Below are 43,181 nucleotides of genomic sequence, written 5' to 3'. Positions count from 1 at the left end.
GTTGTATCGGACGGGGGATTTGGTGCGGTGGTGTGCGTCGGGGGAGTTGGAGTATCTGGGGCGTGTTGATGATCAGGTGAAGGTGCGGGGGGTGCGGGTCGAGCCGGATGAGGTCGCGGCGGTGCTGGGGGAGTGTCCGGGGGTGGGCCGCGCGGTGGTGGTGGTGCGTGATGACGCTCCGGGTGGTCGTGGTCTGGTGGCGTATGTCCAGCCTGGTGCGGGTTCGGGGGTTGATGCCGGTTCGTTGAGGGGGTTTCTGCGGGCGCGGTTGCCGGAGGCGATGATCCCGGCGGCGTTCGTGACGGTGGACGGCTTCCCGGTGCTGCCCAGCGGCAAGCTCGACCGCAAGGCCCTCCCGCCGCCCCCGCCGGAAGAGGCCCGAGAGCAGCGGCCGCCGCGCACGCCGGAGGAGCACACCTTGCACGCCATCTGGACCGGCCTGCTCGGCAGGGACCGGATCGGCGTGGACGACGACTTCTTCACCCTCGGCGGCCACTCCCTGCTGGCGATGCGGCTCGTGGTCAGGATGCGGGAGGAGTTCGGCGCGCGGGTGACGCTGCGCCGCTGCTTCGAGACGCCGACCATCGCCGGGCTGGCCCCCCTGCTGACCTCGGCGCACGCCGCCTCCATACCCGCCGCCGAAGGGCCGGTGGAGCCGTCGCACGCCCAGGCCCGCCTGTGGTTCCTGGACCAGCTCGATCCCGGCAACCCCGCCTACAACGTGGCCTGGGCCGAACGCCTGACCGGGCCGCTCGACGTCGAGGCGCTGGCCGCCGCCTTCGACGACCTGGTGGACCGGCACGACGCCCTCCGCCTCGTCATCACCGGCGCCGACGGCGAACCGCACCTCCAGGAGGGCACCCGCAGACCCCGCCTGGCCGTCCGCCCCCTCCCCGCTCCCGGCGGGACGGACGAGGACGAGATCGGGCGCCGGGAGGCCCGCCACCGGTTCGACCTCGCCACCGGCCCCCTCGCCAGAGCCGTCCTCGTCAGGCGGGGCCGGGAGGAGCACGACCTGTTCCTGACCCTGCACCACGTGAGCGCCGACCGGTGGAGCCTGTCGATCCTGCTGCGCGACCTCATGGAGCTCTACCGGGCCCGCGTCACCGGCACCCCGCCGGACCTGCCCGCCCTGCCCACCGGCTATCGCGACTTCGCCGCCTGGCACCGCCGCCGGGCCGGCGAACGTACGGACGATCTCGCGTACTGGAAGGACACCCTCGCCGGCCTGCCCGCCACCCTGGACCTGCCCGCGGACCGGCACCGGCACGGGCCGGCGGGCATGGCGGGCCGCAGGCTGACGTTCGGCATCGACGCGGACACCGTCGCCGCGGTGCGGGAGTTCGCGGCGGAGCGGCAGGCGACGCCGTTCATGGTGCTGCTGGCGGCGCTGCAGGCGGTGCTGGCCCGCTACACCGGACGCGACGACATCCCGATCGGCACGCCGGTGTCCGGCCGGGCGCACCCGGACGTCGAGGAACTGGCCGGACTGTTCCTCAACACGCTGGTGCTGCGCGGCGACCTGTCCGGCGACCCCGGCTTCGGCGAGCTGGTCCGGCGCACCAGGGAACGGGTGCTCGACGCGCACGACCACGCCGAGCTGCCGTTCGAGGTGCTGGTGCGGGAGCTGGCCGAGGAGCGCGACCTGGCCCGCAACCCGCTGTTCCAGGTGATGCTCGCCTACCAGAACGTGCCGCCAGCCCCGCCGGAGGCGGCCGGGGTGTCGCTGCGCACCCTGGACATCGACCCCGGCGTCACCCAGGCGGACCTGCACCTGGTGATCGAGGAGGCCGGTGACGGGCTGACGGGGGTGCTGCACTACGCCACCGACGTGTTCGACCACGACCGGATGGAGCGGTTCGCGGACCACTTCCGCGCCTTCCTCACCCGGGCGGTGGCCGCGCCCGGGCGTCCCGTGAGCGAGGTGCCGCTGCTCACGCCCGGAGAGCTGGAGACGGTCCTGCGGGCCAACGACACCGCCACCCCGTACGAGAGCGCGACGCTCGCCGGCCTGCTGGCGGACCAGGCGGCGCGCACCCCGCACGCCCCCGCCGTGCGCCACGGGGAGGAGTGGCTCACCTACGAGCAGTTCACCGCCCGGGTCGACCGGCTGGCCCGCACGTTGCGCGCGCTCGGCGCCGGACCCGACCGGGTCGTCGGCGTGTGCCTGGAACGCGGGCCGGACCTGGTGGTCGCCGTGCACGCGGTGATCGCCGCCGGCGCCGCCTACCTGCCGCTGGAGCCGGACCACCCGCCGGCCCGGCTCGCCGCCATGCTGTCCGACTCCGGCGCCCGCCTCGCGATCACGAGCACCACCCACCACGCCCTCCTGCCCTCCGGCATCACCCCCGTCCTCCTCGACGCGATCCCCCTCACGGAGCCGGCCCCCGACACGACTCCTGAGGTCCATCCGGACGCGCTCGCGTACGTGATCTTCACGTCGGGATCGACGGGACGTCCGAAGGGCGTGGGGGTGTCGCACCGGGCGATCGTCAACCGGCTGCGGTGGATGCAGGACGCCTTCCCGCTCACCGGCGAGGACCGGGTGGCGTTCAAGACGCCGTTCTCGTTCGACGTGTCGGTGTGGGAGCTGTTCTGGCCGCTCATCACCGGCGCCGGAATGGTGGTCGCCGACCCCGGCGGGCACGCCAACCCCGGCTACCTGACCCGCCTGTTCGGCGCCGGGGACGTCAGCACCGTCCACTTCGTGCCGTCCATGCTCGACGCCTACCTCGACGAGCCTGACCTGCCGCCGCTGCGGCGCGTCATCTGCTCGGGCGAGGCGCTTCCCCCGGAGCTGGCCGCGCGTTTCCACGAGCGGATGCCCGGCACGGAGCTGCACAACCTGTACGGCCCCACGGAGGCGGCCGTGGACGTCACCCGGCACGCCTGCGAGCCGGGTGAGACCGTGATCCCCATCGGCGGGCCGGTCGCCAACACCCGCCTGGAGATCCTCGACGAGCGCATGAACCGGGTGCCCGTCGGCGTCCCCGGCACGCTGTGGATCGGCGGCGTCCAGCTCGCCCGCGGCTACGTCGACCGTCCCGCCCTGACCGCCGAACGGTTCGCGCCCGACCCGCACGGCCCGCCCGGCGGCAGGCTGTACGACACCGGCGACCTGGCCAGATGGCGGCCCGACGGCGAGATCGAGTACCTGGGCCGCGCCGACCACCAGGTCAAGATCCGCGGCATGCGGGTCGAACTGGGCGAGATCGACGCCGCGCTGTCGGCGCTGCCCGGCGTGCGCGCCGCCGCCGCGCGGGCCGTCGCCGACGGGGCCGGCCTGCGACTGGCCGGATACGTGGTGCCGGACCCCGGCGAGCACGACCCGGCGCGGTGGCACGCCCTGCTGCGCGAGCGGCTGCCCGGCCACCTGGTCCCCGCCACCCTGACGATCCTGGACGCGCTGCCGCTCAACCGCAGCGGCAAGCTCGACCGCGACGCGCTGCCCGACCCGTCCGCCCCCGACCCGTCCGCCCACGCCGACCCGGAGGGCGAGGCCGAACGCGCCGTCGCCGCCGCCTGGCAGGGCGTGCTCGGCCTCGCGCGGGTGTCGGCGCACGACAACTTCTTCGCCGTCGGCGGCGACTCCATCCGCAGCCTCAAGGTGGTCTCCCGGCTGCGCGAGGCGGGCTACGCCGTACGGCTGGAACAACTGTTCCTGCACCAGACGGTCAGAGAGCTGGCCGCCCGGCTGGAACCGGCCACGCCGGCCGCCGAACCGCGGGCCGCGGCGCCGTTCGGCCTGCTCGACCCCGAGGACCTGGCACGGATGCTGGAAGGCGAGGCGCGATGACTGTCACGACCGGGGCCCGGGGCCTGGAGGACGCCTACCCCCTGGCCGCTCTCCAGGCGGGCATGCTCTACCACAGCGCCTACGAGCCGGACGCGGCCACCTACCACGACCTGACCACGATCACGCTGCGCGGCCGGTTCGACCGGGAGGCGTTCGAGGCCGCCCTGGCCGAGGTGACCGCCCGGCACCCGGTGCTGCGCACCTCGATCGACATGACAGGCTTCAGCGAGCCGCTGCAGTTCGTGCACCGCTCGGCCACACTGCCGTTCGCCGTGACCGACCTGTCGGGCGTCCCGGACGCGGACGAACGGGTGGCGCGCTGGGCGGAGGAGGAGAAACGGCGCCCGTTCGACTGGTCGCGGCCGCCGCTGGCCCGCGCGCACGCGCACCTGCTGCCCGGCGAGCTGTTCGCGTTCAGCCTGAGCTTCCACCACGCCATCCTCGACGGGTGGAGCGTGGCCACACTCGTCACCGAGCTGTTCCGCCGCTACCACGCCCGCCTGGCCGGGGAGCCGCTGCCGGTGACCCCGCCCGCCGCGGCCTTCCGCGACCTGGTGGCCCGCGAGCGCGCCGTCGTCGCCTGCGCCCAGACCCGTGACTTCTGGCAGGCCCGGGTGGACGACGCGCCGGACACGCGGCTGCCGCGGCTGCCCGAGCACCGGGACGGCGACGGCGTCGAGGTGCTGCGGCTGCCGCTGGAGCCCGCCCTGCTCGCCCGCGTGACCGAGGTGGCCCGCGAGCTCGCCGTCCCGGTGCGCACCGTCATGCTGGCCGCCCACCTGCGGGTGCTGGCTCTGGTCACCGGCGAGGACGAGGTGATGACCGGCCTGGTCACGCACAGCCGGCCGGAGAGCGAGGCGGGAGAGGAGGTGCTCGGCCTGTTCCTCAACACGGTGCCGCTGCGCCTCGACACGGCCGCGCCCACCTGGGGTGAGCTGGTGCGCCGGGTGTTCGACGCCGAGGTGGCGCTGCTGCCGCACCGGCAGTTCCCGCTCTTCGAGATCCAGCGGCTGTCCGGGCGCTCGCCGATGCTGGACGCGCTCTTCGACTACCGCGACTTCCACGTCTACCGCGGCATGCCCGGCGCCGAGATCGTCGGCCAGGAGTTCTTCGAGCAGACGGACCTGCCGTTCACCGCCGCGTTCACCCGCTCGCGCGAGCACGGCGGGTTCGACCTGGTCATCACCTACGACCGGGCCCAGTTCGGCGCCGCGCAGATCGCCCGCGTCGGCGGCCATTACCTGACGGCCCTGCGCCTGGCCACCACGAGCGCCGCCGATCCGCGCCGGGCGGACCCGTTCCTGACGGCGGACGCCGGGGAGATCGGCCGGTGGAACGCCACCGCGCGGCCGTACCCGGAGGCGACCCTCCCGGAGCTGTTCGCCGCGCAGGCCGCCCGCACCCCCACCGCGCCGGCCGTCTGCTACGACGGCACCTGGATCACCTACCGCGAGCTGGCCGCCCGCGCCCGCGCCGTCACCGCCCGGCTGGCCGCCGCCGGCGCCCGTCCCGGCGCCGTGGTCGGCCTCCACCTGGACCGCGGCCCCGGCCTCCTGCCCGCGCTGCTCGGCGTCCTCGGCGCCGGCGCCGCCTACCTCCCGCTGGAGCCCGGCCTGCCACCGGAAAGGCTGGCCCACATGATCGAGGACGCCTGCGCCCGCATCGTCCTCACCGACGGCGACCCGCCGTCGTCCGACGCCGGTCTGCCCGCCGGGGTTGTGGTGCTGCCTCTCGACGGTCCCGCCCCCGACACGACGCCTGAGGCCGCCGTCCATCCGGACGCGCTCGCGTACGTGATCTTCACGTCGGGGTCGACGGGACGTCCGAAGGGGGTGGGGGTGTCGCACCGGGCGATCGTCAACCGGCTGCGGTGGATGCAGGAGACCTTCCCGCTGACCGGCGAGGACCGGGTCCTGCACAAGACGCCGCTGTCGTTCGACGTGTCGGTGTGGGAGCTGTTCTGGCCGCTCATCACCGGCGCCGGGATGGTCGTCGCCGAGCCCGGCGCCCACCGCGACAGCGCCCGCCTGGCCGCCCTCGCCGCCGGGCACCGCGCCAGTGTGGCGCACTTCGTGCCGTCGATGCTGGAGGTGTTCCTGGACGAGCCCGAGCTGCCGCCGCTGCGGCGGGTCATCTGCTCGGGCGAGGCGCTCTCCCCGGAGCTGGCCGCGCGTTTCCACGAGCGGATGCCCGGCACGGAGCTGCACAACCTGTACGGCCCCACGGAGGCGGCCGTGGACGTGACCTGGCACGCCTGCCAGCCGGGCGAGACCGTGATCCCCATCGGCGGGCCGGTCGCCAACACCCGCCTGGAGGTGCTCGACGCCGAGGGCCGCCGGGTGCCGGTCGGCACACCGGGCGAACTGTGCCTGGGCGGCGTCCAGCTCGCCCGCGGCTACGTCAACCGGCCCGCCCTGACCGCCGAACGCTTCGTACCCGACCCGTACGGCCCGCCCGGCACGCGCCTGTACCGCACCGGGGACGTGGCCCGCTGGCTGCCCACCGGCGAGATCCAGTACCTGGGCCGCACCGACTTCCAGGTGAAGATCCGCGGCCAGCGGGTCGAACTGGGCGAGATCGAGTCCCTGCTGACCGCCCACCCGTCCGTACGCGCCGCCGCCGTCGTCCTGCGCGGCGAACGCCTCGTCGGCTACGTCGTCCCCTACACCCCCGCCGACCCCGCGCAGCCCGAGGACCCCGGTGCCGAGCTGGCTGCCGCGTTACGGCGGCACCTGCCCGATCACATGATCCCGTCGGCGTGGGTGCGGCTGGCCGAGCTGCCCGTCACCACCAGCGGCAAGCTCGACCGGGCCGCGCTGCCCGAGCCCGGCGAGGCAGGGCGGCCCCCGTACCTGCCGCCGCGCGACCCGTTCGAGGCCAGGCTGGCCACCGCCTGGGAGGAGACGCTCGGCGTGGACTCCGTCGGCGTGCACGACGACTTCTTCGCCCTCGGCGGACACTCGCTCCTGGCGCTGCGGCTGACCATGCGGCTGCGCAAGGAGCTGGGCCGCGAGGTGCCGCTGCAGGCCGTGCTCACCGCCCCCACCGTGGCCCTGCTGGCCGCCGAGCTGCGCCGCCCGCACGACAACGACGGCGTCCCCGAGCGGATCGTGCCGCTGCGCCCCACCGGCGACCGGATCCCGATCTTCCTGTTCCACGCGCTGGGCGGCCAGGTGTTCCGCTACCTGCCGCTCGCCCGCCACCTCGGCGCCGACCAGCCCGTGCTCGCCGTCCAGGCCGCCGGGCTCGCCCCCGGCGAGGAGCCGCACAAGACGCTGGAGGAGATGGTCGACGACTACACCGAGCACCTGCTGCGGGTCCGCCCTCAGGGCCCCTACGTGCTCGGCGGCTACTGCATCGGCGGCAACATCGCGCTGGAGACCGCCCGCCGGCTGCGCGAGCGCGGCGAGCGGGTGCCGCTGGTGGTGCTGTTCTACTCCGACGCCGCCGAGCCGGTGCTGCGCGCCTCGCTGGAGGACGACGCCGTGCTGCTCACCCACGCCCTGGCGGGCGGCAGGGTCCAGGTCGACCTGGACGAGCTGCACCGGCTGGACCCCGACGAGCGGCTGCTGGCCGTCATCGACGCCGCCGCCCGCGCCGACACCCTCCAGCCCGACGCGGCCGACCTGCGCCAGGCGCGCCGTTTCGTCTCCGTCTTCCGCGCCAACGCGCACGCCGTCGGCTACTACCGGCACGCCCCCTACGACGGTGACGTGCTGCTGTTCTCGCCCGCCGCCGAGGGCGTGCCGCCCGACGACATGGGCTGGCGCGACGTCGTGACCGGGCGGCTGCGCATCTCGCCCATCCACGGCGAGCGCTTCACCGTCATGTACGAGCCGCGGGTCGCGCGGGCGGCCGCCGAGGTAAGGAGCAGCATCGACAATGGCCTCACCGACGACTGACCGCGCCGGCACCCTGTGGCGCAATCCGGACTTCCTGAAGTTATGGGCGGGTGAGAGCCTGTCCCTGGTCGGCTCTCAGGTGACGGTGCTGGCCATGCCCGTCGTCGCCTACCTCCTGCTGAACGCCTCCGTCGCCGAGATGGGCGTGCTCGGCGCGCTGGCCCGCCTGCCGATGGTGCTGTTCTTCGTCGTCGGCGTCTGGGTGGACCGGATGCGGCGCCGGCCCGTGCTGATCTGGAGCGACGTGATCCGCGCCGCCATGCTCTGCACCGTGCCGCTGCTGTTCGTGATGGACATGCTCACGCTCTGGTGGCTGTACGTCGTCGTCCTGGTGATGGGCGTGTTCGGCGTGCTGTTCGAGATCGCCTACCGGTCGTACCTGCCGCTGCTGGTGGCGCCCGAGCATCTCGGCGACGGCAACAGCAAGCTGCAGCTGAGCGACTCGGTGTCCAAGGCGGTCGGGCCCAGCCTGGCCGGGGTGCTGCTGGCGGCCCGCTCCGCGCCGCTGATCATCCTGGTCGACGTCATCAGCTACGTCGCCTCGGCGCTGTGCCTGATCTTCATCCGCAAGAAGGAGGACCCGCCCCCGCCGGACAGCGGCGGCAGCATGATCTCGGCGATCCGGGCCGGGTTCGGTTTCGTGATGAGCCAGCCGATCATCCGGCCGCTGGCGATCGCCAGTGCCGTCTACTCCTTCTTCGACATCGGCATCCTGCAGACCCTCTACATCCCGTACGTGCTCGGTGTCGTGGACCTGCCGGCCGCGGTGGTCGGCGGGGTGCTCGCGGTCGGCGGGATCGGCGCGGTGGCGGGGGCGTGGCTGTCGGTGCGGCTGATGAAGGGGTTCGGGCCGGGGCCGACCATGTTCTGGTCCACGGTGATCGGCAACAGCGCGCTCATCCTGGTGCCGCTGGCCGGCGGGCCGCTGTGGCTGGCGCTCGGCACGCTGGGCCTGTCGCAGCTGCTGGTGGGGCTCTGCACGCAGATCTTCGTGGTCAACAACATCACGGTGCTGCAGTCGGCCGCGCCGCGCGAGCTGGTCGGCCGGGTGATCGCCACCATCTGGGCGATGGGGCTGGTGCCGGCGCCGGTGGGCGCGCTGGTGGCCGGGCTGCTCGGGGAGGCGTTCGGGATGCGGCCGGTGGTGCTGGTGGCGGCGGTGATCGGGGCGCTGGTGCCGATGGTGGTGCTGTGGCGGTCGCCGATCCCGAAGATGCGCGAGTTGCCCTCGGCTCCCGTCGGGAGCTGAGGGTCACGCGGCGAGTTCCGCCAGCCAGGCGAGCTGCTCGGCGCGGTCCTCCAGGGTGGGCGCGTTCAGGCCGACGATCAGCCTGGTCGCGCCCGCCTTGCGGTAGGCGGTCAGCCGCTCGCGCACCCGCTCAGGGGTGCCGCACAGGGTGAGGGCGTCGACCAGGTCGTCCGGCAGCTCCTCCACGGCCGCGCCCAGGTCGCCGTCGAAGTAGGCGTCCTGGACCCGCCCGGCGGCCGGCCCGAAGCCGAGCCGGTGCGCCAGCCGGTTGTAGAAGTTCACCCCGCGCGTGCCCATCCCGCCCAGGTACAGCGCCAGCATGGGCCGCACCATGTCGCGGGCGTAGTCGGCGTCGTCGTCGACCATGGCCATCACCATGGGCGAGACCTCGACGCGGGAGGCGTCGCGCCCGGCGCGGGCCGCCCCGGCACGGACGTGCTCCAGGGTCTCGGCCACGTGCTCCGGCGGGAAGTGGATGGGCAGCCAGCCGTCGGCGATCTCGCCCGCCAGCCCGGCCGCCTTGGGGCCCATGGCGGCCAGGTGGATCGGCAGCGGCCGCTGCACCGGCGCCGCCTGCATGGTCAGCTCCTTGCCGCGGCTGCCGGGCAGCGGCAGCGTGATCTCCGGCCCGTCGTGCCGTACGGGGCGGCCGTCGAGCGCGGCGCGGACCACGGCGACGTAGTCGCGCAGGTGGGCCAGCGGCCGCCGGTAGGGGTGGCCGTGCCAGCCCTCGGCCACCTGCGGTCCCGAGGCGCCGAGCCCGAGCAGGAACCGGCCGTCCGACAGGCGGTCCACGGTGGCCGCGGCCATGGCGGCGGCGATGGCGGTGCGGCCGGTCGCCTGGAGCACCCCGGTGCCCAGGCGGATCCGCTCGGTCCCGGCCGCGAGCCAGGCCAGCGTGGTGGCCGGGTCCACCCCGTACCCCTCCGACGCCCACACCGAGTCGTAGCCGAGCCGCTCGGCCTCCCGGACGAGCGAGAGCTGGGCCTCGTGGGTGGCCGCGACGGGCCCGAGGGTGCCGATGCTGAATCCGAGTCGCACAGTCGCCTCCTCCAAGAATGCCGATCTTGCCCCACTTTCTCCCATCCACGCGGGTGACGCCAGCGGTGCGCCCTTGCGACCGCCGCGCCCCGTCGCCTCGTGACAGGTGGTCAGCAGCAGAATCGCAGGTAGTCCCGCAGGTCGCCGAGGATGCGGGCGACGCCGTCGCGGTCGCCCCGGTACAGCACTTCCTTGCCGGCGCGGCGGGAGGTGACGACGCCGCCGCGGCGGAGCAGGGCGAGTTGCTGGGAGGCCGCGGACTGGCTGATGCCGGCGCGTTCGGCGACCTGGTTGACCGACAGTTCGGCCCCTTGGGCGAACAGCAGCATGATCTGCTGGCGTCCGGGGTTGCCCAGGGCCTTGAGGAAGTCCTGGGCGGCCTGCGGCAGCTGCGGGACGCACGTGGCGCCCGCCGTCGTGGCTGGTGATGTGGTCTCGGCCATGGCTCCTCCCTACCGTCCCCGCACTCTACCCTTATACCGACTTATTGACATATTAGAAAATGACGGTACGTTCTGGCGGCATGCCGATCGACAACGACCGCCTTCTGATCATCGGAGCCGGGCAGTCCGGCCTGGCCGCCGCGCATGCCGCACTGGAGCTGGGGCTGCGGCCCGTGCTGCTGGAGGCCTCAGGCCGGGCGGCCGGGTCCTGGCCGCGCTACTACGACAGCCTCGCCCTGTTCTCGCCCGCCCGCTACAGCAGCCTGCCCGGCTTGCCCTTCGACGGCGATCCCGAGCGCTACCCGCGCCGCGACGAGGTGGTCGTCTACCTGGAGCGCTATGCCGCCGCCCTGGTCGAGTGCGGTGCCGAGCTGCGCACCGGCGCCCGTGTCGATGCCGTGCGTCCCACCGGTGAGCCCGACGGGACCGGCTTCCTCGTACGCCTGACCGGCGGGGAGGAGCTGGCCGCCCCGGCCCTCGTCGCGGCCAGCGGCTCCTTCGGCCGCCCGCACCGGCCCGCCCTCCCGGGTCTGGGCGCCTTCACCGGCCCGGTGCTGCACGCCGCCGACTATCGCTCGCCGGCCTCGCTTCCCGGCGAGCACGTCATCGTGGTCGGAGCGGGCAACTCGGCGGTCCAGATCGCGCACGAGCTGGCCGCCGAGCGCCGGGTGACGCTGGCCGGCCGCGCGCCGATCCGCTTCGTCGAGCAGCGCCCGCTCGGCCGTGACCTGCATTTCTGGTTTCGCGTGACCGGGTTCGACCGGCTGCCGCTGGCCCGTGCGGAGGCTCCGCCCGCCTCGCCGGTGCTCGACGACGGCCGCTACCGCCGGGCGCTGCGCGAGGGCCGCTACGCGCGGCGGACGATGTTCGCCCGGCTCGACGGCGATCGCGCGGTCTGGCCCGATGGCCGGAGCGAGCGCGTCGACGCGGTGCTGCTGGCCACCGGCTACCGGCCGAACCTGCCCTACCTCGCCGGCCTGGGTGCGCTGTCCGCCGGCGGGCGCCCGCGCCAGCGCCGCGGCCTGTCGCTGACCCACCCCGGCCTCGGCTACCTGGGCCTGGAGTGGCAGCGTACTCCCTCCTCCAACACCCTTCGCGGGGTCGGCGCCGACGCCCGTCGCGTCGTCGCCGCGCTGGCCCGCCATCTCCGCGGAACCCGCCGGCGCGTGAGCGGACCGCTTCCGGGGTACTGATTAGATACAGCTCTAATTTGACATTGCTCTAAGTTGTCCGCCAAGCTACTTAGACAATCGTCAAAACAGCGCGGACCGTCGCGGCCCGCGGAACCATGAGGAGAAGCACCATGAGCGGATGCTGCGGTCCCACCGCCGTCGAACTCAAGCCGAGTGCGCAGGCCGTGCGATCCGACGACCTGCCCGTCGCGGTCGTCGGCGCGGGCCCGGTCGGGCTGGCCGCGGCGGCCCACCTGGCCGAACGGGGCCTCGATTTCGTGGTGCTGGAGGCCGGTGAGCAGGCGGGCGCCTCGGTGGCCCAGTGGGGACACGTGCGGGTGTTCAGCCCGTGGAAGTACAACATCGACCCAGCCGCCCGCCGCCTGCTGGAGGCCGATGGCTGGAGCGCCCCCGACCCCGAGTGGCTGCCCACCGGGACCGAGCTGATCGACGACTATCTCGCGCCGCTGGCCAAGCTCTTCGGCGACCGGATCCGTACGGGCGCGAAGGTGAGCGCGATCAGCAGACTCGGCTACGACCGGGTCCGCGCGGCGGGCCGCGAGCGGGCGCCGTTCCTGATCCGGCTGGCCGGCGGCGGCGAGCTGCACGCCCGCGCGGTCGTCGACGCCTCCGGCACCTACGCCACCCCGAACGTGCTCGGCGCGTCCGGCCTGCCCGCCCACGGCGAGGCCGACGCGGCGGACCTGGTCGACCACGCGCTGCCTGACGTGCTCGGCGCCGATCGCGACCGGTACGCCGGCAAGCATGTCCTGGTGGTCGGCGCCGGGCACTCGGCCGCCACCACGCTGCTCGCGCTCGCCCAGCTCGACGACACCCCGATCACCTGGGCCATCCGCGCAGGCGACGCCGGCCGTACCTACGGCGGCGGCGAGGCGGACGCGCTGCCCGCCCGCGGCGCGCTCGGCACCCGCCTGCACGCCCACGTCACCTCCGGCCGCATCCGCCTGCTGACCGGCTTCTTCACGCACGCCGTCGAACGCGACGGCGCGCGGGCGCGGGTGATCAGCCGCGATCCGTCCGGCGCCGAGCAGGCCGTCACCGCCGACCGGATCGTGGCCGCCACCGGCTACCGCCCCGACCACGCCATCGCGAGCGAGCTGCGCCTGGACCTGGACGCGGTCCTCGGCTCCACCCGGGCGCTGGCGCCGCTGATCGACCCGAACGCGCACTCCTGCGGCACCGTGCCGCCGCACGGCGCCGACGAGCTCGCGCACCCGGAGGACGGCTACTACGCGGTGGGGGTCAAGAGTTACGGCCGCGCCCCCACCTTCCTGCTGGCCACCGGTTACGAGCAGGCCCGCTCGGTCGTCGCCGCGCTGGCCGGCGACTGGGAGGCCGCCCGGGACGTGCGGCTCGACCTGCCCGAGACCGGCGTGTGCTCCTCCAGCCTGGCCGAGGCCCAGGAGCAGCGCCTCGGCCTGGCCACCGGGATCAGCGGCGGCCTGCTGGGCAGTCCGCTGCCGCTGGCGACCGCCGGAGCCTCGCAGGGCGGCGGCTGCTGCGGCTGATCCCCGACGACCGCCTCTTTCCAAGGAGCGCTTATGCCGGCCGTCGATCCTCTCTCCGCCGCCTCGGCCGGCGGAGAGAGCGGTGCCCGCCCCGCGCCCGGCCGCGGCCTGGGCAGGGGGTGGCCCCTGGTGGCGGCGCTGGCCCTCACCCAGACCCTCGGGTTCGGCGTGCTGTACTACAGCTTCTCGGTGCTGCTCACGCCGATGAGCCGCGACCTGGCCGCCGACCCGTCGCGGGTCTCGCTCGCGCTGACGGTCTCGGTGCTCATCGCGGCGCTGGGCGCGCCGGTGGCGGGCCGCTGGCTGGACGCGCGCGGCGGCCGCGCCCTGATGACGGCGGGCTCGGTGCTGGGCGCGGTCTCGCTGCTGGCCTGGTCACAGGTGCGGACCGTGGCCCAGTTGTACGCGGTGTTCGTCCTCATCGGCGTCGCCGCGGCCATGGTGCTGTACGAGGCGGCCTTCGCCGTGATCGTCGCCCGCTTCGCCGCCCCGGCCCGCGCCACGGCGCTGCTCGCGGTCACCGTGGTGGCGGGGTTCGCCTCCTCCATCTTCATGCCGGTGACCGGCGCGCTGGTCCAGGCGTACGGCTGGCGCCAGGCCCTGATCATCCTCGGCGTCGTCTACGGCGCGGCGGCCATTCCGCTGCATCTCCTGGCCGTGGGCCGTCCCCGGACGGGGAAGCCTTCGGCGTCGGACACGAGTGACTCGGCCCAGGCCGGGGCCGGCGAGCGGGCGGCGCTGGTGCGCGCCGCCACCCGCCAGGCGGCCTTCTCGTTGCTGGCCGCCGCTTTCACCCTGCACAGCGCCGGCACGGCCACCATCTCGGTCCTGCTCATCACCTACCTGATCCACCTCGGCCACCCGCCGCTGCTGGCCGCCGGTGTGGCCGGGCTGCTCGGCGTGCTGTCGGTCACCGGACGGCTGATCACCACCGGGCTGCAGCGCCGCCTGCCCGCCGCGCTGATCGCCGCCGCCATCTTCGCCCTGCAAGCCGTGGGCGCCGCCGCGCTGCCGCTGATCGGCGCCACCACCGCGGGCGCCGTCGCCGCGGTGCTGATGTTCGGGCTCGGCTTCGGCGTCGCCACCATCACCAAACCGCACCTGCTGACCGAACGCTACGGCACCACCGCCTACGCCAGCCTGTCCGGCCGCCTGGCCCTGCCCGCCACCCTGGCCAAGGCCGTGAGCCCGGCCGCAGCCCTGGCCCTGGCCCAGGCCGCCGGCTACGGATGGGTCATGACCGGCGTCGCCCTCACCTGCCTGACCGCCGCCGCGGCGCTGACCCTCTACCACCGCCTATCATTTAGACGAACATCGAAACACCAGTCAGGCCCGGAGGCTCCCGCATGACCGCCACCACCCTGCCCCTCGCCCGCGGCAGCCAGGACGCTCAGGCCGGGACGTGCTGCGCGCCGATCGCCCGCCGGCCGCTCAGCGAAGGCGACGCCGCCGAGCTGGCCGTCCTGCTCAAGGCGGTGGCCGATCCGGTCCGGCTGCGCCTGCTGTCCATGATCGGCTCCCACGCCGGCGGCGAAGCCTGCGTGTGCGACCTGACCGACGCCTTCGACCTGACCGCGCCCACCATCAGCCACCACCTGAAGGTGCTGCGCACCGCCGGCCTGATCGGCAGCGAGCGGCGCGGCACCTGGGTCTACTACTGGATCATCCCCGAGACGGTGAACAAACTGGGCGCCCTGTTCGCCCCGCTGACCGAGCCCGGCTCCCGCTCCGATCGTCCGGCGGACCTCACGGTCACCCCGACCTGAGCCCCCGAGCACCGGCCCTCGCTCGTTGATCAGTTCCACCCGAGTGGGACAGTGAGTCCTTCCTCGGCCGCCAACACCTCACCGCCGAACTCCTCGCGGGCGGCGGCCACGGAGGCGGCCCGGTCGTTGCCCGGCCAGAAGTGGGTGAGCATCAACCGGCGTGCGCGTGCGCGTCGGGCCCAGTGACCGGCCTCTGTGGAGGCGAGCAGATTGCGGGTGGGGCGGTCGGCCTCGCCGTCGCGGTCGGTGGCCTCGACGATGAACAGGTCGGCGTCGCGCCCGAGCTCGGCGAGCGCGAGAGTCGGACCGGTGTCACCGGTGTAGGCCAGGACGACCCCGTCGGCCTCCAGGCGGATGCCGGCGTTGGGCACATAGTGCGGCAGCGACAATCCCGTGAGGGCGAACGGCCCCACCCGGTGACCGCCCGGCAGCGGACGCACGTCGAAGACCGCGTGGAGGTCGGCGTCGGGCTCCAGCCCGCCGATCCGGTCGAGCACGCCCGGCGGGCAGTACAACGGCAGCCGTGGGCCACCGGGGTCGCCGTAGAAACGCATCCGGAACAACCCGTGCAGGTCGACGCAGTGGTCGGGGTGCTCGTGGGTGACGACGACCGCGTCCACCGCGCCGTCCGGCCAGTGCGCGAGCAGGCGCGGCAGCGTGGCGTAGCCGAGGTCGAGCAGCAGCCGGTAACCGTCCCAGTCCACCGCGAACCCGCTGCAGGCACGGCCCGGCTCGGGGAACGCACCACAACTGCCGAGGACGGTCACCTGTCGCATCCGTACAGGATGCCAGTCCCCTGTGACGGTCGTGGAACGGCGAAGGCCCCCGCCGGGTCGGCGGGGGCCTTCAGCCATACGTGTGCGTACCGGTGTGCGTGTCGCCTCTCGGCGAAAGGCTCAACGCGGCTCCAGCCGTACGGTAGTCCGCGAAGGCGATAGGTGAGGCCCGGGGACACTGGGCACACCGGCCACGAGTCATGTAACCACGGGGAGGCCGTGGATGTTCCCCGCGCGGCCGGCCGGTGAAGGGTCACCGGTCGACGGCGTAGGTCGACTGGACGACGCCCGCGCCGAGCACCCGCGTGGACCGGTGGGTCAGCGCGACGTCCTCCTCCAGCGGGCCGGACAGCGGCACGCCCGTGCCGATCAGCACCGGCACGGTGGTGATGGTGAGGTTGTCGATCATCCGGCCCGCATGAACGTCCTGATGACCTGGCCGCCGTCGGCGTAGACGCTCTTCGTGCCGTGGGCGGCCAGGCCGCGCACGAGGGAGCCGAGGTCGCGGTAGACGGTGACGCGCGGGTCGGCGTCCTGCTCCAGGGTGGTGCTGAGGACGGCGACGCGCATGCCCTCGTACGGCCAGGGGTCGAAGCCCAGCCTGGTCTCGTACGTGCCGCGGCCCATGACGACGGTGTCGACGCCGTCGGTGAACTCCTGGTAGCCGAGGTCGCCGCCGGCGGCCTCGTCCCTGCTGACGAGCCAGTCGAGGTCGCCGTCGAGCCGGGCGATGAACCCGTCGAGGCTGAGTCAAGTGATCTACTTTGTAAAGGCGCCGGGTCAGTGCACCGAGAAGCCGCCGTCGACGTACAGCAGGTGGCCGGTGACGAACGCGGCGGCGTCGCTCGCCAGGAACACCGCGGCGCCCGCGAAGTCCTGGGGGACGCCGTTGCGGCCGGCCATGTGACGGGCGGCCATCTGCTCGACGCGGCCGGGGATGGCCTGGGCGGGCTCGGTCAGCGGGGTGAGGACGAATCCGGGGATGATCGTGTTGACCGACACTCCCTGGGCGGACCATGCCTCGGCCTGGGAGCGGGTGAGGCCGGCGAGCGCGGCCTTGGCGGCGCCGTAGACGCCGCTGTCGCCGAAGGCGCGGACGCTCTGCTGGGAGCCGATGTTGATGACGCGGCCCCAGCCGCGTGCGGCCATGAGCGGCCCGTAGTGCTGCCCGAGCAGGTAGGGGGCGGTCAGGTTGACCGCGATGGTCTGCGCGTAGTCGTCCTCGGTCAGCTCGGCCATGGGCTTGCGGATGTTGTTGGCCGCGTCGTTGACCAGCACGTCGATGTGGCCGGCCTGCTCGCACACGCGGCGCACGGCCTCGCGGTCGCCGAGGTCGGCCACGATCGTGGAGGCGGTGACGCCGTGTCCGCGCAGCCGTTCGGCGGCCCGGTCGAGCCCGGCCTTGCCGCGGGCGACGATCACCACTTCGGCGCCGGCGCGGCCGAGCGCCTCGGCGATGGCGTAGCCGATGCCGGAGCTGCCGCCGGTGACCAGCGCGCGCCGCCCGGCGAGGGAGAACAGGCTCTGCAGGTAGTCAGGCATGATCGGCAAGCTAGCACGCGGCCCGGCGGAGGCGGTCGGCAGGGAGGCGTTGCCGCGCACGCCGACGGGAGGTAAGCTCGACTGCTTGACATCTAAGACAGTCTTCACACGTCTCCCGTAAGGATTATACCACTTGATGGATAATCGTCAAGATGCTCTCGCCGTGGCCCTTGACACCGAACAGCGGGTCGTGTCGGGCCTCTACGGCAGGCTCGACTCCGCCAGGGAGCGGGCGGAGTCGGCGCTGCGCGCCGTGCACGCCCGGGGCGGCGGCACCCGCCAGGCCATGGTCGAGCGCGAGGCGCTGGCCACGTCGCAGGCCCGCCGCCTGGCGCAGCTGAACGGGGTGGAGCGCGGGCTGTGCTTCGGCCGGGTCGACGACCGCGACGGCCGGAGCGTCTACGTCGGCAGGATCGGCCTGCGCGACGAGGAGGGCTCGGCGGTGCTGATCGACTGGCGGGCTCCTGCCGCGCGCGCGTTCTACCTGGCCACCGCCACCGACCCCGGCTCGCTGGTGCGCCGCCGCCACCTGCACCTGCGGGGCCGCACGGTCACGGGGCTGGACGACGAGGTGTTCGACCTGGAGGGGATGAGCGACGGCGAGCGCCGCACGCTGGTGGGGGAGGCGGCGCTGCTGGCGGCGCTGCGCCGGGGCCGCACCGGCCGCATGGGCGACGTGGTGGCCACCATCCAGACCGAGCAGGACCGGGTGATCCGCGCCTCGCTGCAGGGCGCGCTGGTGGTGCAGGGCGGGCCGGGCACCGGCAAGACGGTGGCGGCGCTGCACCGCGCCGCCTACCTGCTCTACACCCACCGCGACACGCTGGAGCGGCGCGGCGTGCTGGTGGTCGGCCCGAACGCGATGTTCCTGCGCTACATCGGCCAGGTGCTGCCGTCGCTGGGGGAGACGCAGGTGGTGATGGCGACGCTCGGCGAGCTGTTCCCGGGGGTGCGCGCGACGGCCGCCGACCCGCCGGCGGCCGCGGTCGTCAAGGGCGACATCCGGATGGCCGGGGTGGTGGCCGCGGCGGTGCGCGATCGCCAGCGGGTGCCGGACGGCGAGCTGGTGGTGGAGCTCGACGGGTTGCGGCTGCGGGTCCCGCACGAGACCTGCGCCCGGCACCGGGCGCGGGCGCGCGCGGTGCGGCTGACGCACAACATGGCACGCAAGCTGTACGTGACGGAGATGCTCAAGGAGCTGGCCAGGGCCGAGGCGCGGGCGCTGGAGGAGGGGCTGCGCCTGGCGGAGATGGAGCTGGAGGACCCGGAGCTGGCCGGGCCGCTGGACCTGGAGTCCGACCTGGACGAGATCGACCTGGCAGTGGCGTCGGAGCGGCTGTGGGCGCAGCCGGAGGTGCGGGAGGCGCTCGACGCGCTGTGGCCGGAGCTGACGCCGTCGCGGCTGATCAGTGAGCTGCTGTCCTCGCCGGAGAAGCTGGAGGCGCTGTGCCCGCCGGACCTGGACTGGCGGGCGCTGGTGCGGCCCGCCGGCGCCGCCTGGACGGCCGGTGACGTGCCGCTGCTCGACGAGGCGGCCGAGCTGCTGGGCCAGGACGACTCGGCGGCGCGGGCGGCGGGCCGCCGCGCTGAGGAGGACCTGCGCGAGCGTCACCTGTTCGCCCGGGAGGTGCTGCAGACCACCGGCGTGCTGGAGGAGGGCATCTTCGAACGGGCCGACGTGCTGGCCGAGCGGCACGCCGACGACGGGTCCGAGCTGACGACGGCCGACCGGGCGGCGCGGGACCGCACCTGGGCGTACGGGCACGTGATCGTGGACGAGGCGCAGGAGCTGTCGGCGATGGCCTGGCGGCTGGTGATGCGCCGGGTGGCGGCCAAGTCGCTCACGGTGGTCGGCGACCTCGCGCAGACGGGTTCGGCGGCGGGGGCCCGCTCGTGGGGCGAGGTGCTGGATCCGTACCTGGAGGGCCGCTGGCGGGAGGAGCGGCTGGAGGTGAACTACCGCACCCCGGCCGAGATCATGGAGGTGGCGGCGGACGTGCTGGCGGCGATCGACCCGTCGCTGACGCCGCCGCGCTCGGTGCGCGACGGCGGCGCGCCTCCCCGAGCGGTGCGGGCGGGGCTGGCGGACCTGCCGGAGCTGGCCCGCGAGGAGCTGGCGGCGATCGGCGAGGGCCGGGTGGGCGTGGTGGTCCCGGACGCGCTGTACGGGCGGGCGGCGGCGCTGTTCCCCGGGCAGGACCTGGACGCGCCGGTGACGGTGCTGACGGTGACGAGGGCCAAGGGGCTGGAGTTCGACGCGGTGATCGTGGCCGATCCCGCCGCGATCCTGGCCCAGTCGCCGAACGGGGCGCAGGACCTGTACGTGGCGATCACGCGGGCGACGCGCCGGCTGACGGTGGCCTGCGAGGGTGAGCTGCCGCCGTCGCTGTCCCGCCTGACCACTTGATCTACATTGTAAAGGCGCCGGGCGGGGGTCGTGATCTCCCGTACGGGGGGAACCCCCGCTACGACGCCCGATGCAGCTCGGCGGCGGCTTCGTGGAGGCGGACGGTCACGTGGTGCAGGCAGCGGAGCGTCTCGGTGTCGAGGTGGTTCATGATCCGGCGGTACTGCTTGAGGCCGGCGTCGTTGATCTCCTCGATGAGGGTGCGGCCGGCGGGGGTGAGCTCGACGCGGCGCACGCGCCGGTCGTGCGGGTCCTCGTGGCGGCTGACCAGGCCGTGGGCGACCAGGCGGTCGACGAGGCCGGTGACGGTGCCGAGGGTGACGCCGAGGTTGTGGGAGAGGTCCTGGCCGGTGGCCGAGCCGTTGGCGGCGACGAGCATGATGACCTTGAGCTGGCGCATCGTGAGGTTGGAGGAGAACAGCGGCGACTGGTGGCGGGCGAGGGCCCGGCCGAGGTCGCGCTGGATCTGCATGATCTGGTGGATCAGATCGTCGCGTTCGTCGTTCACGTACACCTCTCGATTTCCTGAGAAGGTTATCAGGAACGTCGTGCGACGTTAAATATTCGTCCAAGGCGAAGTGTTAGTCTGGGGCCGAAATCTTGAAGGGAACCGACTCCATGACCGCACTCGCCCGGTTGAGCCTTGCCAACCGCAGTCTAGTGATCTTGATCGCGGTCGTGCTCAGCGCCTTCGGCCTGTTCACGATCCCGCAGCTGAAGCAGCAGTTGCTGCCGTCGCTGAGCTTTCCCGGCGCCTTCGTGGTGGCGGCTTATCCGGGCGCGTCGCCGGACATCGTGGAAGAACAGGTCACCGAACCCCTGGAGGACTCCTTCCAGGGGCTCGACGGCATGGAGTCGATGACCTCGACGTCGAAGGAAGGGCTGGCGCAGATCCAGGTCGCCTTCGAGTACGGCACCGACGTCGACGCGGCGGTCAGCCGGATGCAGCAGGCGGTCAACCGGATCGGCGGCCAGCTCCCGGCGAACGTGGAGCCGCAGGTCGTGGCGGGCAGCACCGACGACATCCCGGTGCTGGTGCTGGCGGTGGGCGACGGCGGCGACCCGCGGGAGATGGCCGACAAGCTGCGCGGCATCGTGCTGCCGGAGCTGCGGGCCGTCGACGGCGTGCGCGAGGCGCAGGTGACCGGCACCCGCGACGAGGTCGTGACGATCACGCCGGATCTGGGGAAGATGGCGCTGGCCGGGGTGTCGGCGGCGCAGATCCCCGAGGTGCTGCGCGCCAACGGCACGCCGGTCCCGGCCGGTTCGCTGGTGGAGGACGGCACGTCGCTGACCGTCCAGGTCGGCACGCGCGTCGAGTCGGTCGAGGACATCCGCGACCTCTACCTCACGCCCGCGCAGCCGCAGGCCCAGGCCCAGCCGCAGCAGCAGCAGGCTCAGAACGCGCAGCAAGCGCAGCCGCAGGCGCCGCAGCAGGCCGTGCAGCAGCGCGCGCCGAAGCCGGTCAAGCTCGGTGACGTGGCGACCGTGGAGCGCGGCCTGTCCGACGCCACCACGATCACCCGCACCGACGGCCACACGAGCCTGGGCGTGTCGGTCACCATGGTGCCCGACGGCAACGCGGTGGCGATCTCCCACGAGGTGCGGGAGAAGCTGCCCGAGCTGACCCGCGCGCTCGGTGACGGCTCCGACACCGCGATCGAGGTGGTCTTCGACCAGGCCCCGTACGTGGAGGAGTCGATCGAGAACCTCACCACCGAGGGCATTCTCGGTCTGGTGTTCGCGGTGCTGGTCATCCTGGTGTTCCTGCTGTCGGTGCGCTCCACGCTGGTGACGGCGGTGTCGATCCCGCTGTCGGTGGTGATCGCGCTGCTGGTGCTGTGGCTGGGCGACTACTCGCTCAACATGCTGACGCTGGGCGCGCTGACGATCGCGATCGGCCGGGTGGTGGACGACTCGATCGTGGTGCTGGAGAACATCAAGCGGCATCTCAGCTACGGCGAGGCCAGGCGGTCGGCGATCCTGACGGGCGTGCGCGAGGTGGCGGGCGCGGTGACGGCGTCGACGCTGACCACGGTGGCGGTGTTCGCGCCGATCGCGATCGTCGGCGGCATGGTGGGCGAGCTGTTCGCGCCGTTCGCGATCACGGTGACGGTGGCGCTGCTGGCCTCGCTGGTGGTGTCGCTGACGGTGGTGCCGGTGCTGGCCTACTGGTTCCTCGGGACGCGCGGGCTGACGCCGGAGGAGGCCAGGGCGCAGCGGGAGAAGGCGGAGGCCAAGGAGCTGCGCTCGCCGCTGCAGCGCGCCTACCTGCCGGTGCTGCGTTTCGCCACCCGCTTCAAGGTCGTGACGCTGCTGATCGGCGTGGTGGTGTTCGCCGGCACGATGGGGCTGGCGGGCAGCCTGCAGACGAACTTCCTGGACTCCTCGGGCCAGGACACGATCTCGATGAGCCAGCGGATGCCGGTGGGCACCGACCTGAAGACCACCGACAAGGCGGCGGCCAAGGTCGAGGAGGTGCTGGAGCAGGTCGACTCGGTCGAGTCCTACCAGGTGAACGTCGGCGGCGGCAACGCCATGATGGGCGGGACCGGGGGCGGCGCCGACCGCGCCTCCTACTCGATCACGATCAAGGACGGCAGCGACACCCCGGCGGTGGAGCAGGAGCTGCGTGACCGGCTGGCCGAGGTGTCGGGCATCGGCGAGGTGACGGTGGGCGGCGCGTCGGCCGCGGGGTTCTCCTCCGACAGCGTCCAGGTGATCGTGCGCGCCCCCGACATCGGCGCGCTGCGCTCGGCCGCCGACGCGGTGACGGGCGCCATGGGCCAGGTGGAGGGGCTGCGGGACGTGTCCTCGAACCTGGAGACGAGCGCCCCGCGGATCGAGGTGCGGGTGGACCGGGAGAAGGCCGCCGCGCGCGGCCTGACCGAGGCGCAGATCGGGCAGACGGTGGCGCAGGCGTTCCGCGGCGCCCCGCTGGGCCAGCTCACGCTGGACGGCCGGGCGAGCGACCTGGTGCTGCGCGTCGGTGACGCGCCCGACGACGTCAAGGCGGTGCGCGACCTGCGGCTGCCGACGGCGTCCGGGCTGGTGAAGCTGTCGTCGGTGGCCGAGGTGGAGAAGGTGGACGGTCCCACCCAGATCACCCGGATCGACGGTGAGCGTTCGGCCACCGTCTCGGCCAAGGCCACGGCCGCCGACCTGGGCAGCGTCACCGCCGAGCTGACGCGCGAGCTGGACGGACTGGGCCTGTCGGCCGGTGCCGCGTACGAGATCGGCGGCGCTTCGGCGGACCAGGAGGAGGCGTTCGCGGACCTGGGGATGGCGATGCTGGCGGCGATCGCCATCGTCTTCATGATCATGGTGGCGACGTTCCGTAGCTTCGTGCAGCCGCTGATCCTGCTGGTGTCGATCCCGTTCGCGGCGACCGGCGCGGTGGGGCTGCTGGTGGCCACGGACACGGCGATGGGCGTGCCGGCGCTGATCGGCATGCTGATGCTCATCGGCATCGTGGTGACGAACGCGATCGTGCTGATCGACCTGATCAACCAGTACCGCGCCCAGGGCATGGGGATCGTGGAGGCGGTCGTGGAGGGTGGCCGGCGGCGGTTGCGGCCGATCCTCATGACGGCGGTGGCGACGATCTGCGCGCTGGTGCCGATGGCGCTCGGCGTGACGGGTCACGGCGGGTTCATCTCGCAGCCGCTGGCGATCGTGGTGATCGGCGGTCTGATCAGCTCGACGTTGCTGACGCTGGTGCTGGTGCCGACGCTGTACACGATGGTGGAGCGGGGCAAGGAGCGGATGCGGCGCACCCCGCCGGAGGCGAAGCCGGAGCCGAAGGTGCTGGAGACGGCGGCGCCCTGACGGGCGTGTCCGCCCGTGCGGCCCGGTGCCGTGCGGGCGGATGCCCCCGCTAGCCGCTCGTGGCGATGCGGTCGAGCCAGTCGGCCAGCAGGGCGCGTTCCGGCGCGTTGAGCGCGGTGGTGCGGGGCAGCACCGCGCGCAGCGCGACGGCGGCGGCGACCGGCCCGCCGTCCGGCGTCGCGCCGGGCGGCGGGCCGGTGGTGATGGTGGCGATGACCGAGTCGCGGGCGGTCGCCGACAGGGCCGGGTCGCGCTGCTCCTCGGGCATGGAGATAAGGGTGAGGGTGATCCCGCGGCCGGCGGCGTGCACGAGGAGGGCGGCGCGTTCCTCGGTCATGGCGAGCCGGCCGGCCTCGGCGATGCGGTGGATCATGCCGGAGAGGATCTCCGACGCCTGGCGGGCGGCGGGTGACTCGCCGGGGCGCGGGTCGCCGTAGATGAGGCTGTAGAGGGCGGGGTGCGCCAGGCCGAAGCCGACGTGCAGGTCCCAGCCGCGGCGCAGGTCGGCGACCGGGTCGTCGGTGACGGGGTTGTCCTTCTTGCTGCGCAGGTAGGTTTGGAAGCCGTGGCCGGCCACGGCGTCGAGCAGGCCCTGTTTGTCGCCGAAGACGCGGTAGATCGCCGGGGCCTGCACCCCGGCGGCGGCGCTCACGGCGCGGGTCGAGACCGCGTCGCGCCCGCCCTCGGTGAGCAGGGCCGAGGCGGCTTCGATGATGCGGTCCCGGTGCGTCTTCGCCATGTTTCCGATGGTAACAGAATGATGTTATCGATTTGGCCCGTGCCGGTCAGCGTTCGCTGTCCAGGTGGGCCATCGCCGGGGCGGCGTAGCGCGCGCCGGAGGCGGCGCCGGCGGGCACCGCGCGCTCGATGTCCGCCAGGTCCTGCTCGGTGAGGTGGACGCCGGTGGCGGCGAGGGATTCGGCCAGCCGGGCCCGGGTGCGGGCGCCGACGAGCGGCACGATGTCCTGGCCCTGCCGGCTCACCCAGGCGATCGCGGCCTGGGCGGTGGTCACGCCCTTGCGTTCGGCGACGCCGCGCAGGGCCTCCGCCAGTGCCAGGTTGCGCTCCAGGTTGTCGCCCTGGAAGCGCGGGCTGGCGGTGCGGAAGTCGCCGGAGGCGAGGTTTCTGTCCGGGGTCCAGTGGCCGCTCAGCAGGCCGCGCGACAGCACGCCGTAGGCCGTGACGCCGATGCCGAGCTCCCGCGCGGTGGGCAGGATCTCGGCCTCGATGCCGCGTGACAGCAGTGAGTACTCGATCTGCAGGTCGCTGATCGGGTGCACGGCGGCGGCCCTGCGCAGGGTGTCGGCGCCGACCTCGGACAGGCCGATGTGGCGGATGTATCCGGCCTGGACCAGCTCGGCGAGCGCGCCGACGGTCTCCTCGATGGGCACCTCGGGGTCGAGCCGGGCGGGCCGGTAGACGTCGATGTGGTCGGTGCCGAGCCGCCGCAGGCTGTAGGCGAGGAAGGTCTTGGTCGCGGCCGGGCTGGTGCCGTAGCCGAGCCAGCCGCCGTCGGGGCCGCGCAGCGCGCCGAACTTGACGCTGATCACGACGCGGTCGCGGTCGCCGCCGCGCAGGGCGTCGCGCAGCAGCAGCTCGTTGTGGCCCATGCCGTAGAAGTCGCCGGTGTCCAGCAGTGTGACGCCCGCTTCGAGGGCGGCGTGGATGGTGGCCAGCGACTCCTTCTCGTCGGCGGGGCCGTAGAGGTCGGACATGCCCATCAGGCCGAGCCCGAGCTCGGACACGACCGGCCCGGTGACGCCGAGGGTGCGCGTGTTCATGAGGTGTCTCCCTGAATGTTTTCACTGTTAACAGATATGACGGTATCACCGATAAGTTATCGTTGATACCGTAAGGGTGTGATCGCCGATACCGGCCTGTGCGGTACGGGCCGCGCACCTGCCCATACACTTGTCCAACGTGACTTCCAAGCCTCGCATCCCTGACGTCCTGGCAGCCCGTTACGCCTCGCCGGAGCTGGCCCGCCTGTGGTCTCCCGAGCACAAGGTGATCGCCGAGCGGCGGCTGTGGCTGGCGGTGCTGCGCGCGCAGGCCGAGCTCGGCGTGGCGGTGCCGGAGGGTGCGATCGCCGACTACGAGAAGGTCGTCGACAGGGTCGACCTGGAGTCGATCGCGGCGCGCGAGCGGGTGAGCCGCCACGACGTCAAGGCGCGCATCGAGGAGTTCAACGCGCTGGCCGGGCACGAGCAGGTCCACAAGGGCATGACCTCCCGCGACCTGACCGAGAACGTCGAGCAGCTGCAGGTCCGCGACAGTCTCCTGCTGGTGCGCGGCCGCGTGGTGGCGCTGCTGGCCCGCCTGGCCGAGCTCGCCGCCCGTCACGAGGCGACCGTGCTGGCCGGCCGCTCCCACAACGTCGCCGCCCAGGCCACCACCCTCGGCAAGCGTTTCGCGGGCGCCGCCGACGAGCTGATGGTGGCCTACCGGCGGCTGGAGGAGCTGATCGCCCGCTACCCGCTGCGCGGAATCAAGGGCCCGGTCGGCACCGCCCAGGACATGCTCGACCTGCTCGGCGGCGACCACGCCAAGCTGGCGGAGCTGGAGGAGCGCGTCTCGGCCCACCTGGGCTTCGAGCGCCGGCTGACCAGCGTCGGCCAGGTCTACCCGCGCTCGCTGGACTTCGAGGTCGTCACCGCGCTCGTCCAGCTGGCCGCCGCGCCGTCCTCGCTGGCCAGGACGATCCGGCTGATGGCCGGCCACGAGCTGGTCACCGAGGGCTTCAAGGAGGGCCAGGTCGGCTCGTCGGCGATGCCGCACAAGATGAACACCCGCTCGTGCGAGCGGGTCAACGGCCTGGCCGTGGTGCTGCGGGGTTACGCCTCCATGGTGGGGGAGCTGGCCGGCGACCAGTGGAACGAGGGCGACGTGTCCTGCTCGGTGGTGCGCCGGGTGGCGCTGCCGGACGCGTTCTTCGCCTTCGACGGCCTGGTGGAGACGATGCTGACGGTGCTGGAGGAGTTCGGCGCCTTCCCCGCCGTGATCTCCGCCGAGCTCGACCGCTACCTGCCGTTCCTGGCGACGACCAAGATGCTCATGGCGGCGGTCCGGGCCGGGATGGGGCGCGAGCGGGCGCACGAGCTGATCAAGGAGCACGCGGTGGCGTCCGCGCTGGCGATGCGCCGGAGCGGCGGCGCCAACGAGCTGCTCGACCGGCTGGCCGCGGACGAGCGGTTCCCGCTGGACCGGGCGGCGCTGGATGCGCTGCTGGCCGACCGGGTGTCGTTCACCGGCGCCGCCGCCGGCCAGGTGCGGGAGGTCGTCGAGCAGGTGGGCCGCGTGGTGGCCGAGCACCCGGAGGCGGCCGCGTACCGTCCGGGCGCCATCCTGTGATCCACGAGCTGGCCTCGCTCGCCGGGTTGCGGGCCGCGTGCGGTGACGACGACCTGGTGGTGTGGAACGCGCAGGACCTCGGCGGCGGCGGGCCGGCGCGGGCGTGGGCGTCGGGCGGCGCGGTGGTGTCCGCCGCGCCCGGGGTGTCGCGCCACGACCGGCTGGCGGTGTGGGGGGAGGCCGCCGACGCGGTGGAGCTGGTCCGGCACGCGCTGGCCGAGCTGGGGCCCTCCTACCGGCCGTGGGGTGAGCGGGAGCTGCTGGCGCAGGTCGTGGCGAAGCTGGACGGGCTGGAGGTGGGCGGCGCGTTCTCCTGGATGAGCCTGGCCGACCGGCCTGGGCCGGGTTTTCCGTCCGGTCCGGCCTTCGCGACGGAGGTGGGCTGGTTGCCGGCAGAGGCCGAGGGGGAGGTGGCCGCGCTGCTGGCGGTGGACGCGCCGGACTCCTACGCGGCTCCCGGGATGCCGGGGGTGCGCCGGTGGGCGGGGGTGCGGGTGGACGGGGTGCTGGCGTCGGTGGCGGCCGACGCCTGGCCGGCTCCGTCGGTGGGCGTGCTGGCGGGGGTGGCGACGGCGGCCGCGTTCCGGGGGCGAGGGCTGGCCGAGCGGGTGTGCGGGTGGGTGTCGGGGGAGCTGGTGGCGTCGTACGGGCGGGCGGCGCTGATGGTGGACGACGACAACGCCACGGCCATCGCCGTGTACGAGCGGCTCGGGTATCGGATCAGGCCGGTGCTGTCCTCGTACATGAAATCTACAATGTAAAGGGCGCGGGTGAGTGCGGAACCACACGCCACCAACCCTTCAACCCTGCGACGGTCAGAAGGGGTAGGTGCGGGGGTCGTCCCGTACGGTGACCCACTGGGTCTCGCAGAACTCCTCGGCGGCGAAGCCGAGGCCGAACCGTCCCCAGCCGCTGTCCTTGACGCCGCCGAAGGGCATCTGCGGTTCGTCGTTGACGGGCTGGTCGTTGACGTGGACGATGCCGGCTTCCAGGGTGGCGGCCAGGCGTAGTCCGCGCCGGCTGTCGCCGGTGATGATGGAGGCGGCGAGGCCGAGGTCGGTGTGGTTGGCGCGGGCGACGGCTTCTTCGGCGGAGTCGACGGTTTCCACGACGACGACGGCGCCGAAGGTCTCGCTCTGGGCGATCTCGGCTTCGTCGGGGACGTCGGTGAGGACGGTGGCGGGGTAGCAGGGGGGTGCGGGTTCGCCGCCTGCCAGGACGCGGGCGCCGAGTCCGACGGCTTCTTTGACGCGCCGGTCGAGCAGGGCGAGGGCCCATTCGTTGATGACGGGGCCGATGACGGTGGCGGGGTCGGCGGGGTCGCCGGTGGGGAGTCGGGCGGCGCGGGCGGCGAAGCGTTCGGTGAAGGCGTCGGCGAGGGGGCGTTCGACGTAGATGCGGCGGGCGCACATGCAGACCTGGCCCTGGTGGATGAAGGCGCCGTAGACGGCGGCGTCGACGGCGTGGGTGAGGTCGGCGTCGGCGGCGACGATGAGGGGGTTCTGGCCGCTGAGTTGCAGGACGACGCGTTTGAGGTGGCGGCCGGCTTTTTCGGCGAGGCGTCTGCCGGTGGGGGTGGAGCCGGTGAAGTTGAGGCGTTTGACGAGGGGGCTGGCGAGGAGGGTGTCGCCGACGGCGCCGGCTTCGCCGGGTGCGTGGGTGATGACGTTGAGTGCTCCGGCGGGGAGTCCGGCTTGGTGGAGGATTTCGGCCCAGAGGGTGCCGCCGGTGTAGGGGGCTTCTTCGGAGGGTTTGAGTACGACGGTGTTGCCGAGGGCGAGGGGGCCGGTGATGGCGCGGCCGGAGAGGGTGAGTGAGGCGTTCCAGGGGGCGATGGCGGCGACGACGCCGACGGGTTTGCGTACGGCCATGGCTTGGGTGCCGTCGGTGTCGGAGGGGAGGAGTTCGCCTGCGGGGCGGTAGGCGAGGTTGGCGGCTTGGCGGAGGAGTTTGACGGCGAAGTCGAGTTGTACGGTGCCGAAGTGGTGGCCGCAGCCGGTTTCTGCGGCGAGGGCGGCGAGGACGTGGGTGGCGCGTTGTTCGAGGAGGTCGGCGGCGTTGAGGAAGACGCGCTGGCGTTCGGCGGGGCGGGTGCGGCTCCAGGTGGGGAAGGCGTGGTGGGCGGCGGTGATGGCGCGTTCGGTGTCTTCGGCGTCTCCGGCTGCGGCGTGGCCGAGGATGTGGCCTGACCAGGGGGATCGGTTGGGGTAGGTGCGGCCGGTGGTGGCGGGTGTCCAGGTGCCGGCGATGAAGTGTGTGGTGTTTGCGGTCCAGGGTTGTGCCGCGGCCATCGAGTCCCCGATCTTCTTGCTCGTTGTTGCCGGCCGTTAGCTTTCCGGTGGTGGGGGCGGGCTGTCCACAACGGTTCGGATGGTTAGAACGTTGGGGTCGTATTCTGGCACGCGTGGCTGATGATGGTTCTTCTCGTGGTCGTGCGGCGGCTGGTTCTTCGGCGTTCTCGGTGTCTTTGGAGCGGGGGCTGAGTGTGCTGTCGGCGTTCGGTGGTGATCGTTCGGTGCTGGGGATCGCGGATCTGGCGCGGGCGGTGGGGTTGAACAAGAGCACGACGTATCGGTATGTGGCGACGCTGGTGAAGCTGGAGTATCTGCGGCAGGACCCGGAGACGAAGAAGTATTTCCTGGGGCCGCGGGTGGTGGATCTGGGTTTCGCGGCGATCGATTCGATGGAGTTGACGAAGGTGGCGGGGCCGGTGTTGCAGGCGCTGGCCGATGAGACGGGGTTCACGGCGAGTATGGGGCTGTGTGACGGGCCGGACGTGGTGTATGTGGATCGGCGGCGTAGTGCGCGGCGGAGTTCGCTGGCGATGGATCTGAATCTGCATGTGGGGTCGCGGTTGCCGGCGTACTGCACGTCGATGGGGAAGGTGTTGCTGGCTTTCCGGGATCCGGTGGCGTTGCGGCAGACGCTGGATCGGATCGACATGGCGCGGCGGGGTCCGAAGACGATCACGAACAGGGAGCAGTTGGTGGCTGCGCTGGCGAAGGTGCGGCAGAGCGGGTGGGCGGTGAACGACGAGGAGCTGGCGCCGGGGTTGCGGTCGTTCGCGGCGCCGGTGCGTGATCGTTCGGGTGAGGTGGTGGCGGCGGTGAACGTGGCGGTGCATCTGACGATGGCGCCGGCGGCGGTGGAGTCGCTGGCGGGGCGGTTGGAGGGGCCGTTGCGGCGTACGGCGGCGGAGATTTCGCGGCGGTTGGGTTACCGGCCGGAGTAGGGGCGTTCGGGGGAGGCAAATCGCGTTCGGCTGGTTCGAACGCTGTGTTGCTCTGGTGTGGGCGGGACCGTACGGTCGGCTCAACTTCCGCCACCGGAGGTCCGTGCCGTTCCCCGGCCAGCTGGTGGCCGGGTGAGACATCCCCCAGAGCAACTGCGGCGTGTCCAGGTTCAGTGCTGCCTGTGCGCCGTCGAAACGAGGAGTTTGGCGTGAGTGACACCCCCACACGCGGCCTGGATCGGCGTTCTTTCCTGAAGGCGGCGGCGGCTCTCGGCGGTACGTCCTTGGTGGGCGCCTGCGGAGGGCTGAAGGGCGCCGGTAGTTCGTCGTCGGATGTGCTGAAGATCGGTTATGTGAGTCCGCAGACGGGTCCGCTGGCGGGGTTCGCCGCCGCGGACAATTTCGTGGTGCAGCAGATTCAGGACGCGTTGCGTAACGGTTTCACCGCCGGTGGGCAGAAGCGCCGGATCGAGATCGTGGTCAAGGACACGCAGTCGAATCCGAACCGGGCGACCGAGGTCACGCGTCAGCTGATCAACAGTGACAAGGTGGATCTGATCGTCGGTTCCTCCACTCCGGACACCACGAATCCGGTCGCCGACCAGTGTGAGGCGAACGGGATCCCGAACGTGACCACGATCGCTCCGTGGGAGGCGTGGTTCAACGGCCGGGGCGGCAAGGATGGTGAGGGGTTCACGTACACGACGCTGTTCTTCTTCGGCATGCGGGAGTTCGCTGACTGTTTCATCCCGATGTGGGAGCGGGTGGATCCGTCGAACAAGAACGTGGCGGCGTTGTGGCCGAACGACACCGATGCGAACGCCTTCCGGCAGGGGCTGGGGGCGATGATGAAGGAGTCCGGTTACACGCCGGTCGACGGTGGCGCCTATCAGAACGGGGCGGCGGACTTCACGGCGCAGATCGCCACGTTCAAGGAGTCGCGGGCGGAGCTGTTCACCTGCACGCCGATCCCGCCGGACTTCCAGACGTTCTGGAAGCAGGCGCGGCAGCAGGGTTTCCGGCCGAAGCTGGCCACGGTGGCCAAGGTGATGTTGTTCCCGTCGGAGGCGGAGGCGCTGGGGCAGCTGGCGGCCAACATCGCCACGGACTTCTGGTGGAGTCCGGCGCATCCGTACACCTCGACGCTGGACGGCAGGAGCGCCAAGCAGCTGGCGGACGACTTCGCGGCGTCGACGGGCAAGCAGTGGACGCAGGCGCTGGGGTCGGTGTATTCGCTGTTCGAGATCGCGGTGCAGGCGTTCAAGGAGGCGAGCGATCCGAAGGATCGTGACGAGGTGGCGTCGAAGCTGCGCGGGATGAAGATCGAGTGCATGAGCGGGAAGCTCGACTTCACGGCGGGGCCGCAGCCGGGCATCGCGATCCAGCATCCGGTGGGCGGGCAGTGGCGCAAGGGTGAGAAGTTCCCGTGGGATGTGGTGATCGTCGACAACACGCCGAACAAGGATGTGCCGGTCGGCGGCGACCTGCTGCCCACGAACCAGGGCGACTGATGGCGGCGCCGCTGCTGCGTCTGGATGGCGTCGCCAAGAGTTTCGGTCAGGTGGTCGTCGCCCGTGACTTGAGTTTGTCGGTGGAGCCGGGTGAGGCGCTGGGGATCGTGGGCCCGAACGGGGCCGGCAAGTCGAGCCTGTTCGCCATGATCTCGGGGGATCTGCGCCCGGACGGCGGCACGGTGTGGCTGGACGGGCGGGATGTCACGGGTGCGGCGCCGCATGCGCGCACGCGTGCCGGGATCGGCCGTACGTTTCAGGTGCCGCGGCCGTTCGAGCATCTGACGGTGTTCGAGAACGTGCTGGTGTGCGCGCATCAGGGGGCGGGGCTGCGGGGCAGGCAGGCGCAGGCGCACGCGATGGGCGTGCTGGAGCGCGTCGGCCTGGCCGAGCTGGCGAACACTGCGGCGGGGCGGCTGGCGTTGTTGCAGCGTAAGCGGCTGGAGGTGGCGCGGGCGGTGGGCACCGGGCCGCGGCTGCTGCTGCTGGACGAGGTCGCGGGCGGGCTGACCGAGCCCGAGGTGGCCGAGCTGGTGGCGGTCGTCAGGGAGTTGCACGCCGGCGGGCTCGGCGTGGTGTGGATCGAGCATGTGGTGCACGCGCTGGTCAAGACGGTCGGGCGGATGATCTGCCTGGCCGGGGGTGACGTGGTGGCCGACGGTGAGCCGTTGCGGGTGCTGGCCGACCAGCGGGTGCGTGAGCTCTACCTGGGCGCCGGTCCCGAGGCCGGTGCGGAGGAGGGGTCGTGACGCTGTTGTCGGTCCGGGATCTGACCGTCCATCACGGGCAGTTGCGCGCCGTGGACGGTGTGAGTCTGTCGGTGGACGAGGGTGAGGTGCTGGCGATCATCGGTGCCAACGGCGCGGGCAAGTCGACGTTGCTGCGCGCGCTGGCCGGGCTGAACGCGCCGTCGTCGGGGACGGTGGAGCTGGCGGGGCGTGACATCACCCGGATGCCCGCGCACAGGCGGGTGGTGGCGGGCGTCGCGCTGGTGCCGGAGGGCAGGCGGCTGTTCCGCTCGTTGACGGTGGAGGAGAACCTGCTGGCGGGCGCGTACCGGGGGCGGCCGGGGCCGTGGACGATGGCGGCGGTTCTGGAGCTGTTCCCGTGGATGGCCGAGCGGCGGGGGCAGAACGCCGGGCAGTTGTCGGGCGGGGAGCAGCAGGCGGTGGCGATCGGCCGGGCGTTGCTGTCCAATCCTGACCTGCTGCTCATCGACGAGTTGTCGCTGGGGTTGGCGCCGGTGGTGGTGCGCCGCATCTACGAGGTGCTGCCGGGCATCGTCGGCGCGGGCACGACGGCGCTGATCGTCGAGCAGGACGTCTCGCAGGCGATGCGGGTCGCCGATCGGGTGCACTGTCTGCTCGAAGGCCGTTCGGTGCTGCAGGGCCGGCCGGCGGAGCTGACCGGGGAGCAGGTCGAGCACGCGTACTTCGGGATCGGGGCGGCGGAGCCCGCACAGGAGGGACGTCACTGATGGGCTGGGTCAACGCCGTCGTGCAGGGTTTGCTGCTCGGTGGCTTGTATGCGCTGTTCGCCACTGGGTTGTCGTTGATGTTCGGGGTGATGCGGATCGTCAATCTGGCGCACGGCGATCTGGCGGTCGTGGCGTCGTTCCTGGCGCTGGCTCTGGTCAGCGGGACGGGGCTGCCGTTGTGGGTGGTGATCGTGGTGACGGTGCCGTTGTTCGCCGCGCTCGGTTATCTGACGCAGCGGGTGCTGCTGCAGCGGAGCCTGTCGTCGGGGCCGCTGGCCACGCTGCTGGTCACGTTCGGGTTGTCGATCGTGCTGCAGAACGTGCTGCTGGAGGTGTTCTCGGCGGACACGCGCACGCTCGACGCCGGGGCGTTCGCGACCGGGTCGTTCGAGGTGAGCGGCGCGGTCTCGGTCGGTTATCTGTCGCTGACCACGTTCCTGCTGGCGTGCGCGGCGCTGGCAGGCATCCAGCTGTTCCTGTCGCGTACGGGGCTGGGCAGGATGCTGCGCGCCTCCTCGGACGATCCGGAGACGGCGAATCTGATGGGCGCCGACAGCCGGCACGTGTACGGGATCGCGACGGTGATCGCGTTCGCGACGGTGGCGCTGGCCGGGCTGATGTTCGCGATCCGTTCGTCGTTCGACCCGGCGATCGGCCCGTCGCGGCTGATCTTCGCGTTCGAGGCGGTCGTCATCGGCGGGCTGGGCTCGCTGTGGGGGACGCTGCTGGGCGGCATGGTGCTCGGGGTGACGCAGTCGGTGAGCGCGCAGGTCGATCCGGCGCTGACGCTGCTGGCCGGACATCTGATCTTCCTCGCCGTGCTGGCCTTCCGGCCGCAGGGCCTGCTCGCTGGACGGACGGCATGACGATCTCCCATCTTCTGAGCGCGCGGGCGGCGCGGAACGTGCACGTGGTGCGCGCCACCCGTTCGGCCAAGCTGTCGGCCGTGGTGCTGGCGGCCGCCGCGGCGGTGCTGGCGGCGCTGCCGTTCCTGGCGTTCAGCACGGTCACCGACACGCTGATCAACCTGTTCGTGCTGATCGCGCTGGCGAGCATGTGGAACCTGCTCGCGGGTTTCGGCGGCCTGGTGTCGGTGGGGCAGCAGGCCTACATCGGGATCGGCGCCTACAGTCTCGTGGCGCTGGCCGACCTCGGGGTGCAGCCCTATCTGGCGGTGCCGCTGGCGGCGCTGACCTGCGCGGTGTTCGCGCTGCCGACGTCGTGGCTGGCGTTCCGGCTGCGCGGCGACTACTTCGCGGTCGGCACCTGGGTGATCGCCGAGGTGTACCGGCTGCTGGTGGTGCGGGTGGACAGTCTGGGCGGCGCCAGCGGCAAGAGCCTTTCGGGGTTGTCGGGGATCGACGCGACGCTGCGCGGCGCGCTGACGTACTGGATCGCGCTGGCGCTGGCGCTGGCCACGATCGCGGGCTGTTATCTGCTGCTGCGCGGCCGGCTGGGGTTGTCGCTGATGGCGGTGCGCGACGAGGAGACGGCGGCCGCCTCGGCGGGGATCGACGTGCGGCGGGCCAAGCTGCTGGTCTACCTGGTCTCGGCGGCCGGGTGCGGCGCCGCGGGCGGGGTGATCACGCTGAGCTCGCTCAGCGTCAACCCGGACTCGATCTTCAGCGTGCAGTGGTCCGCGTACATGATCTTCATTGTGGTGATCGGCGGCATCGGCTTCATCGAGGGGCCGCTGATCGGCGCGCTGATCTTCTTCGCGCTGCAGCAGCTGCTCGCCGACTTCGGCTCGTGGTATCTGGTGCTGCTGGGCGTCGTCGGCATCGTGGCCGCGCTGCGGCTGCCGCGCGGGCTGTGCGGGCTGGTGCCCGGCCCGAGCCTGTTCCCGATCGGCTATCTCGTACGGAGGTCCGATGGCCCCGCGTGACCCGGTCGAGCTGACCGAACGGATGCTGGCCGCGATCGAGGCCACCGAGCCTCACCTGCACGCCTACGCCACGGTGACGGCCGGCCGGGCCCGGGAGCGGGCCGCGGCCCTGGCCAGGGAGCCGGCCCGCGGCCCGCTGCACGGCCTGCCGATCGGCGTCAAGGACCTGATCGACACCGCGGGCGTGGCCACCGGTTACGGGTCGCCGCGGTTCGCCGGGCACGTGCCGGCCCGGGACGCCGCCGCGGTCCGCGCCCTGCTGGACGCGGGCGCGGTGATCCTCGGCAAGCACACCACGCACGAGCTGGCCTGGGGCGGCCGCACCGACAGCCCGCTGCTCGGCCCCACCCGCAACCCCTACCGGCCGGGGCACATCCCGGGCGGCTCGTCCGGCGGGTCGGCGGCGTCCGTCGCGGCGGGCAGCTGCCTGGGCGCGGTCGGCTCCGACACCGCGGGCAGCGTGCGCATCCCGGCCGCGCTGAGCGGCTGCGTCGGTTTCAAGCCGACCCGCGGGCGGATCCCCCTGGACGGCGTCCTGCCGCTGGCGCCGTCCCTGGACCATCTCGGCGTCCTGGCGCCGACGGTGGACGGCGCGGCCGCCCTGACAGCGGCACTGACGGCGGCACTCACGACCGGCCCCGCCGCCGTCCCCGCGTTCGAGCCGGGGGAGCTGCGGGTGGGCTGGCTCGGCGGCTGGTTCGACGCCGTGCTCGCCCCGCCGGTGCGGGCGGCGCTGGCGGCCACCCGCGCCCGGCTGGAGGAGCACGGCGTACGGGTGGACGACGTGGTCATCCCTGACGAGCCGCTCATGCCCGGGGCGGTGCTGGCCAGGATCCACGCCGAGGCGAGCCGGTTCCACCGCGACGCCTTCGAACGTGACCCCGAGCTGTTCGGCCCCGACATCGCCGAGCTGATGCGCATGCCGGCCGCTACCGCCCAGCAGGCAGAACGTGACGAGGCCGCCATCGCCCGCATGACGGCCGCGCTGCGCCGGGCCCTGGCCGGCCACGACGTGCTGGCCGCCGCCACCGTGCCGGTCACCGCACCGCCGATCGGCGACATGACCGTCACCGTCGCAGGCCGGAACTGGCCGATCGAGCTGGTCCTGACCAGGCACACCTCGGTCTTCAACGCCGCCGGGCTGCCCGCCGTGTCGGTACCGATGGCCCTGGACCAGGAGAGCGGGCTGCCCGTGGGCCTCCAGCTCGCCGGGGCCGCCATGAGCGACGACACCGTCCTGGGCGCGGCCCGCCTCGTCGAGGCCCTGACCCCGTCGCTGCCCCGTCCCGCCCCCACCCGCTGGAGGAACCCGGCATGAGAGTGACCGCGGCCGTCGTCGACCGGCTCGGCGGCCCCTTCCGTCTCGAGGAGCTGGAACTCGACGAACCCGGCCCCGGCGAGGCGCTGGTGAAGGTGACGGCGTCCGGCGTCTGCCACACCGACGAGATCACCCGCCACGGCGACCTGCCGATGCCGTTCCCGTGCGTGCTCGGCCACGAGGGCGCCGGCGTGGTCGCCGCCACCGGTGCGGGCGTGAGCGGCGTGCGGCCCGGCGACCACGTCGTCATCGGCTGGCCGTCCTGCGGCGCCTGCCGCAACTGCCTGGACGGCGAGCCCCGCTACTGCGCCCGCCTCGGCGAGGCGCTGTGCGGCGGCGGGCGGCTGCTCGGCCCCCTCGCCGGGCGAAGCGCGCTGCGCCGCGACGGCGGCTCGCCCGTGCACAGCCACTTCTTCGGCCAGTCGTCCTTCTCCACCTACGCGCTGACCTGGGCGGACGCGCTGGTCGTGGTGCCGCGCCAGGCGCCGCTGGACCTGCTGGGGCCGCTGGCCTGCGGCATCTCCACCGGCGCGGGCGCGGTGTTCCACACCCTCCAGCCGCGGCCGGGGTCGAGCCTGGTGGTGTACGGGGCCGGCGCCGTCGGGCTGGCGGCCGTCATGGCCGCCCGCCTGTCACCCGCCACCACCATCGTGGCCGTCGACCGGCACCCGTCCAGGCTGGCGCTGGCCACCGAGCTGGGCGCCACCCACACCGTCGACGCCGGCCGGGCGGGCGCCGACCCGGTGGCGGAGGTCCACCGGATCTGCGGCGGCCCGGCCGACTACGCCCTCGAATGCACCGGCGTGATCCCCGTGGTGCGGCAGGCCGCCGACAGCGTCGGCATGCTCGGCACCTGCGTGCTCGTCGGCGGCGCCCCGGCCGGGGCCGAGTTCGGGCTCGACCATCTGAGCACCCTGTGGGGCAAGCGCGTCGTCGGCGTCCTGGGCGGCGGCGGCCGCAGCCGCCCCCTCATCGGCGCCCTGGCCGAACTCCACCGGCAGGGCCGCTTCCCCTTCGACCGCCTGATCCGCTTCTACGACCTGGCCGACATCGACCGGGCACTGGACGACAGCCGGCGCGGGGAGGTGCTCAAACCCGTCCTGCGCATGAACCACTGACGACGATCGGAAGAGACGACATGGAGAAAGGCGAATCGGCCGTGGCACTGCTCGACACCATCGACTGGCAGGGCAAGATCTTCAAGAACGGCGTGTGGACGGCCGGGCACGGCGGCGATTACGCCGTCGTCGAACCGGCCACGGGCGCCGAACTCGGCCGGATGGGGCTGGCGACCCCCGCTGACGTGGCCGAGGCGGCCGCGAGCGCCGCGGCCGCGCAGCGGGAGTGGGCCGCGCTGCCGCACACCGCCCGCGCCGCCGTCCTGCGCCGGGCGGGCGACCTGTGGCAGCGGCACGCCGAGGAGATCAGCGGCTGGAACGTCCGTGAGGTCGGCGCGGTGCCCGGCATGGCCGGGTTCGCGCTGCACGTGGCGGCCGAGGAATGCTACGAGGCGGCCACGCTGCCCGGCCGCGCGATCGGCGAGGTGCTGCCGTCGGAGCAGCCGCGCCTGTCGATGGCGCGCCGCATGCCGGCCGGGGTGGTGGCGGTGATCTCGCCGTTCAACGTGCCGATCATCCTCGGCATCCGCTCCGTGGCGCCGGCGCTGGCGCTGGGCAACGCGGTCATCCTCAAGCCCGACCCGCGCACCGCCGTCACCGGCGGCACCCTGATGGCGCGCGTGCTGGAGGAGGCCGGGCTGCCGCCGGGCGTGCTGCAGATGCTGCCCGGCGGCGCGGACGTGGGCGAGGCGCTGATCGCCGACCCGCACGTGCGGGTGATCTCCTTCACCGGCTCCACCCCGGTGGGCCGGCGCATCGGCGAGCTGGCGGGCAGGCACCTCAAGCGCGCCCACCTGGAACTCGGCGGCAACTCGGCGCTGCTCGTGCTGGACGACGCCGACGTGGACGAGGCCGTGAACCTGGCCGCCTGGGGGTCGTTCTTCCACCAGGGGCAGATCTGCATGACCACCGGCCGCCACCTGGTCGCCGACCGGCTCTACGACGCGTTCGTGGAGGGCCTGGCCGCCAAGGCGGGCGCCCTGCCGGTCGGCGACCCGGCCGCCGGCGACGTCGCGCTCGGCCCGGTGATCGACGCCGGGCAGCGCGACAAGATCCACGGCCTGGTCACCGCCAGCGTGGAGCAGGGCGCGCAGCTGGCCTCCGGCGGCACCTACGAGCGGCTGTTCTACCGGCCGACCGTGCTGGCCGGGGTGCCGCTGACCGCGCCGGCCTTCGCCGAGGAGGTCTTCGGCCCGGTCGCGCCGGTGACCCGCGTCTCCTCTGCGGAGGAGGCCGCCGAGCTGGCCGCCGCCGGCGAGTACGGGCTGTCGCTCGGCATCGTCACCCGCGACGTGATGCGCGGCCTGGCCGTCGCCGAGCGGATCCCGACCGGGATCGTGCACATCAACGACCAGACCGTGAACGACGAGGCGAACGCGCCCTTCGGCGGGGTGCGCGCCTCCGGCACCGGCGCCCGGTTCGGCGGGGCCGCGGCCAACATCGAGGCCTTCACCGAGACCCGCTGGATCACGATGCGGGGCGAGCCGCCCCGCTACCCCTTCTGACGGCGCGCGGGCCCCGGCCGGGAGCGGGTTTCCGGCCGGGGCCCGGCCCTGCCGGGGGCGCGGATAATTCGGATGTGACCGGCGGCGGCGTCAGGCACAGTGGACGGCGTGATGTCCGATTTCATGCCCGGTATCGAGTTGTCCCGCGCCTTCTACGGTGAGGTCGTGGCGCCGCTCGTCGCCGGTGTTCCGCATAGTGCCGCGCTGATCGGTCCCGGGTCGGAGGTGCTGGCGTTCGACACCAGCCGCTCGACCGACCACGACTGGGGGCCGCGCGTGCTGGTCTTCGCGCCCGCGGGGGTGGTGACGGAGGTGGAGGCCCGGGTGGCCGCCGGGCTGCCGGAGCGGTTCCGCGGCCAGCCGACCGTGTTCGACTACCTGGGGGAGAGGCGGCCGGGCGTGGTGGTGACCGAGCTGGGGTCGTGGCTGAGCGGCCGGCTCGGGTTCGATCCGCGGCGGGGGGTGACGCTGCTGGACTGGCTGTCGGTGCCGTGGCAGCGGCTGGCGGAGGTGACGCAGGGGGAGGTGTTCCACGACGGGCTGCCGTCCCCGGCGGCGGAGGGCGTGCCGTGGCAGCGCGGCCCGCAGCCGGGTGGCCTGGAGGCGGTGCGCGGGCTGCTGCGCTGGTATCCGCAGGACGTGTGGCGCTACGTGCTGGCCTGCCAGTGGCGGCGGATCGCCGAGGAGGAGGCGTTCGTGGGCCGGTGCGGCGAGGTGGGCGACGAGCTCGGGTCGGCGGTGGAGGGCGCGCGGCTGGTGCGGGAGGTGATGCGGCTGGCGCTGCTGCTGCGGCGGCGCTACCCCCCGTACGCCAAATGGCTGGGCAGCGCGCTGGCGCGGATGCCGGGGTCGGCGGAGCTGGCGGAGGCGCTCGGCGCGGCCCTGGCCGCCCGGTCGTGGCGGCAGCGCCAGGAAGGGCTGTCGGCGGCCTACCGGCGGCTGGCCGCGCTGCAGAACCGGGTCGGCCTGGCGGGCCGGCTCGACGAAGGGGTGCGCGGATACCATGACCGGCCGTTCGAGGTGATCGGCGGGGAGCGCTTCGCGGCGGCGCTGCTGGGGGCGGTGTCGGATCCGGTGGTGCGGGGCCTGCCGGTGGCGGGCTGCGTGGACCAGCTGTCGGATTCGACCGATCTGCTGACGTCGCCGCCCCGGGCGCGCGCCGTGACCGCCGCCGCCCTGGGCCTGTCCGCGCCGCCTGACCGTCTCACTGCCTGACGGCTCGCGTCAGGGCTGGGCGTTGCGGGCGGCCGCGATGACGCGGGTGAGGACCTGGTGCAGGTCCTGCAGCTCGTCGAGGTCCATGCCGAGGCGGGCGACGATGGCCGGGGGGATCTTCTCGGCCTCGGCCCGCAGCCGGCGTCCTTCGGGGGTGAGGGTGACGCAGAGGGCGCGCTCGTCCAGGCTGCTGCGCTCGCGGTGGATGTAGCCGAGCGCCTGCAGCCGCTTGAGCAGCGGCGACAGGGTGCCGGCGTCGAGCTGCAGCAGCTCGCCGAGCTCCTTGACCGACAGGGGCTCGTGCTGCCAGAGGGCGAGCATGGCCAGATACTGGGGGTGGGTGAGGCCGAGAGGCCGCAGCAGCGGCCGGTAGAGGGCGATCACTCCGCGTGAGGCGACGCTGAGGGCGAAGCACACCTGCCGGTCGAGGGCGAGCAGGTCTGTCGCCTCTGTCACAGGCTTCACGCGTGCCCACCTCCGGTCGCCCCTGGTAGATTAGTTTGCGTACAAACTATTACTGTACAAAAAGTTGACACGCAAATCTTGGGGACGCCACGTGTTTCACCGCAAGTCGCTGGAGGAGCGCATCGCCGAGCGCCAGGCCAAGCTGCCTCCGCTGAAGGAGGGCAAGCACTTCGAGCACGGCCCGGCCAAGTTCGTGTTCGTCGCCCTGCTGGTCGCCGTGGCGCTCATGCACTTCGTCGGCCTGGCCGTGGTGATGCACTTCTACTGATGGGCGCCTCAGCCGGCGTCGAGCAGGGCCTCGGCCAGCTGCTCCACGCGGGCGCGCCAGGCCGCCAGGGTCGCGGCGTCGCCGGGGCCGGTGAGCGTGAGGCGGGCGCCGTGACCGGTGCCCTCGCCGAGCTCCCAGCGCACGGTGCCGCCGCCGGTCGCGTACTCCAGGATCTTTCCCGGTTCGGCGCGTGAGACCGGCCCGGCCGTCACCCCCGCGGCGGTGAACGGGGCCGGCGGCGGCGACCCGGGCTCGGCGCGCCCGCCCTCCAGAGCGCGCCAGACCTCGCCGGCGGGACGGGTGAGCTGGCGTTCGAGACGGACCGCGCCGCCGGAGAGCTCGCCGGAGGTCAGGCCGAGGATGGCCACGTAGTCCTCGTGCAGCCGGCCCATGTCGCCGGGGCGGGGGAGCGGGCGGCCGTCGAGCAGGGCCGCGAGCGCGGCCATGCAGGTGTGCCAGCCGGAGGCGAAGCTGGCCGCGCCGAACCGGTCACCGAACACGTGGGTGAGGGTCAGCAGGCTGCCGTCGCCGTCGGGGCGGATCTCCCAGCGCAGCTCGTCGTCGCCCCAGCTGTGGGCGAACACCCGGGGCGGGTCCAGCTCCAGCACGCGGCCGTCGGGGCCGAACCCGTAGCGGACGCGGTCGCCGTCGATGACGAGCTCGGCGGGGAACCACTGCTTGAGGTGGCCGGGCTCGGTGACGGCCCGCCACACCTTCTCGGGCGGGTGCGGCAGGCGGCGGCTCATGCGCAGCTCGGTGCGGCCGTCGGGACGGATCATCAGGTGGTCGTTCACCGGTCCTCCTCGCGGTGGTCGGGCATGGGATCGGGCGCTGGGTCGGGCATGGTGTCCAGGTGCCGCTCCAGCCGGTCGAAGCTGCCGCTCCACAGACTGCGGTACGGGGCGAGCCAGGCGTCGATCTCGGCCAGCGGCTGCGGGCGCAGCTCGTACCAGCGGCGCTGCGCTTCCTTGCGTACGGTGACGAGCCCGGCCTCGCGCAGCACCCGCAGGTGCTTGGAGGTGCCGGGCTGGGACAGGCCGAGCTCCGCGGTGAGCTCGGCGACCGGGCGGGGCCGCTCCAGCAGCAGATCGAGGATCCGCCGCCGGGCGGGCTCGGCGAGCACGTCGAAACGCATGCCAGCCAACATACCGCAATGGTTATATACCGGCAACGGCATTAAATCCGGACTTATTAATCTACAAAGTAAATTCGCCCGGTTCGTACAGAAATCTACGCACCAGACCGACAAGCATTGGCCGCGATGGCCGAACGCAGGAAAGCGGCCAGGCCGGGCGCGAGCGTCTCGTAGGTGGCGGTGAACCGCGGATCCGACACGTACAGCTCGCCGAGCCCGCGGTGGATCTCGAACGTGCACGTGTAGAACCAGCGGCTGATGTGGCCGCGGTGCCGCTCGGCCAGGTCCATGGCGTGCTCGCCGTCCGGGGGCAGGCCGGCCTCGCAGGCGGCGGCGAGGCCCCGGCTGATCGCCTCGGCTTCGGCCTTGAGCTCCAGCCAGTCGGCCCTGGTGTAGGAGGCGACGCGGCGGCGGCTCTGCTCGTAGGCGGCGCTGCCGCCCCAGCGGCGTTCCACCTCGGCGTCGTGGTCCTCGGGGGTGAAGGCGCCGAAGAGTTCGAGGCGTTCTTGGGGGGTGAGGGCGATGCCGCGGGTGCGGGCTTCGATGGCGCGTTCGACGGCGGTGATGACCTCGCGCAGGCGTTCGGTCTTGCGGACGAGGAGTTCGTGCTGGCGGCGCAGCTGGGTGAGCTCGTCGGTGGCGGGGTCGTCGAGGATGACGGCGATCTCGTCGAGGGGGAAGCCGAGCTCGCGGTAGAGGAGGATCTGCTGCAGGCGGACGAGGTCGTCGTCGGTGTAGCGGCGGTAGCCGGCGTGGGTGCGCTCGCCGGGGGTGAGCAGGCCGATCTCGTCGTAGTGGTGCAGGGTGCGCACGGTGATGCCGGCCAGTCTGGCCACGTGTCCGACGGTGAGGCTCATGGGACCAGCCTGAAGCCTCACGCCGGGTGAGGCGCAACCCGCTGGACTCTCCCCCTCTCGGGAGGGCCCATGCTGGGGGCGTGGACGGTGATCTGCTGCCGATCGGGCAGTTCGCGCGGCTGGGCCGGTTGAGTGTGAAGCAGTTGCGGCATTACGACGAGCTGGGGCTGCTGGTTCCGGCGTGGGTGGATCCGGTGACGGGCTACCGCTATTACCGGGCGTCGCAGGCGCGGGTGGCGTTGTCGATCGGGTTGCTGCGGTCGCTGGACGTGCCGCTGCCGGTGGTGGGGCGGGTGCTGGAGGGCGACGCGGGTGCGCTGGAGGACGTCCGGGCGGGGCTGGAGGCGGAGCTGGCGCGGCGGCGGCGGACGCTTGCGTCGCTGGAGCGGGTGA

The 43,181-nt window shown here is 73.0% G+C and carries 36 protein-coding genes and 1 pseudogene (1 of these 37 only partly in view); 23 read left to right on the top strand and 14 right to left on the bottom strand.

Going from position 1 to position 43,181, the window contains the following annotated elements:
- Positions 1-22: 22 nt before the first annotated feature.
- The 3 genes from ABD999_RS33600 to ABD999_RS33590 are packed head-to-tail and all read left to right on the top strand — an operon-like array spanning position 23 to position 8,947.
- On the top strand, positions 23-3,796 hold the full coding sequence (locus ABD999_RS33600; protein WP_345483063.1) for an amino acid adenylation domain-containing protein: 3,774 nt from the start codon (positions 23-25) through the stop codon (positions 3,794-3,796).
- Positions 3,793-7,698, top strand: coding sequence for an amino acid adenylation domain-containing protein (locus tag ABD999_RS33595; RefSeq protein WP_345483062.1), 3,906 nt, complete (start codon positions 3,793-3,795; stop codon positions 7,696-7,698). The genes ABD999_RS33600 and ABD999_RS33595 overlap by 4 nt, the downstream gene beginning before the upstream one ends.
- The gene (locus ABD999_RS33590) at positions 7,679-8,947 is read left to right on the top strand and encodes an MFS transporter (protein WP_271279467.1); all 1,269 of its coding nucleotides are present in this window, start codon (positions 7,679-7,681) and stop codon (positions 8,945-8,947) included. The genes ABD999_RS33595 and ABD999_RS33590 overlap by 20 nt, the downstream gene beginning before the upstream one ends.
- Before the next feature lie 3 nt (positions 8,948-8,950).
- On the opposite strand, the gene ABD999_RS33585 is transcribed toward ABD999_RS33590, so the two are convergent.
- Together ABD999_RS33585 and ABD999_RS33580 are read right to left on the bottom strand one after the other, a co-directional pair.
- Positions 8,951-9,988 carry an LLM class flavin-dependent oxidoreductase gene (locus tag ABD999_RS33585; RefSeq protein WP_271279466.1) on the bottom strand — a complete coding sequence of 346 codons (1,038 nt, stop codon included), beginning with the start codon at positions 9,986-9,988 and terminating at the stop codon, positions 8,951-8,953.
- A gap of 110 nt (positions 9,989-10,098) precedes the next feature.
- Positions 10,099-10,431, bottom strand: a complete 333-nt coding sequence (locus tag ABD999_RS33580; RefSeq protein WP_271279465.1) for an ArsR/SmtB family transcription factor — start codon at positions 10,429-10,431, stop codon at positions 10,099-10,101.
- A gap of 80 nt (positions 10,432-10,511) precedes the next feature.
- On the opposite strand from ABD999_RS33580, the gene ABD999_RS33575 reads away from it, so the two are divergent.
- The 4 genes from ABD999_RS33575 to ABD999_RS33560 all read left to right on the top strand — a co-directional run bounded on the left by ABD999_RS33575 (position 10,512) and on the right by ABD999_RS33560 (position 14,898).
- Positions 10,512-11,624 carry a flavin-containing monooxygenase gene (locus ABD999_RS33575; RefSeq protein WP_271279464.1) on the top strand — a complete coding sequence of 371 codons (1,113 nt, stop codon included), beginning with the start codon at positions 10,512-10,514 and terminating at the stop codon, positions 11,622-11,624.
- Between the two features lie 110 nt (positions 11,625-11,734).
- Positions 11,735-13,132 carry an FAD-dependent oxidoreductase gene (locus ABD999_RS33570; RefSeq protein WP_271279463.1) on the top strand — a complete coding sequence of 466 codons (1,398 nt, stop codon included), beginning with the start codon at positions 11,735-11,737 and terminating at the stop codon, positions 13,130-13,132.
- A 33-nt stretch (positions 13,133-13,165) separates the two neighbouring features.
- Positions 13,166-14,482 (top strand): MFS transporter, encoded by a 1,317-nt coding sequence (locus ABD999_RS33565; RefSeq protein WP_271279462.1) that lies wholly within the window; start codon positions 13,166-13,168, stop codon positions 14,480-14,482.
- Entirely contained in the window at positions 14,479-14,898 is a 420-nt protein-coding gene (locus tag ABD999_RS33560) for an ArsR/SmtB family transcription factor (RefSeq protein WP_271279461.1), read from the top strand. The genes ABD999_RS33565 and ABD999_RS33560 overlap by 4 nt, the downstream gene beginning before the upstream one ends.
- 29 nt (positions 14,899-14,927) lie before the next feature.
- Here ABD999_RS33560 and ABD999_RS33555 read toward each other — a convergent pair whose 3' ends face one another.
- The 4 genes from ABD999_RS33555 to ABD999_RS33540 form a co-directional block, all read right to left on the bottom strand.
- Positions 14,928-15,674, bottom strand: coding sequence for an MBL fold metallo-hydrolase (locus ABD999_RS33555; protein ID WP_271279460.1), 747 nt, complete (start codon positions 15,672-15,674; stop codon positions 14,928-14,930).
- A gap of 253 nt (positions 15,675-15,927) precedes the next feature.
- A complete protein-coding gene (locus tag ABD999_RS33550; protein WP_271279459.1) occupies positions 15,928-16,083 on the bottom strand; it encodes a dihydrofolate reductase family protein in 156 nt (51 codons plus the stop codon).
- On the bottom strand, positions 16,080-16,406 hold the full coding sequence (locus tag ABD999_RS33545; RefSeq protein ID WP_271279469.1) for a dihydrofolate reductase family protein: 327 nt from the start codon (positions 16,404-16,406) through the stop codon (positions 16,080-16,082). Before ABD999_RS33545 ends, ABD999_RS33550 begins: the two co-directional genes overlap by 4 nt.
- A gap of 48 nt (positions 16,407-16,454) precedes the next feature.
- Entirely contained in the window at positions 16,455-17,216 is a 762-nt protein-coding gene (locus ABD999_RS33540; RefSeq protein ID WP_271279458.1) for an SDR family NAD(P)-dependent oxidoreductase, read from the bottom strand.
- A gap of 136 nt (positions 17,217-17,352) precedes the next feature.
- Here ABD999_RS33540 and ABD999_RS33535 point away from each other — a divergent pair, with 136 nt between their 5' ends.
- Positions 17,353-19,623 (top strand): HelD family protein, encoded by a 2,271-nt coding sequence (locus ABD999_RS33535; protein WP_271279457.1) that lies wholly within the window; start codon positions 17,353-17,355, stop codon positions 19,621-19,623.
- 58 nt (positions 19,624-19,681) lie between these two features.
- Here the strand turns inward: ABD999_RS33535 and ABD999_RS33530 are convergent, their stop codons facing one another.
- Positions 19,682-20,131: a MarR family winged helix-turn-helix transcriptional regulator gene (locus ABD999_RS33530; RefSeq protein ID WP_271279456.1), complete on the bottom strand. Its 450-nt coding sequence runs from the start codon at positions 20,129-20,131 to the stop codon at positions 19,682-19,684.
- 110 nt (positions 20,132-20,241) lie between these two features.
- On the opposite strand from ABD999_RS33530, the gene ABD999_RS33525 reads away from it, so the two are divergent.
- On the top strand, positions 20,242-23,451 hold the full coding sequence (locus ABD999_RS33525) for an efflux RND transporter permease subunit (RefSeq protein ID WP_271279455.1): 3,210 nt from the start codon (positions 20,242-20,244) through the stop codon (positions 23,449-23,451).
- Between the two features lie 49 nt (positions 23,452-23,500).
- Here ABD999_RS33525 and ABD999_RS33520 read toward each other — a convergent pair whose 3' ends face one another.
- Together ABD999_RS33520 and ABD999_RS33515 are read right to left on the bottom strand one after the other, a co-directional pair.
- Positions 23,501-24,190 (bottom strand): TetR/AcrR family transcriptional regulator, encoded by a 690-nt coding sequence (locus tag ABD999_RS33520; RefSeq protein ID WP_148031547.1) that lies wholly within the window; start codon positions 24,188-24,190, stop codon positions 23,501-23,503.
- 46 nt (positions 24,191-24,236) lie between these two features.
- Positions 24,237-25,232 carry an aldo/keto reductase gene (locus ABD999_RS33515; RefSeq protein ID WP_271279818.1) on the bottom strand — a complete coding sequence of 332 codons (996 nt, stop codon included), beginning with the start codon at positions 25,230-25,232 and terminating at the stop codon, positions 24,237-24,239.
- A 139-nt stretch (positions 25,233-25,371) separates the two neighbouring features.
- Here ABD999_RS33515 and purB point away from each other — a divergent pair, with 139 nt between their 5' ends.
- Entirely contained in the window at positions 25,372-26,802 is a 1,431-nt protein-coding gene (purB, locus tag ABD999_RS33510) for an adenylosuccinate lyase (protein ID WP_271279817.1), read from the top strand.
- Positions 26,799-27,563: a GNAT family N-acetyltransferase gene (locus tag ABD999_RS33505; RefSeq protein ID WP_271279816.1), complete on the top strand. Its 765-nt coding sequence runs from the start codon at positions 26,799-26,801 to the stop codon at positions 27,561-27,563. Before purB ends, ABD999_RS33505 begins: the two co-directional genes overlap by 4 nt.
- Positions 27,564-27,617: 54 nt before the next feature.
- Here ABD999_RS33505 and ABD999_RS33500 read toward each other — a convergent pair whose 3' ends face one another.
- Positions 27,618-29,093 (bottom strand): aldehyde dehydrogenase family protein, encoded by a 1,476-nt coding sequence (locus tag ABD999_RS33500; RefSeq protein ID WP_271279815.1) that lies wholly within the window; start codon positions 29,091-29,093, stop codon positions 27,618-27,620.
- 113 nt (positions 29,094-29,206) lie between these two features.
- On the opposite strand from ABD999_RS33500, the gene ABD999_RS33495 reads away from it, so the two are divergent.
- The 10 genes and pseudogenes from ABD999_RS33495 to ABD999_RS33450 all read left to right on the top strand — a co-directional run bounded on the left by ABD999_RS33495 (position 29,207) and on the right by ABD999_RS33450 (position 40,063).
- Positions 29,207-30,034, top strand: a complete 828-nt coding sequence (locus ABD999_RS33495) for an IclR family transcriptional regulator (protein ID WP_261808545.1) — start codon at positions 29,207-29,209, stop codon at positions 30,032-30,034.
- Positions 30,035-30,243: 209 nt separating this feature from the next.
- Entirely contained in the window at positions 30,244-31,545 is a 1,302-nt protein-coding gene (locus ABD999_RS33490) for an ABC transporter substrate-binding protein (RefSeq protein WP_187281157.1), read from the top strand.
- Between the two features lie 71 nt (positions 31,546-31,616).
- Positions 31,617-32,294: pseudogene (locus ABD999_RS33485) on the top strand (ABC transporter ATP-binding protein); the annotation flags it as partial.
- Positions 32,291-33,022, top strand: a complete 732-nt coding sequence (locus ABD999_RS33480; protein ID WP_271279813.1) for an ABC transporter ATP-binding protein — start codon at positions 32,291-32,293, stop codon at positions 33,020-33,022. The pseudogene ABD999_RS33485 and the gene ABD999_RS33480, both read left to right, overlap by 4 nt.
- Positions 33,022-33,888 (top strand): branched-chain amino acid ABC transporter permease, encoded by an 867-nt coding sequence (locus ABD999_RS33475; RefSeq protein WP_148031555.1) that lies wholly within the window; start codon positions 33,022-33,024, stop codon positions 33,886-33,888. The genes ABD999_RS33480 and ABD999_RS33475 overlap by 1 nt, the downstream gene beginning before the upstream one ends.
- The gene (locus ABD999_RS33470; protein ID WP_271279812.1) at positions 33,885-34,907 is read left to right on the top strand and encodes a branched-chain amino acid ABC transporter permease; all 1,023 of its coding nucleotides are present in this window, start codon (positions 33,885-33,887) and stop codon (positions 34,905-34,907) included. Before ABD999_RS33475 ends, ABD999_RS33470 begins: the two co-directional genes overlap by 4 nt.
- Positions 34,894-36,225: an amidase gene (locus ABD999_RS33465; protein ID WP_271279811.1), complete on the top strand. Its 1,332-nt coding sequence runs from the start codon at positions 34,894-34,896 to the stop codon at positions 36,223-36,225. Before ABD999_RS33470 ends, ABD999_RS33465 begins: the two co-directional genes overlap by 14 nt.
- The gene (locus ABD999_RS33460; RefSeq protein ID WP_271279810.1) at positions 36,222-37,343 is read left to right on the top strand and encodes an NAD(P)-dependent alcohol dehydrogenase; all 1,122 of its coding nucleotides are present in this window, start codon (positions 36,222-36,224) and stop codon (positions 37,341-37,343) included. The genes ABD999_RS33465 and ABD999_RS33460 overlap by 4 nt, the downstream gene beginning before the upstream one ends.
- Before the next feature lie 41 nt (positions 37,344-37,384).
- Positions 37,385-38,848: an aldehyde dehydrogenase family protein gene (locus ABD999_RS33455; protein WP_378524926.1), complete on the top strand. Its 1,464-nt coding sequence runs from the start codon at positions 37,385-37,387 to the stop codon at positions 38,846-38,848.
- Positions 38,849-38,959: 111 nt separating this feature from the next.
- Positions 38,960-40,063, top strand: coding sequence for a DUF4037 domain-containing protein (locus tag ABD999_RS33450; RefSeq protein ID WP_271277539.1), 1,104 nt, complete (start codon positions 38,960-38,962; stop codon positions 40,061-40,063).
- A 9-nt stretch (positions 40,064-40,072) separates the two neighbouring features.
- Here ABD999_RS33450 and ABD999_RS33445 read toward each other — a convergent pair whose 3' ends face one another.
- On the bottom strand, positions 40,073-40,519 hold the full coding sequence (locus ABD999_RS33445; protein ID WP_271277570.1) for a MarR family winged helix-turn-helix transcriptional regulator: 447 nt from the start codon (positions 40,517-40,519) through the stop codon (positions 40,073-40,075).
- Between the two features lie 100 nt (positions 40,520-40,619).
- Here ABD999_RS33445 and ABD999_RS33440 point away from each other — a divergent pair, with 100 nt between their 5' ends.
- Entirely contained in the window at positions 40,620-40,796 is a 177-nt protein-coding gene (locus tag ABD999_RS33440; RefSeq protein ID WP_187281158.1) for a hypothetical protein, read from the top strand.
- Between the two features lie 8 nt (positions 40,797-40,804).
- Here the strand turns inward: ABD999_RS33440 and ABD999_RS33435 are convergent, their stop codons facing one another.
- The 3 genes from ABD999_RS33435 to ABD999_RS33425 all read right to left on the bottom strand — a co-directional run bounded on the left by ABD999_RS33435 (position 40,805) and on the right by ABD999_RS33425 (position 42,788).
- Entirely contained in the window at positions 40,805-41,590 is a 786-nt protein-coding gene (locus ABD999_RS33435; protein WP_271277540.1) for an SRPBCC family protein, read from the bottom strand.
- Positions 41,587-41,931: an ArsR/SmtB family transcription factor gene (locus ABD999_RS33430; RefSeq protein WP_271277541.1), complete on the bottom strand. Its 345-nt coding sequence runs from the start codon at positions 41,929-41,931 to the stop codon at positions 41,587-41,589. Before ABD999_RS33430 ends, ABD999_RS33435 begins: the two co-directional genes overlap by 4 nt.
- A 95-nt stretch (positions 41,932-42,026) precedes the next feature.
- Positions 42,027-42,788, bottom strand: a complete 762-nt coding sequence (locus tag ABD999_RS33425) for a MerR family transcriptional regulator (protein ID WP_271277542.1) — start codon at positions 42,786-42,788, stop codon at positions 42,027-42,029.
- A gap of 80 nt (positions 42,789-42,868) precedes the next feature.
- Between ABD999_RS33425 and ABD999_RS33420 the strand changes: the two genes are divergently transcribed.
- Positions 42,869-43,181, top strand: partial view of a MerR family transcriptional regulator gene (locus ABD999_RS33420; protein ID WP_271277543.1) — the beginning only. It continues 494 nt past the right edge of the window; only the first 313 of its 807 coding nucleotides appear in the window; its start codon is at positions 42,869-42,871; its stop codon lies beyond the right edge, outside the window.

Origin of the sequence: Nonomuraea ferruginea (genome assembly GCF_039540635.1) — a bacterium.
GTDB lineage: Bacteria > Actinomycetota > Actinomycetes > Streptosporangiales > Streptosporangiaceae > Nonomuraea > Nonomuraea ferruginea.
Note: the sequence above shows the minus strand (reverse complement) of the source record. Positions and strands in the feature narration are given on the sequence as shown.

Excerpts from the sequence above, each read along its gene's own strand:
- ABD999_RS33595 (WP_345483062.1), top strand. The coding sequence starts at position 3,793 with ATGACTGTCACGACCGGGGCCCGGGGCCTGGAGGACGCCTACCCCCTG.
- ABD999_RS33590 (WP_271279467.1), top strand. The coding sequence starts at position 7,679 with ATGGCCTCACCGACGACTGACCGCGCCGGCACCCTGTGGCGCAATCCG.
- ABD999_RS33580 (WP_271279465.1), bottom strand. The coding sequence starts at position 10,431 with ATGGCCGAGACCACATCACCAGCCACGACGGCGGGCGCCACGTGCGTC.
- ABD999_RS33575 (WP_271279464.1), top strand. The coding sequence starts at position 10,512 with ATGCCGATCGACAACGACCGCCTTCTGATCATCGGAGCCGGGCAGTCC.
- ABD999_RS33570 (WP_271279463.1), top strand. The coding sequence starts at position 11,735 with ATGAGCGGATGCTGCGGTCCCACCGCCGTCGAACTCAAGCCGAGTGCG.
- ABD999_RS33565 (WP_271279462.1), top strand. The coding sequence starts at position 13,166 with ATGCCGGCCGTCGATCCTCTCTCCGCCGCCTCGGCCGGCGGAGAGAGC.
- ABD999_RS33560 (WP_271279461.1), top strand. The coding sequence starts at position 14,479 with ATGACCGCCACCACCCTGCCCCTCGCCCGCGGCAGCCAGGACGCTCAG.
- ABD999_RS33555 (WP_271279460.1), bottom strand. The coding sequence starts at position 15,674 with ATGCGACAGGTGACCGTCCTCGGCAGTTGTGGTGCGTTCCCCGAGCCG.
- ABD999_RS33550 (WP_271279459.1), bottom strand. The coding sequence starts at position 16,083 with ATGATCGACAACCTCACCATCACCACCGTGCCGGTGCTGATCGGCACG.
- ABD999_RS33540 (WP_271279458.1), bottom strand. The coding sequence starts at position 17,216 with ATGCCTGACTACCTGCAGAGCCTGTTCTCCCTCGCCGGGCGGCGCGCG.
- ABD999_RS33535 (WP_271279457.1), top strand. The coding sequence starts at position 17,353 with ATGGATAATCGTCAAGATGCTCTCGCCGTGGCCCTTGACACCGAACAG.
- ABD999_RS33525 (WP_271279455.1), top strand. The coding sequence starts at position 20,242 with ATGACCGCACTCGCCCGGTTGAGCCTTGCCAACCGCAGTCTAGTGATC.
- ABD999_RS33520 (WP_148031547.1), bottom strand. The coding sequence starts at position 24,190 with ATGGCGAAGACGCACCGGGACCGCATCATCGAAGCCGCCTCGGCCCTG.
- ABD999_RS33515 (WP_271279818.1), bottom strand. The coding sequence starts at position 25,232 with ATGAACACGCGCACCCTCGGCGTCACCGGGCCGGTCGTGTCCGAGCTC.
- ABD999_RS33500 (WP_271279815.1), bottom strand. The coding sequence starts at position 29,093 with ATGGCCGCGGCACAACCCTGGACCGCAAACACCACACACTTCATCGCC.
- ABD999_RS33475 (WP_148031555.1), top strand. The coding sequence starts at position 33,022 with ATGGGCTGGGTCAACGCCGTCGTGCAGGGTTTGCTGCTCGGTGGCTTG.
- ABD999_RS33470 (WP_271279812.1), top strand. The coding sequence starts at position 33,885 with ATGACGATCTCCCATCTTCTGAGCGCGCGGGCGGCGCGGAACGTGCAC.
- ABD999_RS33465 (WP_271279811.1), top strand. The coding sequence starts at position 34,894 with ATGGCCCCGCGTGACCCGGTCGAGCTGACCGAACGGATGCTGGCCGCG.
- ABD999_RS33460 (WP_271279810.1), top strand. The coding sequence starts at position 36,222 with ATGAGAGTGACCGCGGCCGTCGTCGACCGGCTCGGCGGCCCCTTCCGT.
- ABD999_RS33450 (WP_271277539.1), top strand. The coding sequence starts at position 38,960 with ATGTCCGATTTCATGCCCGGTATCGAGTTGTCCCGCGCCTTCTACGGT.
- ABD999_RS33430 (WP_271277541.1), bottom strand. The coding sequence starts at position 41,931 with ATGCGTTTCGACGTGCTCGCCGAGCCCGCCCGGCGGCGGATCCTCGAT.
- ABD999_RS33425 (WP_271277542.1), bottom strand. The coding sequence starts at position 42,788 with ATGAGCCTCACCGTCGGACACGTGGCCAGACTGGCCGGCATCACCGTG.